The sequence below is a fragment of the Anaerococcus sp. HMSC075B03 genome, assembly GCF_001815585.1.
GTDB classification, from domain to species: domain Bacteria; phylum Bacillota; class Clostridia; order Tissierellales; family Peptoniphilaceae; genus Anaerococcus; species Anaerococcus vaginalis.
This window is the reverse complement of sequence record NZ_KV821164.1, coordinates 55,512-113,182: the sequence shown is the minus strand read 5'-3', so window position 1 is coordinate 113,182 and position 57,671 is coordinate 55,512. Positions and strand designations below refer to the sequence as shown.

The following is a 57,671-nucleotide window of genomic DNA, read 5'->3' as shown; positions in this document are numbered from 1 at the left end:
AGCCATTGATTTAGAAAGGTCATCCTTATTTGTGTGAATTTTTTCAAGACCTGGCAAGATTGAATATAACCATCCACCAGCTTGCATTCTTTCGTAGTTAAATGATGCTTGAAGAAATAATGATCTCCATACCATCTTATTTAATGTTTTTTGATCTAGTTTTTGACTAGGATTGGTATCTTTATAAGAATTCATATCATTATATTCCATCTTCTTCTCCTCCTTCAAAATTTGCAGATGCACTTACATTTTTTAATCCTACATGAACTTGGTAATCCCAGAAAGCAAGTGCAAATCCTATTAATGAAATTATTAATAGAGCTGAACCAGATAGGGATTCGTTAGCCATTACAATAACTGCAAGGGCAAATCCGATAAAGAAAAATCCCCAAAGATCTCTTGAAACCATAAGTCTTAATAAAACTGCAAAACCTACAAATTTCATCATACCACCAGCAACTCCAAGACCGTGCATTAGAGTTTCTGGAATCATAGCTGCAAGTTTAGCACCGAATGAAGATCCTGCTATAAAGAATAAAACTACTATAATACCAAAAATACTTCCCAAAAGAATCATTGCGAAATAATTGATTTTTTCGATTCCTTTAGGGTCTGCATCTTTTGCATATTGATCAGCTTTTGCCATAACTGGACTCATCAAAGTAAATATAATTGTAACACCGTATTGACCTAAAAGTGCAAAAGGAATTGCTGCAGCTACTGCTGCATTAGGTTCAAGACCTGATGTTACGGCAAAAATAACAGAAACTATTCCGCCTATAACTGCATTTGGAGGTTGAGCTCCACCTACAGGCATATTTCCTATTGTCATTAATTGATAAGTTGCCCCAACTATAAGTCCTGTGTGCATATCTCCCAAGATAGCTCCTATAACAGGACCTGTAATTATAGGTTGATATAATGATTCTAGGAAAGAGAATTGGTCAATAGCTACTACAAAAGTAACTAGAAAAATTAAAATTATTTGTAATATATTAAAGTTCATACAATCCTCCTAGATATTTTATGAAAATAATTTATTAATGTCTTCTGCTGATTCAGTAGGTACCTTTCTAATTTCTAGATTGACACCTTTTTCTTTAAGTTTTTTAAAAGCCTCAACGTCGTTGTCGTCAACAGCAACAACTCCTGCAACTTGTCTTTTACCTTCAGCCATGTGCATATTTCCTATATTAAGATCTTTAATAGGAACACCGCCTTCAACAAGTGTTAGAACGTCTTTTGGGCTTTCACATATTATGAAAATTTTTTGCCTATCAGCAGCCTTGTGTATAGTATCAATTGTCTTTTGAAGAGTCCAAAACCTAGTAGCAACACCATTAGGAGCAGCCATAGTCATAAGATTTTGTCTCATTTTATTATTTGCTACATCATCATTTGCAACAAGAATAAGATTTGCGCCAATAACCTTTGTCCATTGAGTAGCAACTTGTCCGTGTAATAGTCTATTGTCTATTCTAGTTAGAACAATATTAGGCATAATAAAACTTCCTTTCAAATTAATTTAGTATTTCACTAATAGAGTAACGGCTAACTTTAATTTCAACATCCTTGGCAATTTTGATGATAGCATAATCTTCTTTCAAAGAAACAATTTTTCCATAAATACCATCAGTCAACATAACTTCCTTGCCAGGTTTAAGATTTTTGTGTAAGCTTTCAAAATATTTCTTTTTCTTTTTTAGATTTCTGTGGCTTAATATTTGACTAATTAGTACAAAAATAGCTATAAAAATCAATAAAACCAAGGATGTCCTTGCTATTTCACCTAACATAATCCTCCTTTCTTAAATTATCGAAACAATTTTAAAAATTTTTAGAAACATTTTCCCAAATTTTAAAAAAATTATTCTCTAAATTTGAAATATAATTGCCAAAATTTTAAAGTGAGAAAAATTTTATAAAAATAGGATATTTTCTAGAAAACCAGAAAAATAAAAACAAAATATTTATCTGGTAATTACCATTATTTTATATAAAATTAATTGATATGTCAAGAATTAATTAAAAAAATAATTTTAAAAGCTCATTTAAGCATAAAAAAGTCAAAGCAAACTAATAAAAAAACAAATTACAATAATAAAAATTCAATCAAAAATTATTCTTGTAAGAAAAATAAATTTTGCAAAGTAAAGAAAACGATACATTAAAATAAAAGAAATTATAAAAAATTTTAAAGCTTAGAAAATTTTAATTTGAGATTTTTAAAATTAAAAATTATTTTTAAATCCTGAATTTAAATTTATTTCCTTGACCTTGGTCTTTATTTTATATATACTAATATTAGTAATGGTAGTTACCAATGAAAAACTTTTAAAAAGGATGGTATCATATGAGAGAAGTTTTTTTGGGGATTGATGGCGGTGGAACAAAGACGGCTTTTGTTCTTGAAGTTAATAAAAAATTATATGAGCACAAGGAAAAAACTATTCACTTAAAGCAAATTTCTAGAGAAGAATTTTTTAAAAGATTAAAAAATGGAATTGAAATTTTAGTTAAAAAGGCTGGAATAGAAATTTCTGATATTGATTTTACTTTTTTGGCTATGCCGGGCTTTGGTCAATTTAAGGAAGACGAATCTTTTATTCTTGAAAGTCTTGAAAAAATTTTGGGCTCTAAAAATTTCAAAGTTGGAAATGATTGTTTAAATGGTTGGGCAGGCTCTTTGAATGCGAATGCTGGTATTAATTTGGTTCTTGGAACTGGCTCAATTGGTTTTGGTGTTGATAATAATGGAAATAGTATGATGTGTGGAGGCTGGGGACCTTTGCTTGGAGATGAGGCTAGTGGGTATTATATTGGTCTTAAAATTTTAAATATTTTTACAAAAATTTCTGATGGTAGATATGAAAAAAGTCCGATTTATGATCTTTTGAAAAAGGAATTGGAAATCTCTGATGATTTTGAAATAATTACTTTGGCAAATAATATGCAAAGAGATGAGCTTGCAAGTCTTTCAAAAATTTTCTCTAAGGCAATTGATGAAAATGATACTTATGCTTTAAATCTTTTGGATGATGTTGCAAAAGAGGCTAGCCTTGTTATAAATACTCTTATCAAAAAATTGGATTTTAAAGGTGCTGTTAAGGTTTCATATTCTGGTGGCGTTTTTAATTTGGGTCAAAGATTGCTTGATAAGATTGAACAATATGCTGATGATAGGGTGGAAATTGTAGAACCTTTCGCAAATCCTTCTATTGGTTCTTTGATTTTGGCAAAGAAATTTTATGAAAAAGGAGAGATGATTTGATTTTAAGTATAACGGCAAATCCTTCTGTTGATATTTCATATAATATTGAAAATCTCAAAATTGATGATGTTAATAGGGTAGAGCTTGTAAATAAAGATGCAGGTGGCAAGGGCATTCATGTTTCTTATGTTTTGAATGAATTGGGAGAAAAGGTAACAAATTCTGGTTTTTTTGGTGGAAAACTTGGGGAATTTATTGAAAAAAGGCTTGATGAAAGAAAAATATCCCACGATTTTATTAAACTTGAAGATGAAACTAGAAATTGTATTGCAATAATTCATGATAATAATCAAACAGAAATTCTAGAAAAAGGTCCAAAGATTGGCTTGGAAAAGGAAAAAGAATTTTTGGATCATCTTGAAAAAATATCAAAAAATATTGAAATAATTAATATATCTGGTTCTTTGCCAAAAGGTCTTGATGCAAGTTTTTATCAAAAAATTATAAAATTTGCAAAAGAAAATAAAATATTTGTATCGCTTGATACATCTGGAAATACTTTGAAAGAAATTGTTAAAGGAAAAATCAAACCTGATTTGATAAAGCCAAATGAAACAGAAATAAAAGATATTATTGAAAAAGAATTTCCAGAAAATGAAGAGGAAATAAGAAAAATATTTGAAAAAGCTCCCCTTAAAGATATTCCTTATGTAATTATTTCTCAAGGAAAAGATGGAGCTATATTTAAAATAAAAAATAAAATTTATAAGGCTAAAGTTCCTAAGGTTAAAGCTATAAATCCTGTTGGAAGTGGCGATTCGACCTTGGCTGGAGCCTTATCTGCAATTTTTAATAAGGAAGATGATGAAGATTTTATAAAAAAATCAATGACTTGTGGACTTTTGAATGTTCTAAATGAAGAAATTGCCCACATAAATATAAATGATTTTGACAAATACAAAGAAAAAATAGAAATAAAGGAGTTAATATGAAAATTTCAAAAGAAAAATTAGAAAATCTAAAAAAATTAGCAAATGAAGATGGAGTAATAGCAGCTCTTGCCATAGACCAAAGAGGTTCTATGGAAAAAATGATGAAAAAAGCAAACGAATCTTTGAATAATGTTGAAGGAATTTCTGAATTTAAAAGACAAGTTTCAAAAGAGCTTACTCCTTTTTCATCATCAATTTTGTTAGATCCAATTTATGGAAAAACTGCTATTGATGTAAAAGATGAAAATGCGGGATTAATTATAAGCTACGAGCAAACAGGATATGATGAATATGAAGTAGGCAGACTTCCTAAATTAATTGATTTTATGTCAGGACTTAGGGCAAAAGAAATGGGAGCAAACGCATTAAAAGTTCTCTTGTATTATGATGTTGACGAAGATGAGAAAATAAATGATGTAAAAAAAGCTTGGGTTGAAAGAGTTGGCTACGAGGCAGAAGGCTTAGGACTTCCATATTTTTTGGAAATTGTAACTTATGATTATACACTTGATAGCGAAAAAGATGAAAAATATGCAAAAGTTAGACCAAAAAAAGTAATTGAAGCTATGAAAGAATTTGATAATCCTAAGTATAAGGTTGATGTTTTGAAAGTAGAAACACCAGTTAATATGAATTTTGTAGAAGGCTATGGGGAAAATTTTGTTTATAGCAAAGACCAAGCTAAGAAATTTTTCAAAGACCAAGCTGATGCAACAAATATTCCATTTATATTCTTATCAGGTGGTGTAAGCGCAGAACTTTTCAAAGAAACTTTGATTTTTGCAAAAGAAGCAGGATCAAATTTCAATGGAGTTTTGTGCGGTAGAGCTACATGGAAAGATTGCGTTGATATATATGCAAAAGATACAGAAAAATCAAAACAATGGCTTAAAGAACAAGGAAAAGAAAATATTCAAAGCTTAAATGAAGTTTTAAAAGAAACTGCTGTTTCAATATTTGAAAAAATTGAAAAATAAAAAAATTAAAAAAATAAATTAAGATAATTATTAATAAATCAATTAAATTGGTCTTGAATAAAGTACCAGAGAAGATATAATAATATTTAAATGATGGTTACTACCAATGAAGGAGGGCGTAATGCTTTTAGATGAAAGTAAGTTGGAAGAAAAAGATTTTAAATACACTTACACAGAAATTTTAAATCAAGCAGATACATGGCTTGAAGTTTATAATTTATACGAAAAAAGAAAAAATGATATAGAAAATTTTTTAAAAAAAGTTGGCAAAGATTGTAAGGTTATTTTTACAGGGGCAGGAACAAGTGAATACGTTGGAAACATTGCCCTTGATTATTTAAAAACTCATGGAGAATTTGAATTCGAATCAGTTGCAACAACAGATTTGGTTTCAGCTCCTTACCTACATTTTGAAAAAAATCAAAAAACACTTTTGGTTTCTTTTGCAAGAAGTGGGAATTCCCCAGAATCTCTTGCAGCTGTAAAACTTGGTAAGCAAATTGTGGATGATTTTTATAATTTGCCTATAACTTGTGCAAAAGAAGGAAAACTTGCTCAAGCTTTGAAAGATGATGAAAATTCTTATGTATTTTTGGAACCAGAAATAACAAATGATAAAGGATTTGCTATGACAAATTCATTTTCATCAATGTTACTTGCCACTTTATTGATATTTGATACAAAAACAAAAAATAAAAAAGAAATCGTAGAAAAAATTTCAAAACTTGGAAAAGAAATTTATAATAACTTGGAAGAAATTGAAAATTTAGTAAATTTTGATTTTAATAGGGTTGTATATCTTGGATCAGGTCCCTTGGGAAAATTGACAAAAGAAGCAAGATTAAAAATTCTAGAATTAACAGCTGGAGAAGTTGCAACAATTTGGGAATCATCAATGGGATTTAGGCACGGTCCAAAATCATTTGTTGATGAAAATACTCTTGTAATTTCTTTTGTTTCATCAAATCCTTACACAAGATTATATGATTTAGATATTTTAGATGAAATAGCAAATGATAAAATAGCAAAAAAAATAATAGGAATTTCAAATTCAAAATTAGATAGGGATTATGAATTGATATTTGAAGAAGATGGATTAGATGATGTATATCTTTGCCCTGCCTATATAATTATTGGACAAATAATTGCCTTAGTAACCAGCCTTAGAGTAGGAAATACTCCAGATAATCCATCAAGAACACACACAGTAAACAGGGTTGTAAAGGGCGTTACAATCCACGATTATAAAAATTAAGGAGAATAAAAAATTATGTCAGCTCTTTACTCAAAACTCATAGATGAGTTGATCACAAAAATTTCCTTTATGGAAAAAGGAGACAAGCTCCCATCAGAAAGGCAACTTTGTAAAGACTACAATGTATCAAGAACAACTGTAAGAAATGCAGTTGGCTCTTTGGTAAATTCTGGCATGCTTTATCAAATTCAAGGAAAAGGAACTTTTGTTAGAGAACAAAATAGGCAAAATCTTTCAAATTATTATTCTTTTACTGAACAAACAAAAAGAAATGGCAAAAAGCCAAAATCAATTGTTATAAATTTTGAAATAAAAGAAGCAAATAGCGAGCTAAAAAAATTGTTAAAATTGGAAAAAGATGACAAGATAATTCAATTTGATAGGCTTAGGCTTGCTGATGACATAGCAATGATGTATGAAACAACAATTATTCCTTACAAGAGATTTTCAAAAATAAATAAACAATTATTATCAAAAAAAGCCCTTTATGATATATTTGATGAATTATTTAATACAAAAATCTACCAAGTTAAGGAAAGTTTTTCAGTGTCAAGCGTAGAAAATGAAAAGGCAAAAGCTTTAAATATTAAAAGCCAGAGTCCTTGTTTAAAAATTCAAAGAGAAAGTTTTGATATAGAAAATATAATGATAGAATATACAATTTCTTATGCGAGAGCAGATAAATTCTATTATGAAACATCTTATAATCCCCAATCATTAATTAAGTAGGTCAAAATGACCTGCTTTTTTATTTTGTAAAATATAAATCAATAAAATAGAAAAACAAATAAATATTATTAAAAAAATATCAAAACTTGTTTAATTTTTTAAAAGCAGTATATTAAGACTGTATAAATTTTAAAATATGGAGGAAAAAAATGAAATTTAATAAAAATTTAAAATATGGAGCATCTGCTCTTGCCCTTGCTCTTTTACTTTCAGCTTGTTCTGGAGAAAATGCAAAAAATGCAAAGGAAGATGCAAAAGATGCTGTAAGCAATACAAAAGCAGCAGTTTCAGAAGAAGTAAATTCAGTTAAAGACAAGGCTGAAGACAAAAAAGATGAGATGACAACAGGAATTGAAGATAAAGAATTTAAAATATCACTTGATGATGCTGTTAAAAAATTTAAAGAAGAATTTAAGGCAGAGGAAATAGAAGTTTCATCTCTTGAATTTGATGAAGATAATGGAAAATATGCTTATGACATCAAAGGATTTAATGGAAATGATGAATATGAAGCAAAAATAGATGCTGATAGCGGAGAAATTTTGTCAAAAGAACAAGACAAAGAAGATGATTCTAGTGATAAAAAAGCTATCGACTTTACAAAAATAAAAGATGCAAAAGAAGCTATTAAAAAAGCTCTTGAAAACAACAAAGGATTTGTAAAATCCTATGAATTAGATGTAAATGATGAAGGAAAAACTATTTACGAAATCGACGTTGTTGGCGGAGACGATGTAGAACTTGACGCTGAAACTTTGGATATAATTCAAAAATAATTGTTGAAAATTAAAAAAAATTTGATTTTAAATGCTTAGCTTGTATAATGAAAGTGTATAGAAGTTAACAAGTTATATGCATTTAAAAAGACAGGAATTGCAGTTCCTGTCTTTTTTTGTGGTTTAATGTTTTGCTTTATTCTTAAATTCAAACCACATTTTAATGCAATCGTAAATTACATTTGCAAATAAATTAAGAATAATAGTTGTTAACAAGTCTTCTATATGCATTTTACTCACCTCCTTTTTAAATTATGGAGATGTTAGCAAAACATCATTTATATTTTATCACAAGAATTATTTAAAAAATAGGAAATTTTAAAATGGATTTTTTGATTTTAACTTGTATAATGAAAGTGTAAAGAAACTAATGTATAAGATGCATAAAAAAAGACAGGAATTGCATTTCCTGTCTTTTTTGCTTTAATCTTTGCATAAATTTCTATAAACTTAGGAATAATATAAAGAAACTTATTCCTAATATTAATTCAATCAATCCTACTTTTTTTGCATAATTTTCATCTTTTAATCCGTTTTTATAATCTTTTTCAAAGTTATTTATAAAATTATATTTTTTCTTAAAATAAATATTGAATCCAAAAAATATAAAGGCAATTGCCAATATCAAACTTATTATTTTAAATAATTTCATAAATTTCTCCTAGTAAGGAGCATTTTCTGGTTGTGCTCCCAATTTTTTTATCTCTATTCGTAAAATTTTTGCAAGTTTTGGCAAAATTATTAACAAAACTATGGTGTGAAATACGAAATTTATTGCCATCGTCGGAACTCTCATTGCAAATTGTGCCATAAATGGATTGCCAGTAAGTTGGCTAGTCCAAAGGGTATTTAAAAATAAACTTGTTATAAGAGAGTTTAAAATCGTAGCAAATACGATATTTTTTCTTGTGATTTCTTTTCTATAAAAAAAGAAAGTATAGATTAGGGCTGTGGCAATTTTTGTTGTAACAAAGGGTAAATAAAATCCTCCAGCCGTTGGGAAAATTAAATTCGAAATTACATCAATAATTATTGATGCAAAAACAGCAAGTGATGGATTAAAAATCGAGCACATAGCTGACGTTACAATAAAACCTAGTCCAACTTTTTGACTTACTGTAGTTATAGAAAAAAATCTTGAAACTACAATGGATAATGCCATAAAAAATGATAGCAAAATCAAAGTTCTGATGTTCTTTAAATTTTTCATTTTTTCCTCCTATTTGGTAGTCTGCCATCATAGGAAATGATGTAGCGGATGCAGGTTAAAATCTTTCGTCTAGAAACAACATCCCATTTTCTAGCACTTAACGCCTTAACCCTACTCTACCTATTTTATTTTTCTATATAATTATATCACTTAAAAATTTAAATAGAAATTATCTTTAATTTTCATTATCACACATAAGTTTATTTGCAAATTTTCCCATAATAAAAGGAGTAAAAAAACTTGTAAGTAAAACACCAAGAGCGATTTGAGCCGTTGCAGTTTGAGAAATAGCTGAAAGACTTTGGTCTCTATTAGCCAAAATTTCTGGAACAGAAGTTGAAAGACCAGCAATAGATGAAATTCCTATACTTGTTATACCATTCTCCTTTAAAATTTTTCTTTCATAGAAAAATAATATAGGCAAAGTTAAAATATAAAATAAAATACTTATAAAAATCCCTTGAAAACTAGCCTTGAAAGCGCTAATTAAATTTATACCAGAACCAAAAGACCAACCCATAAAAGGAGTCAAAATATTAATAGCAGGATAAAAAAATTCAGCCATTTGACGGTCAAAATTTCCAATAATTATACCAAAAATCAAAGGAATTAAAATCGAAATAAGAGGAGTCCAATCAATTACAGAACTTTTTGAAATTGAAAAAATCAAAATAGGAAAAGCGGGCATACACAAAATTTCTGCAAGAGAAAAAGCTGCAATATCATCCTTATCCCCATAATCATAAGAAAGAGCAAGATATAAAGCTGGATTTAAAGAACAAATACAAGTGATAAAAGCAAGAGCAGAAATTCCAAAAATTCCATCAAGTCCAAAAAATTTAACAAATAAAATTCCAAAAATCAGAGAAATAATGAATTTTAATAAAAGGATAGAGCCTTGTTTTCTGATGATGTTTTTCAAATTTTTCAAATCAAGAGAAGTTGCCGACAAAAAACAAATCAAACCGAGAATATAATTTATCCCCTTTTTTGTAAAAAAAGTCCCAGAAACTGTACCAACATTAAAAAATTTGGAAAAAAAGTATAAAAAATTGCAGAAATCAACATAGGAATAAGCAAAAGCCCTCCTGGGATTTTTTTCATAAATTTTAACATAAAAACTCCTTTTATCATTATAAAAAAAGAATTTTCCTAAAATTTTAAGAAAATTCTAATTTTTTTAATTATTTTCAATATCAAGTTTTAATTGAATATTGTATTCGTCTTTGATTTTTTCAATTAGTCTTTGAGCAAGATCCTCAATATTTTCATCAGGAAAAATTTCCTCTTTTTTAACTTCCCTGTAAGGAAGGACAATATATTTAATCTTGTTATTTTTCAAAATTACAGCAGAACCTTTTTTGTCAGCAAGCCTTGCAATTTTTGAAAAATTTTTGTTAGCAGTGGATATAGAAACTAAATTGTCGCCATTAATTTTCATACAAGCCTCCTATCCTATTTATAGCCATTTTACAAAAATTTAAAACAAAAATAAGAAAAGGCAATATGTAAAATTGAAAATTTCATGTTACTTTAAAACATAAATCCAATAAAAATTAAATCATATCAATTAATTAAAATGAAACAAATAATTTAGAACAACTCCTCATCTTCATCATTTGAAAAATCAATATCTTCAAGACTTGACATAGTAGTTGCCCAGTTTTTTTCAACAGCCTTTAAAGCCTTATCCAAATCTCTTTTTTTCAAAAATTTGATAATTTCTGCGTGTTCATCAAAACTTGACATCTTGTGGCTATCATCCTCAAAAAAATAAATATCCACCCTAGAAACTTTTCTTTTTAAACCATCAAGCAAAGATTCAATTTCTTTGTTTTGTGCAAGATCAATAATTTCTTTGTGAAAAGCTTGGTCTAATTCTAAAATTTTTATATGATTTTTTTTGTCTTGAACTTTTTTAATATTTTCATTAATATATTCAAGATTTTCTATAATTTCATCATTAACATTTGAAAATCCAAGCTCCAAAGCAAGCTTTTCTAAACTAGAAATTATAGGATAAATATTTAAAGTTTCATCAACATCGATAGGAGCAACCATTGTCCATCTGTTTGCCTTTGACAAAATAAGCCCCTCATCTTCAAGCCTTAAAATAGCCTCTCTAACAGGAGTTCTAGAAATCCCCAAGGCCTCAGACAATTCATTTATGCGAATTTTTGATTTAGGTTTTAATTCGCCAGAAATGATTTTTTTTGAAATAAGGTCATAGGCTTCATCTTTTATAAATTTTCTTTTAATTGGAGAAGGTGTAAAATCCATAATAATTCCTTTCTTATTTCTTATAAGTATTATATCACATATTAGAAAATTTTAACAATTTTCTCTAGATTTTTAAATAAAAATTCATAGGCAAGTAAAAATCATTTTGCTTTTATTGAAAAAATCTGAAAAAATTTTTAAAAGAATTTAAAAATAAAATTTTTTAAAAATAAATTTGCAAAAAAATATTTTGCTAGTAACATAGATTTATAAGAAAAAATAGATAGATGACGGGAAGAGTAAGGATTTTACTTTTTTTACAGAGAAAAAGTGTTTGCTGAGAGCTTTTGATCAAGTTTATCCCCAAGACCACCCCTGATATTTTCGCTAATACGAAAGGCATGACCTGCCTTAAAACATTAATGAGTATAAATTAAGGTGGAACCACGACACATCGTCCTTTGGGATGGTGTGTCTTTTTTATTTTAAAATTTTTAAATTCTATCTTAATAAATTTATTTAATGGTTGTGCTTTATTTGAAATTTGTTACTAAATCTTTCTGAAATTTAAGAAAGTGTGGATAAAAATTTTTAAGGAGTGAGAAAATGATAAAAATTAAATTACCTGATGAAAGTGTAAAAGAATATGAAAAAGGTGTAAGTGTTGGAGATGTTACAAAAGATATTTCTGAAGGATTATTCAGGTCAGCTTTGGGCGCTGTAGTTAATGGAAAAGTTATGGGCTATGCTGAACCTATTAATGAAGACTCTGATTTTAAGGTTATAAAATTTGAAGACAAAGAAGGAAAAGAAATTTTTTGGCATACAACAAGTCATTTGATGGCTGCTGCTATTAAAGAGATTTGGCCTGATGCAAAATTTGCGATTGGACCTGCAATTGAAAGCGGATTTTATTATGATATAGATCTTGAACACAGATTTGTTCCAGAAGATCTTCCAAAAATTGAAGAAAAAATGAAAGAAATTGCCAAAAAAGATTTGAAAATGGTAAGAAAAGAAATTTCAAGAAATGAGGCTTTGGAATATTTCAAAAAAGAAAACCAAGAATACAAGGTTGAATTAATTGAAGATCTTCCAGAAGATGAAATTATTACTCTTTATGAAATGGGCGATAATGTATTTGTTGACCTTTGTAAAGGACCTCATCTTCTTTCAACAAAATCAATCAAGGCAATCAAATTAAATTCTATAGCTGGTGCTTATTGGAGAGGCGATTCTGATAGAAAAATGCTTCAAAGAATTTATGGTATAAGTTTTGAAAAGAAAAAACAATTAGATGAATATATTGAGCTTCAAGAAGAAGCTAAAAGACGTGACCACAGAAAAATTGGTAAAGAAATGAATCTATTCTCTTTCCACGATGAAGCTCCAGGATTCCCATTCTTTAAAGAAAATGGAATGATTTTAAGACATGAGCTTTTAAATTGGTGGACAGATGTTTTAGCTGAAAATGGTTACGGCGAAATCCAAACTCCACTTATTATGAATGAAGAATTGTGGCACAGATCAGGCCACTGGGATCATTACAAAGAAAATATGTATTTTACAAAAATTGACGGGGAAAATTATGCAGTAAAACCAATGAACTGCCCTGGATCAGTTTTAGTTTATGGAGAAGAACCACATTCATACAGAGATCTTCCAATTAGACTTGCAGAATACGGCCAAGTTCACAGACACGAATTATCAGGAGCCCTTCACGGACTTTTCAGAGTAAGAACATTTACTCAAGATGATGCTCACGTTTATTGTTTGCCAAGTCAAGTAAAAGATGAAGTATTTAAAATGATTGACCTTGCTGATCTTTTATATTCAACATTTGGTTTTAAATATAAAATAGAATTATCAACAAGACCAGATGATTTTATGGGGAAAATTGAAGAATGGGATTTTGCAGAAAAAGCCCTAGAAGATGCTTTGATTGAAAGAGGAATTGATTATACAATAAATCCAAAAGACGGAGCATTTTATGGACCAAAAATTGACTTCCACTTGGAAGATGCAGCAAAAAGAACATGGCAATGTGGAACAATCCAACTAGATTTCCAATTACCACAAAACTTTGACCTAACATATATAGACGAAAACGGCGAAAAGAAAAGACCAGTAATGCTTCACAGAGCCCTTCTTGGATCAATAGAAAGATTTATTGGTTCAGTAACAGAACAATTTGCAGGAAGATTCCCACTTTGGATTAATCCAAAACAAGTTGAAATAATTCCAGTATCAGATAAATTTGCAGATTTCGCAGACGATTTGGCTAAAAAAATCAAAAAAGCAGGCTACAGAGTAGAAGTTGACCACAGAAGTGAGGGAGTAGGATATAAGATAAGACAAGCTCAACTTATGAGAACAAACTACATGCTAGTAGTAGGCGAAAATGAAGAAAATTCTGGAAAATTAACAGTAAGAAATAGAGACGGAGAAGAAACAAAAGACGTATCTTTCGAAGAATTTATTGAAAAATTAGATGAAGAAAGAGATAACAAATCTTTAGAGTCAATATTTTAAATAGATATTTTAGAAGATTAGGGTTATAATTTAATCATTGGATTTAAGTCTAATGACGATTATTTCCCTTATTTTCTTTGTATATTAAATAGAATATTTTAAAACTTTATGATTTAGGAGGTTTTTTATTAATAATGGAAAAATTTAATGCTTTAATCTTGGGAACAGATTCTAATTCTTACTCCGTAGCAAGAAGTTTCTATGAGGCTTTTTCAAAAAAAGCTATTGTAGCTGGTAGTGCAGTATTAGTACCTTTTGTCGATTCAAAGATTGCTGATATTAATACAAAAAAGAATTTTTCAACAGATGATGATGTTTTTGTAAAACTTTTAAATAAGATAGGTAAGAAACACAAGGATGAAAAATTAGTTTTTTTTGTACCAACTGAAGAATATATGTCAATGCTTTTAAAAAACATAGACAGATTAGAATTTGATTTTGAAATTCCTTATCCTAACAAAGAAATGGGAGAAAAACTTATAGAAAAATCAAATTTTTATAAGTTATTAGATAAAAACAATATCCTTTATCCAAAAACTCAACTAATAAATAAGGATAATTTGGCTCAGTTGGATCTTGATGGCGACCTTTTTGTAAAAGCCGATGATTATTCACAATTTTTGGGTTTAGATCTTAAAGAAAAGAAAAAAGGATATAAATTAGAATCGAAACAAGAGGCAATAGATGTTTTAAAAGAAATATTTGAAAAAGGCTACGATCATAATATGATAGTCCAAGAATATATAAATGGAGTAGATGGAAGCGAATATTCCCTCAATGGATATAGGGCTAATGATGGAAAAGTTTCAATGACCTTAGCTAGAAATCTATTATCAGATCATAGAGATATGTGGGTTGGCAATCATCTTGTTCAAATCGACTATGAAGATGAAGAATTTTATGAAATTGCAAAAAAAATAGTTGAAAAAATAGATTATTATGGTTTATTTAACCTTGACTTCAAAAAAGATTCTAAGACAGGAAAGATTTATTGTTTGGAAATGAATGTCAGACAAGGTAGAACTTTCTACTATACAAATCTTTCAGGTGTAAATTTAATAGAGCTTGCTATAAAAGATAAGGTATTTGGCGAATCTTATGAAAAAAGACCAGACAAAAAATTTATGCTAAAAGCCTTGTCAGATAGCTTTATAAGAGAAAATATTAATAAAGACTTGCTTGACGATTTTAAAGAAAGATTAAGTTTTTCCCAAAATCCATTAATAAATGATCAAGATGATTCGAGAAAAAGAAGAAAAACAGTAGAAAAAAGTATAATAAGAAGAGAAAAGCAAATTGAAAATGAAGAATAAATAGCGGCTTTTGCCGTTATTTTTTCTGTTTTTTTGTTTAAAGAAAGGAGTTTTGATGGCAGAAGTAAAATCAGAAAAACTTGGGAAAATGCCTGAGGGAAAATTGTTGTTTGAAATGAGTCTTCCAATTATAATATCCATGCTTGTTCAAGCGATTTATAATATTGTCGATTCAATTTTTGTAGCTAGATTATCAGAAAAAGCTCTTACGGCTGTAACAATTTCTTTCCCGATTCAAAATATAATTATAGCCTTTAGTGTTGGCTTATCCATTGGTGTTTCGGCGCTTTTGTCTAGGTATTTGGGAATGAAAAATGAAAAAAAGGCCAGTAGCGTTGCGGTTCACGGTATAATTCTTGCAGGCTTGCTATCTTTGATTTTTGTTATGGTAGCAATATTTTTTGTTGAACCTTTTATAAAAATGCAGACAGATGATCCGACAATTATCTCATACGGAATTGATTATCTTAAAATAGTTTGCTCATTATCCCTGGGGGTATTTTTCCAAATATTTTTTGAAAAACTTCTCCAATCAACAGGACTTACAGTTTATACTATGGTAACCCAAGTTATTGGGGCGGTTATAAATATAATTTTAGATCCCATTTTTATCTTTGGACTTTTTGGATTTCCAAGACTTGAGGTAAAAGGTGCTGCCATTGCAACAGTTACTGGGCAAATTTTGGGAGCTTTGATAGGACTTTTATTAAATTTAGTAAAAAATAAGGAAGTAAAATTAACTTTCAAAGGATTTTCAATGTCCCATTTAATTTTTAAAGAAATTTTTTCAATAGGACTTCCGGCAGCTTTGATGAATGCAATCACATCCTTTGCAACATTTTTTATAAATACAATACTTGCAGGCTTTGGCCAATCAGCAATAGCTGTTTATGGGGTACTGTTTAAACTACAAAGTTTTGAATTTATGCCAGTTTTGGGCATATCAAACGCTATAGTTCCAATAATTTCTTACAATTTTGGGGCGGGAAACAAAGAGAGAATAAAAAAATCAATAGAATTATCAATCACGTGGGCAACCCTTATGATAATTTTTGGCATGATAATATTTATGGTATTTCCAGAGACAATTTTAAATTTATTTTCAGCCACAGATAGAATGAAAGAAATAGGAATACCAATGATTAGAATTGTTGCGATTTCATATTTGCCAGTAGGTTTTTCCATAGTATGCGCATCAATTTTTCAATCCCTATCAAGTGCAGGCATAGCACTTTTTGAGCCATTTTTGAGACAATTTATAATTTTATTGCCATTGATGTATCTTATTGGAGAAAAAACTGGAGATATTGATAAAATCTGGTATTCATTTATAATAGCAGAATTTTTGGCAGGCCTATATTGCGCATATTTTTTAAGACGCGATTATAAAGAAAAAATTGAAATTTTATAATAAATTATTTTTTACCAGACTTATGTTCTTAGGTCTGGTTTTTTTATTTTAAAATTTTTAATATTAAGAATATTTACAACTAGGAAAATGTTTTGACAACTTTGAGCAAATAGTGTATTATAAACTTGAAATGGTAATTACCAAAACATATATTGAAAACGATTTATAACAGGGAGAAGATTTATGAAGTCAAAAAACCATGCAAAAAATAAATTGCCTAAAAAAATACTAGCTTGCGCGATAAGTTTATCTGTGCTTACTATTGCGTCAAATGAGGCTTTTGCATCTGAAGAAAAACCTACAAATGAACTTGTTGAAAAAGAAAATTTTGAAAAAAATGATAAAAATGAAACTGAATTAAAAAATGACCAAATAAATAATGATGTTTCTAAAGAAGATGAAAACAAAAAAGCTTTAGAAAATGAAAATAATAAAGAAGTTGAAAAAGAAAAAACAAATTCTTTTGAAAATAATGAAAAGCCTAAATTAGAAGAAAACAAAAATGATTTGCCTAAAAAATCTCCAGCAAAAGAGAATGAACAAAAGGAAGTTATAGAATGGAATAAGGCTTCAAAAGAAGGAGAGGTTGAAGAAACTATAGTGGATAATACTCGCTATAATAATTTAAAATCAACTCAAAAAAATGATAATGGTCAAAATACTGCAAATTTTAAAAAAGAAGGCGTTGAATCAAATCCTTCTGGTAATACAAATGTAAATGTTGATTTTATAGATAATTCTAATGAAAACCAATCTAGATTTGGAGTGTTTTTATATCACAAAGATAATTCAAATAATATTTTCGTAGGCTATGATAGAGCAGGCTGGTTTTGGGAATATAAATTAAATGGAAAAGGCGATTATTATGGCGGAAAAAGAGTAGAAGCTCCTAAAAAAGGAGAGAGAAATTCTCTTTCAATTTCTATCAAAAGTGATGGTCAATTAAATGCAACTAATAATGGTAATGCTGTTTTTGATACAAAAGTTATTCCAAAAGAAATATTTGATGCTTTAATTAATAATAGGTCAGTATTATTAAAATTGGGTTCTTATGGAAATGAAACAACAAATATTTTAGTAAAAACTGACAATCAAGAAAATATTAAAGCTCAAGAAAAACCAATCGAAAAGGCAGATGAGGCTGATAATTCTAAGGCTGTTTATGACACCATAGAATCAAAAGAGATGAAAGCCACAATTGATACCTTATTTCCAAGAGTAAAAGAATATTCATATAAGGGAAAAACATTTAAGGCAAATGTAAATTTCACTGATACTCTAAATATAAATGGAATAAAAGTAAAACCAGATGTAAAATATGAAAAAATTTCAGCAAATGAGGCAAAATATACTCTAACAATAAAAGATGATGCAAATTATATAAATGCAATTCTTGATGTTAGAATGAAAATTCTAGATAATCAATTACATTTTAATATTGTAAATATAGTAAATAATAACAATATTAAAGGCGGTTCAATAATTGATAATCCAAAAAAATTGATAACTACGATTGATTTTAAAGATAATTTTTTAGCATCTGTTTCAAGCAGTGAAGAAAATGCAAAATTTGATGGGGCAAGAATGAGTGTAAATACTCATCAAAAAGGCGATGACCATATTGATGTTACAAATCCTATGGGAAAAATAGAAAACAAGGGTTATATGTATGGCTTTGTTTCTAATAAAAATATTTCAGCAGGAGTTTGGTCAAATTCACAATTTAATTATGGCGGTGGAGCAAATGATTACACTAGACTTACTGTAAACAAAAAAACTTATGGAAAAGAAAATTTTGTGGGAATTGGCTCATCAGCTTTTCTTTATCAATTAGCTCACAAAAATGAAGATGGAACTTATAAAGTTTATGATGAGAGAACTTGGATAAAACCTGAAGCTAAAGTTATATTAGCAGATGATTTAAATAATGATGGTAAAGTAGATTGGCAAGATGGAGCTATTGCATATAGAAATATAATGAACAATCCAAAAGGATCTGAATATGTAAAAGATTTGATCGGACAAAGAATAGCAATGAATTTTGGTTCCCAAGCTCAAAATCCATTCTTGGCAACTCTTGATGGAATTAAAAAAGTTTATCTAAACACAGATGGACTTGGACAAATGGTTTTATTAAAAGGATATGGCTCAGAAGGACATGATTCTGGTCACTTAAATTATGCAGATATAGGAAAAAGAATTGGTGGTGCAGAAGACTTTGTAAAATTATTAGAATTAGCAAAAAAATATGGAGCAAGAATAGGAATCCATGTAAATGCATCAGAAACTTATCCTGAAAGTAAATATTTTACACCAGATAGACTAAGAAAAGATGAAAATGGTAATTTTAAATATGGATGGAATTGGCTAGACCAAGGAATAAATATAGATGCGTCATACGATTTGGCAAATGGTAGATATAATAGATTCAAAGACTTATATGATATAGTTGGAGATAAATTAGATTTTGTTTATGTAGACGTTTGGGGCAATGGTCAATCAGGAGATAACAATGCTTGGCAAACTCATCAACTTGCAAAAGAATTAAATGATCTTGGCTGGAGAGCAGCTTTTGAGTGGGGATTTGCTGGAGAATATGATTCTACATTCCAACACTGGGCAGCAGATTTAACATACGGTGGTTATTCATTAAAAGGAATAAATTCTGATATAGTTAGATTTATTAGAAATCATCAAAAAGATTCATGGGTAGGAAATTATCCTAAATATGGTGGAGCAGCAGTAAATCCATTGCTTGGTGGCTATGACATGATTGATTTTGAAGGCTGGCAAGGAAGAAATGATTGGGATGGATTTATTAAAAATATTTTCAAAACAAATCTTCCAACCAAATTTATCCAACATTACAAGGTGTATGAATGGAAAAATGGAAATCCAGTAAATATGTCTGACAATGGACAAAGTTATAAGTGGACTCCAGAAATGGAAATCAAATTAAGAAATGAAAAAGAAAATGGCAAATATGATGAGCTTATAATAACTAGAAAATCAAATGATGTAAATAATCCTTTGTACAAACAAAGAAAAATGACTTTAAACGGAAAAGTTGTGTTTGATGAAGGAAAATATTTGATTCCATGGACTCAAAACGGCGTTGAAAAACTCTACCATTTTAATCCACAAGCTGGAAAAACTACATGGGAAGTTTTAGATGGTTGGAGCGGAAAAGTTTACGTATATGAACTTACAGATTTAGGAAAAACTAACGAGAAAATAGTAGAAATAGTAGATGGGAAATTAGAACTTGATGCAAAAGCAAATACAGCTTATGTAATCTACAAAGAAAAACAAGAAAAAGAAAATGTGAAATTTTCTGAAGGCATGGGAATTGAAGATGTAGGATTTAATTCAAAATCACTTGAACATTGGGATATAAAAGGAGATAAAAAATCCGCTGATGTATTCTTATCACAAGGTGCAAATCCAATGCTTAGAATAAATGATAATAAAGAAGAAGTAAGCCTTACACAAAAAATCACTGGACTAAAGAAAAATACTAAATACGCAATATATGTAGGAGTAGATAACAGATCAGATGCTAAGGCTTATTTGGAAATAAAATCTAATGGAAAAACTTATTCTAACTATACAGAAAAATCAATAGCAAAAAATTATGTAAAAGCTAACGCCCACAATACATGGCAAAAATCTGCAACTGTTGATAACACATCTTATTTCCAAAATATGTATGTTTATTTTACAACTGGAGATAATCCAGAAGATGTAACAATAACATTAAAAAGAGAAAAAGGCGAAGGAGCAACTTATTTTGATGACTTGAGAGTTTTTGAAAATAAGTCACAAATGTATGAAAATAGTCACGATATTGGCGATGGAGAATTTTTCCAAAACTTTGAGCAAGTTGGACAAGGTATTTTCCCATTTGTAATAGGAAATGTTGAAGGAGTAGAAGATAATAGAACTCATCTTTCTGAAAAACACGATCCATACACACAAAAAGGATGGAATGGAAAAGTTATAAATGATGTAATAGAAGGAAATTGGTCCTTAAAAACAAATGGACTTACAGGAAGAAATGCCCTAGTTTATCAAACAATTCCACAAAATTATAGGTTTGAAGAAGGAAAAACTTACCAAGTTGTATTTGATTACGAAGCAGGTAGCGATGGGACTTATGCATTTGTAATAGGAGAAGGCGAATATACAAATCCATCAAATTTAAAAGTATATCATTTGCCAAAAACTTGGGAAGATGGAAATGATAAAAGTACAAAGAGAGTTAAATTTTTGGTAGAAGGAGCAAAAGGAAGATGGATTGGAATTTTGTCAACAACAAAAGCAGCTGATCTTCAAAAAACTTCAGGCTCAGTATCAGATTTTAGATCTTACAAAGATTTTGTTTTAGATAATCTTTTGATAAAACAAGTAGAAGTTACATCAAAAATATTAAAAGAAAATTTCTTGGAAAGTTTTGCTCCACAAAAAGATTTATCAAAATATAATGAAGAATCAGTTAAAGATTACCAAGATGCTCTTGCAAAGGTAATATTGGCAGATGAAAATATGAAACCAGAAGATATGCAAAAATTGATAGATGATGTATATCAAAAACAATCCGAATTAGAGGCTGTAAAAGATTCAATAGGCCTTGAAGATATAGAAAGTCTTGATGCAGTTGCACAAGCTGGCGAAGAATTGGAAAAAGCCTTTGACAAAAACACATCTACCACATGGCATTCTCCTTGGTATGATAATTCAATTGGAAAAAGTGCAACAGTAGAATTAAAACAAGCAACTTTGATAAAAGATTTTATATACATTCCAAGACAAAGTGGACATAATGGAATAATAAAATCAGGAAAACTTGAAATAATTGACGATAAGGGAAATTCTACAATTATAGAATTTAAAAATTTTGCAAAAGATGCAAAAGCAAAAAAAGTAGAATTTGAAAAGCCAATAAATGCCAAAAAAATCATAATCACACCAACTGAAACTTATGGAGATAATAATAACGTATTTTTATCAGCAGCAGAATTTATTTTCTCACTTCAAGATATAGGACAAGGACACGAAAAAATTGACTATGATAAATTAAAAGAGATTATAGATTCAGTAGATGATGAAAATTTAGATTCATTAAAAGAAAATTTTGAATTTATAAGAGAAAATGATTTGATAAGCAAAGATTCATACGAAAAAATCTTGGAATCTGTAGAAAAATACGAAAAACTGAAAAAAGCACAAGAAGATGCAATAAAAGAGCTAAATGATGCAGGAATAAAAGAAGATTTGTATTTGGAAAAAATAAGAAAGGCAAAATCAATAGAGGAAGTAGAAAAAATAAAAGAAGAATTACTAAAATTAAATGAACAAAAACCAGACGAACAAACTCCTCAAAATCCATCAAATCCTCAAAATCCAGATGATTCATCAAATCCAAAAGATTCATCAAAAAATCCTAAAGAAAAAAATAATTCTAATAAGGATGATGACAATAAAGCTCAAAGAAAATCTAAAAAAACTATTAAAAACGAATACAGCAAACAATCAAATAATGTAAAAACAGGAGTAGCAAGTTCTACAGGAGCAATACTAGCATTATTAGGTTCAGCTGTTGGTCTATTTAAAAGTAAAAAAAGAAAATAATTAAATAAAATAAGGGCGAATGCCCTTATTTTTTGTTTTTATGGATTCCCAAAAATATATAATCTAAAAAACCTAATCTTATTTGATAAAAAATAAGAGATAGGAAAAATACTACAAGTCCTGTTGATATTTGTAGCAGTGGACTTGTCAGGTTTAGGAAGGAATTTAGGATTATTTTTGTAAAGGGGAATAGGTATAGTAGTCCGCTCAAAAAATATTTTTCAAAATTCACTTCGTAAATATTTGTTTTTAGTATTAAATAAATTATCAAAACTGCTGAAATGTGAAAGCCTATAAAAATTTTATATTTGTCTATGGCAAGGATTTCTATAAAAAATATCAATAGGGTTATTATATAAAGGTACTTATTTACTTCTTTTGCTGGAAGAATTCTTGCAAAGGAGAAATAAATAAAAATATAAAATAAGTATTTTTGATATTTTTCGATAGCTTGTAAATATTTTGTGTTATATATAAGTAAAAATAAAATTAGACTTATTATTCCAACTGCCATGGAAAAATAGGAGCCAAATATTTTAGTTGAGCATCTTTCTATAATATATAAAAAGAAAATTCCTAGTAAAATTCTGTAATTTTTATTAATTATAGTCAAAAAATTTTTTCTTACTACATTTATGTTGTAAATATCTACTTTATCTAATAAAATAAGTATAAGGCTTAGTGTCAAAAGGGGAATAAAAAAATAAAATACTTTTTTATCCTTTTGATTTGAAAAGATTACTGAAAAATATGCGCAAATATACAAAAAATATATTTGTGTAAAGGTTATTTTATTTGTAAATAAGGGTAAGTATATTGTAATTAAGGTAAAAATAATTGCTATAAGATCTGCTATTATTATTTTTTGTTTTTTCATAGTATCACCACTATGATTATATAATAATATCGGCTTAAAAGAAAATTATTTAGGGGAAATTATGACAAGGAAAAAAAGAAGTGAGGCTTTTTTGGAAAAAAGCCAGACAAACAGACAACACACAAATAAATACAATAATAAAAAAATCCAAGATAAGAGGAGAAATAGAAAAAAAAGAAAACAAAGGGATAGATTAATCAAGCTCTTACTTGTTTTTATAATTTTAATGATACCATTGTTTTTATATCAAAAATTTATAAATACGCCTCAAAGGACTATAAAAAGAGCTGTTTCTTCAATTAAGAATTTGGATTATGAAAAACAAGAAAAATATTTTGATAAGATTACCAATGTAGAGGACATTTTGAAAAAATCTTATTCATCTGATAAAAAAGAACAAGAAGAATTTTTGAAGGCGAACTTTGCCAATTTAAAAGTAGATGTAAAAGGCAAAAAAAAGACAAAAGATGGATTGGAAGTTGAGGTTGATGTAACAAATATTTCCTATGTCGATGTATACGATAATTTAAAAAATAAAGACACCAACGTACATGCAACTTATATAAAAAATTTATCCAATGATAAGCAAAACAAACTAACGATAAGGGCAAAACTTCTTCTAGAAAAGAAATTTACCTATTACAAAATTTACGAATCAAGAGATTTTGTAAATGGACTTTTGGGTGGAGCATTGAAATATTCTGATAAATAATAATATAAAAAGCTGTAGATTACTACAGCTTTTTTTGTAAAACACATTATAAAATTTTTAAATTTTTTTAATATCCTGGTTTTCCTAATAATTTGAACATTTGAGATTTATATTCTTCAACTCCTGGTTGATTAAATGGATTTACTCCTAGCATATATCCACTTACCCCAACAACTATTTCAAAGAAATAGAATAATTCTCCCAAACTTTCAGCTGAAACATCATCAAGTGTCAATAAAATATTTGGAACATTTCCCTTAACGTGGGCAATTATAGTTCCTTCCATTGCTTTTTCATTTACAAAAGACATTTTTTTGCCAGCAAGATAATTTAAACCATCAAGATTTTCTTCATCTTCCATAATAGTAAGGTCCTTATTGGCATTTTGAACTTTCAAAACAGTTTCAAATAAATTTCTCTTGCCTTCTTGAATCATCTGTCCAACAGAGTGAAGATCAGTTGTATTATTTACAGAAACTGGGAAAATTCCCTTTCCATCTTTTCCTTCACTTTCAGCAAATAATTGCTTCCACCATTCAGAAACATATTTCAATTTTGGCTCATAATTTACCAAAACTTCAAGGTCTTTGCCATCTTCATTTAACATATTTCTAATAGCCGCATATTGAATAGCCTTATTATCTTCAAAAGAATCTACAGTATAATTTTCAATTCCTTTTTTAAATCCAGCGACAAATTTATCAATGTCAATTCCGGCAACACACAAAGGCAAAAGGCCAACCGCAGAAATTACAGAAAATCTTCCCCCAATATCATCAGGAACTACAAAAGTTTCATAGCCTTCCTTATTAGCCAAATCTTTCAAAGCTCCCTTTTGCCTATCAGTTGTAACAAATATCCTTTCTTTAGCCTCTTCTTTTCCATATTTTTCTTCCAAAAGCTCCTTAACAAATCTAAAGGCAATAGCAGGTTCAGTAGTAGTACCTGATTTTGAAATTACATTAATAGAAAATTCTTTTTCCTTTAAATAATCAAGAAGTTCATGCAAATATTCCCCAGAAATTTGATGACCTGCATAAATTAATTCAGTCTTATCATTTTTAGGAAAATATCCTTTCATAGCATAGTCAACAGCCTTAGTACCAAGATAAGATCCGCCTATACCAATAGTTACCAAACAATCAGAATTGTTTTGGATTTTTTTGCTAGCTACTTTAATTCTTTCATATTCTTCCATATCTAGGTTATTTGGCCTATCAATCCAACCCAAAAAGTCATTGCCTTCTCCGTCTTTGTTCATTAAAGAAGAAAAAGCATTAAGACTTTTTTCCTTATAAGAATTGAGATTTGATAAGTCGACATTATTAAAATCAATTTTCATTACAAATCCTCCTTTGGATAAATTATACCCAAAAAGGAATAATATGGGAAATTTATTTTGCTAATATAGTTAATAAATAAAGTAATTAATTAAATAAAATTAAAAAGCAAAAAATTATAAAACTAAAAGCTTACCTTTAATCCTTAACTAGTTAAATATAATTTTATAATTAGCTTAAAAAATATTTTAAAATCTAAATAAGTCAAAACTTTAAAAGTAAGAAAACATTTCTAAATTGATAATGATAATAAAAATCACTATTTAGAATGATTAAAACTTTAGAATCATTCTTGACAAATTTAAATAAAAAGATATACTATAAAGTGTAAAGACGAAACGGTAAAAAATACGTAGAAAGGAAGTACATATATGCCAGAATTAAAAGGAACAAAAACAGCTAGCAATTTAATTACATCATTTGCAGGTGAATCTCAAGCAACAATGAGATACACAATAGCAGCTAAAATTGCTAAAAAAGAAGGATATGTTCAAATCAAAGAAATTTTTGAAGAAACAGCAAGAAACGAACAAGAACACGCTAAAGTATTCTATAAATATTTAAAAGAAGAATTTAAATTAGATGCAATCGAATTAAATCCAGAATATACAGCATTCCCAGTTGTATATCATGATACATTAACAAATCTTGAAGGTGCAATCGGCGGAGAAAATGAAGAAGCTGAAGATATGTATCCATCATTTGCAGAAGTTGCAAGAGAAGAAGGATTTGAAGAAATCGCAAGAAGCTGGGAACAAATCGCAAAAGTTGAAGCAGCTCACAGAGATAGATACCAAAAATTACATGATAATATAGAAAATGGAAAAGTATTTGAAAAAGAAGAAACAGTTAAATGGAAATGTTTAAACTGTGGATATATCTACGAAGGCAAAAAAGCTCCAAAACTTTGTCCAGCTTGTAAACATCCACAAGAATACTTTGAAGTTGCAAACTTTAACTATTAATAAGTAAAAAATAATAACGAAAATATAAAAAAAAACAAAAATTAGAATCTTTCAAAAAAAGTCCTGCATAAAGCAGGATTTTTTTTGTCCGAAATTATCTTATTTTAAATTTTGTTTTGATAAATTCTAAAAAATTTTAAAATGCAGATTAAAATTTCTTAGATTTTATTATTAGTCCTTATTTTTTTGAAATTATTTTCAAAAATTATAAATAAATTTCAATATTTTCGCTAATGTGCTAAAATATTTGTAAGAAAATAAAAGGAGATTTTTATGAAAGCAATTTTAACCATAATTGGAAACGACAAACCTGGGATAGTTTATAAGGTAAGCGAGTTACTTTATAAATATAATATGAATATTTTAGATTTTAACCAAACTATAATGGAGAAAAATTTTGTGGGAATCATTAACGTTGATTTGACTAATGCTAATGAATCTTTTGAAAAAATAAAGGATGATTTGACAAAATTGGGCGAAGAAATTGGTCTTGAACTAAGACTTCAAAATGAAGATCTTTTTGATAAGATGGCAAGGATTTAATATGGATACAAAGCAAATTATTGAAACTATAAAAATGCTCGACCAAGAACACCTTGATATTAGAACCATAACCATGGGCATATCCCTTCTTGATTGTGCAGATAGTGATTATAAAAAATCATGCCAAAAAATTTATGACAAGATGATGAAAGAAACTGAAAATTTCATCAAAACCACAAAACTTGCCCAAGAAATTTATGGAGTTCCTATAATTAATAATAGGATTTCTGTAACTCCAATTTCTCTTGTTGCAGCAAGCTCAAAAATTGATGATTATACGCCTTATGCTGAAGTTTTGGACAAGGTTGCTAAGGAAGTTGGAGTTGATTTTATTGGGGGATTTTCTGCCCTTGTTCACAAATCTATGACAAAATCTGACGAAATTTTGATAAATTCCATTCCTCATGCCTTATCTACAACTGATTATGTTTGTTCATCTGTAAATGTTGGTTCAACAAGATCTGGAATTAATCTTGATGCGGTAAAACTTTTGGGAGAAAAAATCAAAGAATTGGCGAAATTAACCAAGGACCAAGATTCACTTGGCTGTGCAAAATTTGTTGCCTTTGCAAATGCGGTCGAAGACAATCCTTTTATGGCAGGCTCTTTTCTTGGAGTAGGCGAAGGCGATACAGTTATAAACGTAGGAGTTTCAGGTCCTGGCGTTGTAAAATCTGCCCTTGAAAAAGATAGGGGAAAACCAATCAACGAGGTTTACGAAACAATCAAGAAAACTGCTTTCAAAATCACAAGAATGGGAGATTTGATAGGTCGTGATGTTGCAAAAAGACTTGGAAAAGAATTTGGAATTTTGGATTTATCACTTGCCCCAACTCCAGCAATTGGCGATAGCGTTGGAAGAATTTTAGAAGAAATTGGAATTGAAAATGTTGGAGGACACGGAACAACAGCTGCCCTTGCTATGTTAAATGATGCAGTTAAAAAAGGTGGACTTATGGCATCATCATCAGTCGGAGGACTTTCTGGAGCATTTATTCCAGTAAGCGAAGATGAAGGCATGATAAAAGCTGCCCAAGCTGGACATTTGACTTTTGACAAACTAGAAGCTATGACATCAGTTTGTTCTGTTGGTCTTGATATGATTGCAATTGCCGGTGATACACCAGCATCAACAATTTCTGCTATGATTTTGGATGAAGCATCCATAGGAGTTATAAATCAAAAAACAACAGCCGTAAGAGTTATACCGGTTTATGGCAAGAAAAAAGGAGAATTTGCAGAATTTGGTGGACTTTTGGGCTATGCGCCAATTATGGAAATAAATAATTCAAGTGCAGAAAAATTTGTAAATAGGGGAGGAAGAATCCCCGCTCCAGTCCATTCATTTAAAAATTAGAACAAGGAAAAATCTTTTAAAAATCTAAAAGTCCAGTAAAATACTAATATCAAAACTTAGGCAATATATATTTTATCCAATGCCTAAGAGCAAAAATAGCATAAAAAATAAAAAGGAGCAAAAATGAAAGTAATAGTTTCAGAATCATACGAAGAATTATCACAAAAAGCAGCCGATCTTTTTATAAGCATTTTGCAAGAAAAACCTCAATCAAAATTAGGACTTGCAACAGGCTCATCCCCAATCGGATTATATAAAAACCTAATAAAAGCCCAAAAAGAAGGAGAAATTTCCTTTCATTGGGCAAAAACAATAAATTTAGACGAATACGTAGGAATTAGTCCACAAAACGAACAATCCTACCAATATTTTATGAATGAAAATTTATTTAACCACGTAAATATTAAAAAAGAAAATACCCACCTACCAAAAGCAGACACAAACGATGAAAAATACGCAGAAGAATACAATAAATTATTAGACGATTTTGGAACAAGAGATTTGCAAGTTCTAGGCCTTGGACCAAATGGTCACCTAGCTTTCAACGAACCAGGAGAATTTTTAAATAAAAGAACATCAATAGTAAAATTAGCAGATGCGACCATCGAAGCAAACTCAAGATTTTTCGAATCAAAAGATGATGTTCCAAAATACGCAATTTCAATGGGAATGGCAGATGCCTTTAATGCTAAAACCCTAATAGTTGTAGCAAGCGGAAAAAATAAAAAAGATGTAGTAAAAAAATTAATAGAAGGCAAAGAAATCTCCCCATCTTTTCCAGCATCTTTCCTATCACTTCATCCAAACTGCTACCTATTTGTAGACAAAGAGGCAATGGGAGAATAAAAAAATAAGAGGCTGTTGCAAAAATGACTTATTCATTTTTGCAACAGCCCTTTTTTAACCCGAATTTTCATATTCCATAATAAGAAAATCACAAAGCAATTTCATCAATGAAATCCATAGATCTTCTTATCTTTGCCATATCTCTTGCAAATTTCATATACATAATTTTGCTTGCGTTGTTGAAATTATTTTTAAGCGCCCTGTCCCTATTTAGACTTGAAATAGTCATTCCATTTTTAAGAATTATAGTTGAGTTTTTAATATCCCTTACATAATAACAATTCACAAAACCACGCCTAAAATCGTCATTTTCGGTTTGGTTAATCTTAAAAGGAAAAAACACATTAAAAGCATCGATGCAATAAGGCAAATTCCTAGAAACCTTTAAAATTTCCCTGATATTTTTGTGCATAAGTTTAACAGAAATAGACCTTTCACAAGCCATGTGTTTCAAAAAAACTTCGCAAGATCTCCTATCAACAAAAACTTTTTTGTTGGTATAAACTTCACATCCAATCCCAACTTCCTTGATTATAGTTGGAAGAATTGCAACAACCTTGTCCATAAATCCTCCTTTCTTTAAAGAAGAAAGACTTCTCTAGACATTAAGTGTACAATAAATTAATATTTTAGTCAATAATAGACTAAACCAAATCTTCTTTCTCAAAATATTTCCTAAGCTTTTTAATAATAAGGTAGTGATAATTAGTAATAGATTTAGGAGAAAGATTCAAAAGCCTTGCAATTTCCTTGTGAGAAAAATTCTTATCATATTTTAAATACAAAATTTCTCTCTCTTGCTTTTTTAAAGATTTAATAGCATTTTCCAATTCATTTATTTCGATTTTTCTTACAAAATCATCCTCAATCGAAATATCATCATCTATTTTTTCTATAATTTCCACACCTTGCATGTCCTTAGAATTTAAAGAATAAATTTTTTCCCTCTTACACTCATTCAAAAAATAAAAATACAGCCTATATTTCAAATATCCACCAAAAGACCCCTTCTTAGCATCAAAATCTTCTACAATTTCAAATACCATATCCCTTGCCATAATATAAGCCTCATTTTTGTCAAAAATATCAAATCTATTTGCCATAGAAAGCAAAAGAGGTTGGTATTTTTCAATAATCGCATCCAAATTTTCTATACATATTTTCATTAAATTTTCCTAACTGCGATCGCCTGTATTTGTCGACACCATAATTCTAGTAAAAATTTTGGAAAAAGTTTAATCGAATAAAATGCAAAAAAATAAAAAAAATTCGCCTAAAAGAGATTTGGCGATAGAAAAATTAAAGTAAAAGGAATTTAATATAAAAATTATTATAAAAAAGAGCAAAAGAAAAGACGGGAAAACCCGTCTTTTATCTTAAGCTAGTGTAAAATCATCTCTTGAAATATTTTCCATATAGGCTTTGTTCATAGTTGTGATTTTACCTTCTTTTGTTTGGAGAACTTTTGAATTTATCATCTCTCCCATTTGTGCTTTTACGATTTCGTCATTCAAATTTGCTTTTGGATGGTCTATACTTACCATTTTTGTTTTGCCCAAGGCATCTTTGAAAGATAGTTTTAGTTTTTTTGTTTGCATATTATCTCCTTTCTTTTAATTAAATAACTTCTTCAGTGATTTTTTCAAAACTATATGAATCTGTTTCGCTTAGCTTTATATAAGCATTGGCAAAATTTTTAAGCTCGTCATTAGTTAGAGCATCATCTAGATTTGAAAATGTTCTAGAAACTTTCTTTACTTCTTGTCCTTCGTTTACATTGAATTTAATTCTTAGCTTCATATTATCGCTCCTTTCATATATAGATAATCAAAATCTAGAAAATGTCCATAAAAATTTTATAGATTTTCAAATTTCTAGAAAAAAGCCTTTATTAATAAGTATTTTTGGTGTAAGATTAAATCTAGTAAGAAAGATTTATAAAAAATTTATGGTGATAAAATGGAAAATAAAAAGAAAAAATCAAAAAAAACGAATATAGTGTGGAAATTAATATTTTTGATAGGAATATTAATTTTATTGTATCCTATTATATCCAGATTTTATTATAGGATTGAATCAAACAATCAAGTTGAAGTTTTTAATCAAGGAAAATCAAAACTTGATAAAGAAGAAATCCAAAGAAGAATGGGACTTGCCAAAGCCTACAATGACTCCTTGTCAGGAGGTCCTACAAATGATCCTTTCACTGAAAAAAGATACAAAGAAGGTAGGAAAGAATATGCGAGGATGCTTGAAGTTGAGGAAATGATCGGTCATATCGAAATTCCAAAAATAAACCAAGACTTGCCAATCTATGCAGGAACAAGCGAAGATGTATTGCAAAAAGGCGTTGGTCATTTGGAAGGAACATCCCTTCCAATCGGTGGAAATAATACCCACACAGTCCTTACAGCACACAGAGGTCTTCCAGAAAAAACTTTGTTTACAAATTTAAACGAGCTTGAAGTAGGAGATAAATTTTATATTCATAATATAGAAAAAACTATAGCCTACCAAGTTGACCAAATAAAAGTAATAGAACCAAGTAATTTTGAAGAATTGATGATTGCACCAGGTCATGATTATGCAACCCTTTTGACCTGCACACCTTTTATGATAAATTCCCACAGACTTTTAGTAAGAGGACACAGAGTAGAATACGTAGAAAGTGTAGATGAAGAATTGATAAAAGAAAATAAAACAAATTGGATATTTAGAATTTTATTCTTCATAGCCCTAATTATAATAATCATACTTTTATGGAGAATTAGAAAACTAAGGAAAGAAAACAAAAAAACATCAAGTAAAATTGACCAAATCAAAGAAAAATTAGACAAGATAGGTGAAGATAATGAAAAGAAAGATTAATATAAAGAAAAATCTTCCCTTTTTACTAATATTTCTAGTAGGCTTTTTGATTTTTTCTTATCCTTTTATAAGCCAAAAATTTTATGAAATAAAAGCCAATGATGAGATTGTTATATTTAATAAAGAAAAAGAACAAATCGACAAAAAAGAATTAGAAAGAAGGATGGAGCTTGCAAGAATTTATAACCAAACTCTTGATCCATCAAAACTTGTAGACCCATACGACAAAAAAGTAAAAGACGCCAAAGCAGAATACGCAAAAATGCTAGAAGTTCACGAAATGTTGGGACATATAGAAATCCCAAAAATCGCAGTCGATCTTCCAGTCTATGCAGGAACAAGCGATGACGTTTTGGAAAAAGGAGCAGGCCATTTGGAAGGAACATCCCTTCCAATAGGAGGCGAATCAACCCACACAGTTATAACAGCCCACAGAGGACTACCAAACGCACTTTTATTTAGAAATTTAAATCAAATGACAGAAGGCGATATATTTTATATCCATAATATAAAAGAAACCTTGGCATACAAAGTCGACAAAATCCAAGTTGTAGAACCATCAAACTTCGAACCGATTTTAGTTTCAGAAAAAAAAGATTATGCGACCCTTTTGACCTGTACACCTTATATGATAAATTCCCATAGGCTTTTGGTAAGAGGATATAGGATTCCATATACCCAAGCTATAGACGACGGAAAAGCTAATACACCAAGACTAAAACCAAATTTCTTCCAATTATTCTTAGTACTCTTGCCAATATTATTATTTACAATAATGGTATATCTAAGAGAAAAAAGATATTCAAAGAAAATCAAAATGGAGGTAATAGACATTGAAAGAAAACTCAGCGAAAAAGAAAATTAAAATCTTTGGCTATATATTAATACTTTTTGGACTGATAACACTTGCCTTTCCATTTTCAAAAAGAATCTACTCAAATATAGAAAACAAATATAAAATAGAAAAAATAATAAAAGCCCAAAAAGAAGACGAAAAATTTGACCAAATAGAAGAAAAAGCCAAAGAATATAACGAAATAGTAAAAAAATCCGATATATCTATGGTTGATCCGTTTACAAGCAAAAATCTAGGCTCAGTAAATATTTTAAATAACCAAGATGATATATTTGCCTACATTGAGATCCCAAAATTAAACAAAAAAATTCCAATTTATCTTGATGCAAGCTATGAGCATATAGCTTGGGGACTTGGACAAGTTTCAGGAACATCAATTCCCATAGGAGGCAAATCTACAAGAAGTGTCCTTGCAGGTCACAGAGGCTGGTGGGGAGATACTATGCTTTTGTACGCAGATGACTTAGTACAAGGCGATAAAATTTATATAAAAAGAGCAGAAAAAACCCTTACTTACGAAGTTTCATCAAAAGAAGTAATAGGACCTTACGATTGGGAAAAATTAAAAGTTGTAGAAGGAGAAGACATTATTACCCTTCTAACTTGCCATCCATTTAGATGGCCAAGGCCAAAAAGACTTCTAGTAAACGCAAAAAGACTAGAAGAAAAAGAAGAACTAGCGCAAGATGAAATCCAAACTACCCAAATAAGTAAAAATGTAAAAATTACAAATTATTTGTATGTCGGATTTTTGATAATAGATTTTCTTTTGATTTTATACGTAATATCAAAAATAATAAAAACTATAAGAAAATAAAAAATAAATATAATCAAAAACTTGGAAGAAATTTCCAAGTTTTTTTTGTGCTTAAAATTAATTTTTACATTTGGAAAATTTTTTTCCGTAAATAAATTCACTATCATTCATTTTCTATTGAAAAAATATTTAAAAAATATTTTATGGTTTCTTATAAAAAAACAGCCACATATTAACATGTATATGAAACATTTATAAGAATAAATAAACAAAAAAATCGAAAAATATTTGTGATAAATTGAGCTTTCAAATATTTTTAAATATATATTAAGTTTTTAAAAATATGTAAAAAATGTATTGACTAAAAATTTTTTTTTATATATAATTAAATAAACTTAGAATTGTCTAAATTCTAAATAAATATTTTAGGACGATTTAAAATTTAAATTAATTATTTGAAATAAGATGATTTCAAAGAAATTTTTCCATGTTTAAATCAAAATCCTAAATACATACTAATTTATTTAAGAAAAAATGTAGGCTGACACTTTAGCAATGCACAAGGGAAAAATGTGGCAATAATTTTACTGCTTAAAAATCATGTGCTATTTTTGGCTAAAAAACTGGACTTGTGGATAACAAGTCATAATTATTTAGGTAATTTTCAAAAAAAAAAAAAACATAAAATTGCCCTTGAGGAGTTCTTATGAAAAAGTTATTAAGAAAATTGACATCATTTGCAATCGCACTTTTTATGGTATTGCAAGTTATGCTACCAGCTTTTGCTACGAGGTCGAAGGCTGAAGAGCTTGAACCAAATACTATAAAAAACATTGAAAATCTTGAAACGAACGACGATGCTTACTTATCTATCACAAATTCTCAAAAAATTTATGATAAGAAAAAGATAGATAAGGATGAAAGCAAATTTTCTATTGCAGTAGGTCTTCCTTCTACAAGTTCAAGTTTTAGACTTGTAAAAAGAAATGACCTCAAGCTTTATGAGGATAAAATTTTCCAAACAAATGAAGATGCCAGCAAGGAATATTGGCGTATAAAAGATATGCTAAACTTGCAAGGTCTTGATCTTGATCTTGAAATCATCAAAGAAGACCAAGGATATAAAATCCTTACAAAAAATGAGATGGAAAATCTTGAACAAGGCAAAAAAGATAATTTTTATGGAGAAAATTATTCATACATAGACTTTAAAATATTAGACGATTTCGATTTTAATGAAAATGGAAATCAAAAATTACTTAACCAAGATAAATTAGTATTCAATTTAGAATTTATTAAAAATATATCCCCTGACCCTAATTACAATTTGTTTGAAAAGGATGAACAAGGAAATTGGAATATAAAAAATGAGGGAGATATATTTGCCCTTATTAATGAAGATAAGAAAAATCTTTATGACACCAATTCTTTGACAAATGATTTAAATAGCTTAAATGCCTATAAAGAAGAAAGAAAACAAGCTGAAGAAGAAAAGGCACAAAAAGAGGCTGAAAAAAAGGCTGAAGAAGAAAGAAAAGCCGAAGAAGAAAAAAAGCAAGCCGAAGAAAAAGCCAAAGAAGAAGAAAAGAAAAAGGCAGCCGAAGAAAAAGCTAAAGAAGAAAAGAAAAAGGCAGAAGAAGAAAAGAAAGCCCAAGAAGAAAAACAAAAAGAAGAAAATGCAAATTTTGAAAAAGCCAACAAAGAATTAAAAGAGGCTTTGGAAGATGAAAATAATTCAATCGAAGATATACAAAAACTTCTTACAGAACTTGGCGAAAAATATAATTTGTCATTAGGAAATCAAGAAAAATTAATGACAGAAAATGATTCTGCAATAAAAGCTCTCGTAGAAAAAGACAGGAATGAAAATTTTAGGGCAAATATGCTTAGACAGTTGCCAAAAAAAGTTCCATCAAATTCATGGGTTGGAAAACTTTTCCACATAAATCTTGAAATGAATGTCCAAGCATCTCCAGCAAACCCTATTCCACAAGGTTGGTATTTTGATGTTCAACTAGGACCATATCTAAAAGAAGACATCGGTCAAGTTTGGAATGATTTGTATGATGGTAACAGACTAATAGCAAGCCCAGTATATAATAAAGACAAACACACAATAAGGTATGTTTTCCAAACAAAAGTTACAAAACCTACTAAATTAACAGTAGATCAATATTTGGGATTTGATACTGATAATATAGGAACACAAAAAGAAATTGACATTGACATCAAGGTTGCACCAAAAAACAACCCAATCCAATCAATGCCAACTAAAAAAGTAAATATAAATGACGAAAATCCTGTAGAAAGCTCTTATAATGTTGTAAGCCAAGGACAAAGTGAAGCAAAACATTATCCATTCCAACTAAATTGGACATCAGACCAAAAATATAATGGTGGTACAAATCCAACTGTAGAATGGAACATAGAAGTGGATACAGCTTCCCTAAAAGCAAATGATCTTGACTTTAACAATTTAAATGTTTCTATATTTGCAGGAGCAGAACAAGGATTAAAAAAATTCGAGTTTAAGGCATCAACAAATAAGGCTGATCTTAACGATTCAAGTAATTATATTTCATCATCAAGATTGGGAGAAATTCTACAAAAAAACACTTCAATAGCTAAAAATCAACTTGGAGATAAATTATATATTAGAGTAAAGGCAGAAGTAAACAAAACACGTTTGCACGATTATTATTCTATAGGTCTAAGAATAAATCCAGATGGCAATTACATCAGAAAAATGCTTGACGAATTTATAGAAGAATATAACAAGCTTCCAGCAATCATCAAATGGATGAAAGGAGCTGAGCAAGCAAAAGAGTTTTCAAAACTTCCATTTAACTTAGTAGAAACAATGATTCCTGCCAAAAGTACCGAAAGGGACAACTTTACAAGCGAGAATCTCTATTACGATTCATCAAGAACAATCTATGCAAAAAGAGATTCTGATAAAAATGTCGATTGGTACGCTCTAGACTTATTAAGACTTGGCGAAAAACCAGATGAGGCCTTTAACTATCCTGATTTTTTAATAAATAATACACCAAGCAAACCAATTAATCCAAGAGTATTCTACTATGTCCCACAAGAAGATGGACTTTATAGAAGAACTCCTAATATAGGTGAAGTTTATACGGAATATGGAGATTTTTATCCAGGAACTTTAATCTCTTATGAATATCCAAATCAAATAGGTACAAGAGATGATACTTATCGTTTCAATGCAAATATCAAAGAGAAAAAAGTAAACAATCTAGTAGGAGAAACAACTACCGGTGGACCTATAAAATTATTTACAAAAAAAGTTTCCAATAAAGACCTAAGAGATAAATACCTAGCTTATCTAGAAAATCCATATCCAATAATGCGTATCAACAAAAACTTTGATATGGTACAATGTTTCAACAAAGGTACTCCAGATCCATCATTTAAGGGTAGTGAAGGAATATTCCTAGACATCCACGAAGATCCATCAGGTGATTATTTAATATCAAGACTAAATGAAATAGTAGGAAATCCTAACGGAAATTATAGACTTGTTAACCACTTAAATGGTACACCAATAGATGGTATCAAATTAAATCCAAACGGCATGAGCCAAGGTCAAGCCATGGAAGATTTGATGAAAAGAATCTACTTCTATGGTGATCAAGTTAAAAAAGAATACACTCAAGGTAAATTCAACGACTTACTTGGAAGCGAAACTGATGGCGAAGTAATGCACAGGCTCATCGAAAACTCCATGTATCAAAGAGTACTCCATTACTTCACTGATGGTGTAAGCATACAAGAGGACTTTTTCGGTGCTCCAACAAATTACAACGAGGATTCATGGAAAGAAAACCACACCCTAACAGGTAGCAAAAATCCTGACGGTTCTTGGACAGGTGATTATTTCGATGGAGAATTAAAAAATGGAGAATTAAAAAATCATTATACAACCGAAGGTCTTAGAAAATTAAAAGATAAAGAAACAACTATCAAAACTTATCCAGTCGTAAGAAACACTCAATACGCGATGGCAGATGTATTATTAAAGAAAGTCATTGCATCTTACAAAACAGGTTCTGATTGGAACAAAAATAAAGCAAATACAGTTCAATTAGTTTTCTACTCCCACACCAAAGAAGGACAATACCAAGAGCTAATCACAGGTCGTATTACAGAACCACTTGAAATTGACAAATATACAAATGATGGAAAGACAAAACTTGAAGGAGCAAAATTTACTTTTATCAACAAATACACAAATGAAAGAGTAGAATGGACTTCCAAAAAAGATAATAACGAAAAATTATATTTAAAACCAGGTTATTATATAGTTCAAGAAGAAGCTCCATCAGGATATGAGCCAATCAAAGAATTTGAAATTCAAGTAAAAAGAAGCCTAGTCAATGAAGATAAAGGTCCATACAAATTCAAAAATTTACCAGAAATTCATGTAAACGACGGCTACAAAACAGAAGTAATAATAAAAGACAAAGATATTCCAAAATCTGCTGAAGGCAAAAACTTAGTAGAAGTTGACAAAGACAACAAAGTCAAAGTTAAATTAACAAATATCCAAGATAACCTAGGCGATTTAGAATTTGTAAAGAAAAATGAATTTGCAAAACTAAACGGAGCAGAATTTACATTAAGAAAAGTAACAGCAAACTCCGTTGATGATGTAAAATCTCAAATAAAAGCTCAAAAAGAAAATCCGACCCAAAAAATTAAATACGATGATGCTTACAGGCAAACATCAAGAGGATATTATGGAGAATTCAAATTTGAACAAATTCCAAAAGGATACTATATCCTAGAAGAAACAAAAGTACCAGCAGGCTACCAAAAAGCCCCACTTTATATTCTTGAAGCAAAAGAAGAAACAGTTGCTGGAAAAAATAAAGTAGTTTTACATTTTGTAGGAGAGAATGCTCCTAAGGAAAAAGATGGTGACTTAACAATTGTAAGAAACTATCCAAAAGAAACTGAGATAGAATTTAGGAAAATTAGAGAAATACAAAATGGCGAAGAAAAGCAAGGTCTTACAGATGCTAGATTTAGATTAGAATCACTCTGGACTAAAGACGGATCTACCTACCTAAAAGATTTGAAATCAGATTCTATCAAAAAAGAAGGCGGCAAAGACAATGAAAAAGGCTACTTCCTCTTTGATAAACTAAAAGTAGGTGACTACAAGCTAACAGAAATCCAAGCTCCTTATGGTTACCAAGTACTAGATTCATATTGGAGGATAGAAGTTCGTGAAGATAAAAATGGCGAGCTTGTAAAAACCGTCTATGAAGTCAAGAAAGACGGCAGTGGAGAAAAAATAATAAATCCAAATGACGAGCCAGTCTACGAACTAACAAACAAGCCTAGAAAAATTGACATTCAATTTACAAAATACCTAGGCGAGCTAGAAAAAGACGAAGATGGAAAAATCAGACTAGATAAAGATGGCAAACCTATCGTCAACAAAATACCATACAAAGGAGATATCCCAGGCAAAGGTGGTAAGCCAGTAAGCTTCGACCTTTATAGCTCAGACTACTATGGAGCAATAATTGGTGAAAAAGTAGATGGCAAAATAAAACCAATCCAAACTGGTATAACCCGAGCTAAAGATGGATTCTTCCACCTAAAGGGATTAGAATTTGGTAAGTACTATGTCTTAAGAGAAACAAATCCTCCAGAAGGATACGATGTTGCAAACGATATTCTACTTAAGGTAGAAGCAGAAGCTATAGCAAACGTCGGCGAGATGAAAGTTATAGTAAGAGACCCTAACACCAACGCAGAAACTGGCGCTCACTCTATATTTAAAGGCGTAATCGACTTTAGAGAAGGCGAGCAACTTGGTAAATTTTCAATTAGGAAAACTGGTAATGCTATTTCCTATGTTGATAAAGAAGGCAAGCTTGTAATAATTGATAAAAACAATCCTAAGATTGTAGGTCTAAGACGTGCTTACTTTAGACTCTATACTGCAAATAAGGAATTCAAAATCGAGACGAACCCAGGCGGTTACGCAAAAGAATATATCCAAAAAGTAACCCCAGGTAATCCAATAATCTTATACCTAACTGAAGAAAAAGCTAAAACAATGAGCCAAGAAGACCGAGATAAATTAGGGGTAGTTGGTTATAAAAACTTCAGAGGAAAAGATGGAGAATTAGTTAGTTATGCAGTAGATAAAGATGGTAAGAGATTTAGAATTGGTGAAGACCCATCAACCTTACCAGAAAACCAAGGTATAGTAACTTTCGACAACTTAAAACCTGGCTACTACGTTCTACAAGAATTTAGAGGACCAGCAGGTTATGAAAGAACAACCGATGAGTGGTATGTATATGTAGATAATAGTGGAAGAACATACAGGTCAGACAAAAAATTCGACCCAGCAACTTTAGATCAAGGAATCCAGTCAATAAGTTCAATCACAAACCCATCAATGAGCCCAAGACTACAAATGGCAGGACTTGATATATCAGAACCGTTACAATTTAATAAACTAATGTCACAACCTTTCTCAGATGGACTAGAAATAGGCGATGAGATTAACCCACAAGCTCAACAAGCTACCCCTACTGAATCATATATTATCTCAAAAACAAAGACAAATGTAAAAGTTAGGGGACTAGATATAACCACTACAGCACGACATGAAGGTAACGAGGTATTCTATGTAAGAATAGATATGACAAATAATACACCTAATGATCAGAATGTTACCAATGTTGAAATTCCATTTAATAAATTTTATTTTAGTATTGTAGAAGGTTCAGATAGGTCATGGAAAACACCAGATAATGGTGCAGAAAAACAAGGAGAATGGCATACAGGATATAGTAGAGAAGGTATAAATCTAAAATCTGGCGAACCATTCATATTGAAAGGTCAAACAGCAAGTATAGAATTCAAAGTAAAAAGTGTACAAAATTTAGGTATTGATAGAGACTACAAATTGTTTAATAATGTTAAGCTTGGTAACCATAATTTCGACTCTCCAATAGTAAGAAAGACTGAAGCATATAAGATAATCTATAATGATGACCATGGAGAGATTCGTACCGAACCTTATCAAAATCAAAAGAGCGGAAAACGAGTTGAAATAAAATCAATAACACCAAATGAGGGTTATGAAGTCGTGGGAAATCCTACAGTTAAGACTGCAGGTGGCGCTGATGTAAAAGTCGTGAATGGCGAATGGTTTACTATGCCACAAGATGATGTAACAATATCCGCTAACTTTGTAGCAAAAACCTATAACATCACTTATAACAACCCAACAGGCGGAACTGTAAGTGGACCACAAACTTCTAAAACTGATGAAAAAGTTACTTTAGAAGTAAATCCACAAGCTGGTTATAAGCTAAAAACTTTTACAGTCACTTATGATAATGGTAAAACAGTTGATGTAAGCAATTATCAATTCACAATGCCACCTGGGAATGTAACGGTTAATGCAGAGTTTGAGCCTACTAGTCAAGAATATACAGTTAGATTTGATCCTAACGGTGGAAATGGCTCAATGGATTCTGTAAAAGTTGCACCAGGACAAGCTTACACATTACCAGACAATAAATTTACACCTCCAGATGGAAAGATCTTTAAGGCATGGGATGTAAATGGAGAAGAAAAACAGCCAGGCAATGTTATAAAAATAAATGACAATGTAACAATAAAACCAGTATGGGATGATGTAACTCCAGATTCTTATAATGTAATACTAGTACAGCCACAAAAAGGCGGAACAGTTAATGCGACTCCAACATTTGCTAAGGAAGGCGGCACTATCAAATTATCAGCAACTCCTGATAAAGGATATAAATTTGGCAATTATGTCGTAACAGCAAATGGTAAACCAGTAACAGTTACTGGCAATACGTTCAAAATGCCAGCATCAGATGTAACAGTAACTGCTACATTCGTAGAAAATTCTACAACACCAAGTGAGGGCGAAAAAAATCTAGAGGTCAACTTTACTTACTCTGGGTCAGTAAATGGAAATGCAGCATCTCCAGGTGCTGATTCTCCGGGTAAACTAGAACTCTTTGAAGAAGGCAACCTAACAGCTTTAGAAACTATAAAGGCTATAAACGAAGGCAAGGTACAATTTAATACCAAGCTTGACCCTAGCAAGAACTATAGACTTGTGTATACTAGAGAAGATAAGTTTGCCAAAGATTGGGCACTACCAAATGTATCTAATTACACAATTGATAGCGAATCAATAACAAAAGCTAAAGATACCGTGAGCTTAACAATTGCTAATGGTAACACCATGGACATCTTTAACAAAGACGAAACTGGATTTAGGATTCCTCTAAGAATTACCAAGGTCAATGAAAACGGCGGAGTTCTTACAGGTGCACAATTTAGAGCTAGAAAGATACTAAAGAGTGATCAAGTTATTGATCAAAAGCCTCCTGTATATGGTAATGAGGAATTTGATGGTGTATCAGAAGCGACTGGTCTTCCAGGAGATAACTACTTCAGAGAATTATCACCAGGTCTCTATGAGCTATCAGAAATCCAAGCACCAAGTGGATCTTATAGACTTCCTAAAGATGAAAATGGTAAAGACAAGAAATGGTATTTCAAAGTAGAAGTCGCAAAAGATAAAGATGGAAACTACAAAAAACCATCTGACGACGACTACATGAAAATAGAATTCCAATTTACTGAAACTTTGCCAGATACTGAAGGAGATGCAAGATGGGCAATACCAGAAAAAGATAGAAAAGAACTTCTAGGTAAACCAATAAAAGGTATAAAATTAGGTGATGGTAAATATGATAAATTCACACAAATCATCAAGGACGACCACAGGTCAGACCCAGCAAGACCAGATGCTCCATATAAGGGTATAGACGATGTACAAGTAACAAACTTCCTCAAAACAACAGAGATAAGTTTCCACAAAAAAGACCTTGAGACATATCAAAATATCGAAAATGCTGAATTTACACTAAGAAGAGCAAAACTCGACAAAGATGGTAATCTAACATTTGATAATGAAGGTAATCCTCAATACGAAGACCTTAATGAAAAAGTAAAAGGCGATGATGGCAAAGAATATGATAAGTTTATAAAGCCAGAAGGCTATGATGAAACTATCAACGCTGTCTTGAAGACATCTAAAAAAGATGCTGAAGTTCTTTTCTCTAATCTAGAACAAGGTACCTATATCATCAAAGAAACAAAACCAGCTGATGGTTATAGGCTAGATGATAGCTTCCTAGCCATCACATTAAGTGCAGACAAGGATGGTGCATGGAAGCAAGAAATTGTAGCCTATGAAAAGAAAAATGGAAAATATGTAAAAGTAGAAAATCCAGAATCTATTTTCGGAAAAGATCACGATGGAGACTTGGATAATGTATTTAACAACAAAGACTACATCGACTTCAAATTCCAAAAAATCGAAGGTGTAAAAGATAAGGAAGGAAAAGATATTGCGGTAGATTCATCAGACTTTAGGGTAACCCAAGTTGATGAAGATGGAAAGCCAATCCCTGGCGGATATGATCAACCTCTATATGCTTACGCAGGTTCAAAATTCACTTTCAAAAATCTTGGCGTTGGTAGGTACAAACTACAAGAAACAAGAGCTTTGGAGAAATTTATAAAACCTGATCCATGGTATTTTAGAGTAGTTCAAGATCCAAAAACTTACAAACTAAAAATAGTATTTGAAGACCACGATGCGTCAATTAGATTTACGCCAGAAAATGAAACAGATGGTAAAAATACTCCACAACTTGATGATAAAGGCAATCCAAAAGACATCAAGGTTGCAAACTACAAAAAAACTAGATTCGTATTTAAAAAACAAGACCAAGATGGAAATGTACTTCCAGACGTATATTTCAACTTCAAAAAGTTGAGACAAACATTTGATAGCAAAGCTTATGACTATACAAATGATGCAGTATCAAGTGCAACTTATACCTACAACAAAAGCGCACGTTCTCAAAATTCTGGTTCAGTTACATTCGACACACTTGGCGAAGGAATCTATGAACTAAGAGAAACCGACAAGCCAGAAGGCTACGACAGTAAGGCTATTCAAGATAGGTGGATAATAAAAGTTGTAAAAACTGAAAATGGTCTACAAGCAATCTACGATAAAGATTTAGAAAAAAGATACTACGAAAAATACGCAAATCATGATAAAAATCCAAATGAAGAAAAAGATAATTATTACACAACCTATATCAAAAATGGATTTGATAAAAAGAGCAATTTGGAACAAAAACAAGTTGGTGAATTTTCTTATATCCTAACAAACACCAAAACCACAGTTGATTTGAAGTGGAAGAAGGTAGATGTAAACAAAGGATTAATTAAAGATAAACAAACCAAATTCGTAATGCTCAAAAACTCTGATGATCCTACAAAATTAGATGAAGCTAAAGATGGAAATTCATCATCAGCACCTTATGAGCTTATAGAAACCGATGGTACATTTGAAGTTAAAAACCTATCCAAAGGTATCTACACATTAATAGAAACCCAAGCGCCAGATGGCTTCAAAGAAATGGATAGGCAAATAGTTATCCAAATCTACGAAGACGAAAAAGATAACTACAAGCTAAAGAAGAAATTCTATGAAATGAAAAAGGATGCCGATAGCGGCGAAAATGTATTGGTAGATAAAACTCAAGAGTTTTCATACATCTTTACTAGAAATAGAAATACAGAAGTAGATACAGATGGACCTGGATATTTCTACATCAAAAACGATGAAAAACAACAATACTTCTACTTAACCAAAGGATTCCTAACAGATTCAAATGGTAAAAAAGTATTCAACAACATCACAAAAGGTAAGTTACACTTAAAACTAACCAACACAGATGACGATAAGGATGTATTTAGGACAACTATCGACCTTGCAAAAGATTCAAATGCTGGAATCTATAAGTTTGATGTAAACGGAATCAAAACTGGTAAGACCTATCTTCTAGAAGAAGAAAAAGCACCAGAAGGATATAAGCTATCATCAAATAAATACAAACTTTTATTTGTAAATGATACACAAAATCCTGGAAAAGTTATAGCTATATTAAAAGCTGTATTAGATAAAAATAACAAAGAGCTTAAAAATGCAAGAGGACAACTTGTTACAGAAGATGGAAAAGTAATCGGAGATGGAATAACAATCAATATTGCCGATCCAAATTCTATACTCAAAGTAATCAACGAAAAAAATAAAGTTGAATTTACAAAAGTTGGTAAAGACGAAGTAAAAGGAGAAGGTGGCAAACTTGAAACCAAGGAAGATCCACTACAAAATGTAGAATTTATCCTACAAAAACAAGATCCAAAAGATTACTACAAAGAAAACAACGGCTACTATCCAGTAACAAAAAATATAGAATTTATCAAAAAAGATGACGAAGGTTTGTACATCGAAAAATCCGATGGAACAAAAGAGCGTAAAAAAGGTTTAGAAGATGTAACACTCAAAAACAGTGCTTACAAAGGAAAATCTGACGACAAAGGTAAATTTACATTCGAAGGCCTAACAGATGGTTTCTATCAAATTATGGAACCAAATGCCCCAGATGGCTACATGCAAGTAAACGGCCCAGTCAAGAAATTTAGAGTTCTAGAAGGTAAAATCTACATCTACGACAAAGTCGACGACGAATTCGTAGAAAAAGAAGTAACCGATGCTAACATTGGCACACTTGGTAAAATCATCAACGAAAAACCAGGCAAGGGCGAATTTAAAATCAAAAAAGTTGACGAAAATAACAGGCCACTTGCAAATGTAAAATACACCCTTCACAAAACCGACGAAAATGAAACACAAGTTGGAGAAGAAAGAATAACAGATGAAAATGGAGAAATTTCTTTCAAAGACTTGCCTTATGGCTACTATTGGTTAAAAGAAAGAAAAACAATAAACGGCTACATCCTAGATACCAAGAAAAAATTAATCACTCTTGGAGGAGGAGATTGGGGCGAAACTCCAGCAAGAAAAGATGATGTTTCAAAATATATAAGCTTCGATGGAGAACAAAAAGAATTAATTTCAACAGCTGATATACCTAATAAGACAACTGTATATCCAAACAAAGCTGAAGGAATGATTGCAAACTTTAAGTTTAAAATCGATCCTAATAAAGAAATTAGACCTGGAGATTATTTCACAATTGATTTTTCAGACAATATAGACTTAGATGGAATATTTAAAGATAATGATAACAAAGGAAAGAATCCAGATTCACAATTTGATATAATCGGACCTGCAGGAAAACTTGCTGAGGCAAAAATAAATCCTGATAGAACATCAATTACCTATACCTTTACAAAATACGTAGGCGACTACAGACCAGACTTTATGTCAATGTTTATGCAAATCTTCCCAGACAGAAGAGTTGTAGACCATACACAAGACATAACAGTCGATGTAAACATAGGAAATAACACCGATAAAACAAATAAAGATTATCATTATTCAGATTCTATAAATATAAACTATAGAGGCTGGAACGATAAGAATGGATACGATGGATACCAAAATCCAACATCAGATATATCATCATATATGCTAAGGCTTGACCCTGATAACAAGACTTTCACAGCTATAGTTTATTACAATCCTTGGAATAAATATTTGAAAAATAAAAATGTGTTATTTAATTCTGAGCAAGATATAGATCTAAATTCTCTATCTGTAAAAACTTATAGAAAATCTGGTTGGGGATCTCATAGAGATGGATACCAACAAGGAGACCTTCCAGATTCTTACGATGTAGACTTTAACGATAGTAACCTAACCTATATTGGTGATGAATATTATTATGACAGAATAGGAAATACTGGAAATACGAGAAATATTTATATTCCTAACAGTTATTTGAACCAAAATGGATACAATAGAAACACTTATGTAATTGAAATCAAAGGAAAGCTTGTAGGAGATAATGTTCAATCCTTAAAATCATCCGTACATTATACAAACCACTATTTATATTATGAAGGTAGGGATGGATATTACTATTACCAAGACTCCTACACAGGTCACTTCGAAACCTGGTCAGAATTCTTTAATCCTGGAGCGATTGGAGATGCTAACAAAGAATTAAAACTTCTAAACTTCAAAAACAAAATAGAATTTGTAAAAATTGACGGCGGAGTTTTATCAAATGTAGTAGACCAATCAAGCGAAAATCCAGAATCGCTCAAAGATTTAGGCATAGGAAAAGTTTTAAAAGGAGCAACATTTAAACTTCAAAAACAAAACGGCTCATCATGGGATGAAGTAGAAAATTCAACAAGAATATCAGACGATAACGGAGTATTTTCTTGGGAAGGATTATCCGAAGGTGAGTACAGAGTTATAGAAACCGTCACACCTGATGATGAACACTATGACTTGCCAACAAAAGAAGTTTCTTCTTTCAAAGTAGATGAAAAAGGAAATATTGTAGAAATAAAAAACAATAAACAAATCATAGAAAACTACAAGAAAGCAGAAATAAGAGTAAGAAAAACTGACGAAAATGGACAAAGTATCAAAGGAGCAGAGTTCCTACTAGAAAAAGATAATGATGATAAGTATACAGGAAATATAGGAAATGTAGAAGCTGATGGAACAATCTTATTTAATAATCTTCCAGCAGGAAAATATACTCTAACAGAGAGAAAAGCTCCAAAAGGCTACACCAAATCTGACGCAGTTTGGAAACTTGAAGTAACAAGAGATGGTAAAGTCAAATGGCTAAACTCATTCGATGATACAAATGACAAGATGAAAACTGTAGAAAATATAAGCTACAAACAAAATGGCGAAAAGCCAGAAAATCTTGACACAGAAATCATCGGAATAGACAAAGAAAACAAAACATTTAGACAAAAAATAACCATCAAAGCAAAACCAAGCGATATAAAGAAAACAAAACTAATCCTAGAATCCACAGACCCATCACTAAAACTAAGTCAAGCAAATACAAAAGTAAGATTAGTAGCAGGAGATGGAGCAAATCAGATAGGAAATAAAGACAATACTTCTTATAAAGTTGAAATCAACGGTGGAGATAGTCCAAACTTGACCTTAAGAATCACACCTCCATACAAGGAAGAAGATAAAAATAAACCAGTAGGATCAGAACAAGGACAAACCCCACAAGAAGAAAAAGAAAAATACTATCAATTTATAGTGGATATGCCATACAAAGATGAAGGAAGAATAGGAGCAAAAGCAACCTACCAAATCGGCACAATCAATAAAACAAGTGGCAAAGTAGAATTTGGCGAAAATGATACAAAACAAATCCTAGATAAATATCTAGAAAATGCAACGCAAATAACAGCGGGCGATAACAAAGTCAATATGACACAGTACGACGGTAAATATCTAGACCGTGACGTCAATCTAATAACATTAGACATCGCCAATATCAAAAACCCAGACATCTACTTCAAAAAAGTAGACGCCGATAAACCTGACAAGGCACTTGCTGGAGCAGAATTTGAAATTCGTAGAAAAAATGACAGTGGCATTTTCGTTGCACTAAGAAAAGACGGAACAGAATTTTTGCAAATAGACAAAGAAGAAGATAAATGGAAAGTTAAATCCAATGCCCAAGGTCAATTTGAATTTAAACAAATTCCAAATGGCGAATACCAAATTGTCGAAACAAAAGCGCCAGAAGGTTACGCACTTGTTGAAAAAATAGTCTTCAAATTTGAAGTGAAAAATGGTAAGATATATTATATAGATGGTCAACAAAATAATAATACTAAAATAGATTTGAAGAAAGATGAAGAAATAGAAAATAATACAGCAGAAAACAGAATTTTAGTAACAAACAAAAAGGCCCAATATCCTTCTACAGGAGGCCCGGGAGTTTGGATAGGATACACAATCCTAGGACTAATAATAATGTTTGTCGCAGTATTGACCTATTCAAAAAGAAAAGATAAACTTATAGTATAAGATGTCTAAAAATTTTCGGTAATAAACCTAATAATAACTTGCAAGAAAAATAAAATTTTCTTGCAAGCTTGGGTTATTATAAATGTAGGAATGTTTCTAGTATAAATCTTGAAATACAGATTATACATAATTGATAAGGCGAAAGCCAAAACATATCAAGGCAAATTGACAAAAAAATAAAAAGGAGAAAATTATGAAACACAAAATTTTGTCATTTTTAACAGCATTCGCAATGGTGTTCGGAATTCTTGCAGCACCTTTTACAAATGCTAAGGCTGATGAAGCCGGTACTGTTGTTGCAGGTACATCAAAAGAGCAACAAGAGACTACTGTAACTTTACACAAGCTTAAATTAAGCAACCTTGATAATCTTCCACAAAAAGATAAAAGTGGTGAGTTTATTGAAGGTCTAAGAGGAGAACCAAAAGAAAAATATGTTGGTGGTGAAATCGGAAACATAAAGGATTTCTTCTCAGATGACAATGCTGAAGAATTAGCAGGCGTTAAATTTACTTATTGGGTATTTGATAACGAAGCTAGTTACAAAAAAATGATAGCTGACTCTGGTAAATTTAATACTGTAGAAGCTGTTGACAAAGAATTAGGAACAGAAGGCGTATACAAAAAAGAAATTACATCAGCTAAGGGTGGTGTAACATTAGGGGACGCTCAAGATAAAAATACTATCACTATCCCAGCAGGTAAAAACAAATTCATTTGGGCTGTAGAAACTTCAAAAGTTATTCCTGGAGAAGGTGAAGATGGAAAAGATCAAACAATTACAAATGCAAAAGCAGTTCCATTTGGTCTAGCTCTTCCATTATTCAAAAAAGATGGATCAGTAAACAATGATATCCACGTATATCCAAAGAACACAACAGCTGAAGAACCAAAAGTAGATAAAGACTTTAAAGGTAAAGCTGACGCAAACAATGATAGAAAAGAAATTTTCAATGATATAGTTGAAGGTGCATATGTAGGTCAAGAAGTTGATTATGAAATTGAGACACTAATTCCAGCTGGATCAGATTATCAAACAGCTAAATGGACAGACCAAATGACAGAAGGTCTTACATTTAACGAAAATAGTTTAAAAGTATATATTGGTTCAAAAGAAGCAGAAAAAACAGCTAAAGATGGAGACTATCTAACAAAAGGTACTGATTATACTTTAGTAAAAGATGGAAATGGATTTAAACTTGAATTTACTACAGCAGGACTTGCGAAAATTAACAAAAAAGATGCTGAAACTAGAGTTCACATCACATATACTGCAACAGTAAATGACAAAGCAAAAGTTCAAAGACAAGAACGTAACGACGTAATTTTCCACTATGGAAACAAACAAGATCATTCTAATACACCAAAACCACAAAAACCTTCTGAAGGAAAACTTAAAGTTACAAAGAACTTCCCTAATGTAGAAGGTGGATGGGCTGAAGGTGAAGAAGTAAAAGTAACAATTTACGATGCTCACACTGGAAAAGTTGTAACATTTAAAGATGGTCAAAAAGCAACAGTAACTCTAACTAAGAAAAAACAATTCCACGAATGGACTGGTCTAGATAACGATAAACAATATAAAGTAAAAGAAACATTTAAACCAGGAAACGAAGCAGAATACGGACTTGGTGGAAATGGTGAAGTTACTATCAAGAACTATAAGAATGATATCCCAGGACCAAAAGACCCAGAAGAACCAGGTCTTGTAACCTACGGACACAGATTCCAAAAGGTAGACCAAGAAGGTAAAGGTCTTGCAAACGCAGAATTCATCATTTCTAGAACTGTAGAAGGTCAAACTCAATACCTAGTTAAAAAAGGTAACACAAAATTAGAAGCTGAGCAAGCTGATTATGTTGCAGCAGAAAAAGCTTATAAAGACGCTGTAAAAGCAGCTACAACTGAACAACCAAATACTGAAAATATTGCAAAACTAAAAGCAGCTAGAGATAAAGCATATGCAATAGCTCAAAGCGAATGGGAATTCAATACTAGCAAAGATAATGCAACTGTATTTAAATCAAGTACAGACGGTTACTTTAGAGTATCAGGTTTAGATGAAGGTGAATACCAATTAGAAGAAATTAAAGCTCCAGAAGGATATGCTAAATTAACTGCTCCAGTTCCTTTCACAGTTGTAAAAGATTCATTTGGAACAACAACACTTGAAGCTGGAAAACTTAAAGATGATAAAGGATTCTCACAAGTAGAAAATAAGAAAGTAACAATCCCACAAACAGGTGGAATTGGTTCAATCATATTTGTAGTAGCTGGTCTTATGATTATGGGACTTGCAGCTTACAAAATGAAAGCTAACAAAGAACAAGCATAATATTAACTAAATAGAGGAGTTACTATGAAAAAGTTCAATAAAAATTTAATATCTTCCATATTTCTTATGGTAATATTACAGCTAGTTGCTCCTCTTTTGGCTTATGCTGAAAGCGGAAATAGCCTAAGAATTAATACAAATTATACTGATGAAAATTCCAAACAAATCGTAGTTGACTATGTTGATTATTGGAAAGTACCTGATGAAAAAATCGAAAATATCGAAAAACCAGAAAAACAACTTGAGCTTATAAATTCTTATAAGGACAAGTATGATGAGGAAATTTCAAAAGATTTGGGAGAGATGAAAACTTCTAACAAATCTGAAGAAAATAATGGGATGGCTTTTGCTTTAATTGAAGGCTTGGAAAAGGGGGTATATCTTTTAAGATATAGATCAAATGATCCATCAAGACCATACATTCCTTTCCTAGCAATCATTGACGAAAACACAGAAAATCCTCTCACAATTTATCCAAAAAAAGCTCCTGATACCCTAACTCTTACAAAAAGGGACAAGGATGACACAACAAAAGTCCTTCCTGGAGTTGGTTTTAATGTGATAAATAAAAAGGGAGAGATTCTTAAATTTAACAAAGTTAAAGACGAAAATGGCAATGAACAATTGACCTACTCCCCAAATGGGAAGATAACAGAAATTTTCACAGACCAAAAAGGACAAATTAAATTATTTGGCTTAGAAGAAGAGGTAAAGTTCAAAGAAACAAAACCTCTAAAAGGTTATGAAAAAAACGTCGGAAAAGAAAGTGAATTTAAAAGATCAGGAAGTATTGAGCTTTTAAACGAAAAAGACAAACCAGAAAATTATTTCTCATTCCAAAAAATCGACGGAACTAACAACGATCCACTTAAAGGTGCTATCTTTAAAGTTCAAGAAAAAACCAAAGATGGCTACAAAGACTTGGAAGAAAACGGAAAAGTCTACACTCTAACAAGTGGCGAAAACGGAGAATTTAAAACAAAAAATCTCCCTTACGGCGACTACAGACTAATAGAAACAAAAGCCCCACAAGGCTACGTTCCAGAATTAGACGCAGTATATTTTACAATTGGAGAAACTTCATCAAACAAAACAATAAAAGTTAAAAACTACAAACCAACAACCCCAGGCCCAAAAGGAGGAAACAACAGATTAAGCAAAAGAGTAGACGCCATGGCAAAAACCGGCGACGCAACAATCTACCTAATCCTACTACTAGGCCTACTAATGATAGGAGTTGGTGTAAAATTTGTAAGGGCTAAAGAATAAAATAAGAAAACAAACAAAGTGCTTAAAGATTAATTTCTTTAGGCACTTTTTTTAAAAAAATTTATTATAGAAACACAAACCCTATAATAATTAAATTTATTAAATTATTTAAAATGACTAATAAATTTAATTTGATAATAAAGAATTTTCATTGAGGTGAACAATATGAAACTTAATAAAGAGAAAAAAATTGATTATATTTTTAGGTTTCTTAGTATTATTTCTATTATTGTAAGTGTAATTAGTGTAAAATATGCTAATGATGCTAATAAAATAGCTAAAGAGGCTAATGATACAAACAAAGATATAGCAATTGCACAGATTGAGTCACAGAAATCAGAAGCTAAATTAGATAGTTTACAAAATAACGTTATAAGTTTAGAGAGTATAAGATCTAAAATAGATGTTATCGAAGAAAAGAAAGATTTAAGTAGTAAGGATTATAGTCGTGAAGACTATGAAAAAGATATTGAAAATTTAGATTTGATTTACAATAGTATAAGAACAAACATTAATAAAAAAAATAAATTTGCTAGTAAATTGGAAGAGAAATTTAATTCTGAAATAAAATTATTAAGATCGGAAATCAATAGTATTGATTTCAATATTCATAGCAAATATAATGGTGGGCTAAGAAAAAAAGTACAATCCTTTGTAAATGCTGGATCTATGCCTGATTTAGAAGAACTTTTTAGCAAGTATGAAGAGGAAGAAAACAAATTGATTCTTAATAAATTACAAAAATAAAAATTATTAGTTATTATTCAAATATTTAACTTTATATTTATCACAATTGACTAAAACTTAATAGGATGTATAATGTAATTACAAATTACCTTAAAGGTAATTTATAAGGAGAGAAGTTTGAATGTAGAATATTCCAGTAAAAAAGTAGAAAAATTATGTACTAATTTTAAACATGCTAGAAAAAAGATTGGAAACAATGAGGCTATTAATCTACATAAGATGATTAATTTTATTTTAAATATTGATAGCATAAGAGATTTAAGAAATATGAGTAAGTACAGATTACATAAGCTTAGTGGAAAAAAGGGGATATATTCTCTGTCGCCGGGTGGTGCTAAAATGAGCATTAGGGTTGAAGTTTTATTTAAGGATATATCTTCTAATATAGTATATGATATTAGTAATATTGATATTATAAAAATTGTAAGTATTGAAGAGGTGAACAATCATTATGAGTAATAATTTAATAAGTTATGAGGAGTTGATAGCATTTCACCCTGGCTCTTATATTGAGGATATTATTGATGAATTAAATATTACTCAGGATGAATTTGCTAAGAGAATGGGAGTGTCATCTAAAACTATTTCTAAAATTGTAAATGGTAAGGCTAATATTACAGAAGTTTTAGCTGAAAAGTTGAGTAGGTTTACTGGTATTAGTTTTAAGACATGGATGAATTTACAAGCATCCTATAATAAAAAAGTTATTGAAATTAAAAACAAGATGGCATTAGATGAAGAGAAGAAAATAGCTAAAGAGATTGATTTTAACTACTTTAAAAAAGAATTGAAAATTATTGAAGATAAAACTTATAGAATTAATGAAAAAATAGAATTCCTTAGAAGATTTTTAAATATTTCTAGTTTATCTTATTTGAAAGATTTTAATTCTAATGTGAGTTATAGAAATAATAAGTTCTCTTCTGATATTAATGAAAAATCTATAATTAAATCTAATGTAATGCTTGAAATTGCTATAAATGAGGCTAGAAAAAAAGCTGATAAAAGTTTAGATATAAATAAATTAAAATCAAAATTAAATGATTTGAAGAGTTTAATTAATAGTAATGATAAGGTATATGAAAAATTGGAAGAAAATTTGCTTGAATGTGGGATTATCTTAGTGACTTTACCATATTTTAAGGGCTCAAATTTAAATGGAGCAGTATATAAGTTTAATAATGGAAGTGTTTTATTACTTATAACTGATAAACAAAAAAGATCAGATATTTTCTGGTTTACTTTAATGCATGAAATAGGACATATTATTAATAAGGATTTTAATTCCAACCTAGATAAAAATAAATATGATTGCAATGAGAATAAGGCTGATAAATTTGCTCAAGATTTTCTTATAAATCCTATTTCTTACAAGAAGTTTGTAGAAAATCATGAGTTTGATCAAGAGTCTTTAGAAAATTTTGCAAAAGATAACTTTATTACATCTGATATAGTTGTGGGTAGGCTTAAAAATGATGGTTATATTAGACAAGAATTATACAATAATTATAACAAATTTATGAAAATACCAAAGAAAAACATTGATATCTTAGAGGATATAGCTTACTATATAAATTAAATTGATAATAGCTATCTTAATTAAAATAATTAAGATAGCTATTTTTTACATAATATTATAATAGATTTTTTAAATTTACATATCTACAACCCAAACAAAAACCTACAAATCCCAAGTATCAATAAATGCACTGGATAGAACAAATAATTGAACCATTTATTTTGTTTTCCTTTTTCTCCGTTGTAAAAATTAATGGTTGCAAAGCCTAAAATTGCATAAACTTCTTTTATTATCACAAGGTATGCCAACAGACTTCCAACTAATCTTTTGTCGTAGAAAAGGTAGAGTATAAAAATTATTATTATGGAATAATAATCGTAGTCAAATGATAGGAGAGTTGCTGATATTGCGCTTATTGCAACAATTAGTATTGAAAGAAAAAGCCAAAGGTATTTGTTTTTGATTTTTTCTTTTAATTTATCAACAATCATCAAGGTCAAAAGTCCAAGGGCTAGCGCCCACATTATGTTTTGTGATCTGTTGTTTATAAAAACTTTTGATTGGAACATATCGTAAGGTATTTCTGAAATTACGGCGAAAATCAAAAGATTTCTTAGATATTTGAATCTTGATTTTGTTTTGTAAAAGCCTTCTACAATCATAAAGGCAAAAATCGGAAAGGCAATCCTGCCTAGTATATCAAAAATCATTGATATTGTAACTAGTGGTTGTTGGTAATTTAGTTTTGGTGTAATGATTGCCTTGTTAAAATGGTCAATAAACATTGAAATAAAGGCAATATATTTCATCTGGGCACCATTTAATTGAAATTTTTTCTGTATTTGTTTAAATTTTTCCATTTTCTATTCCTCTCTATTTTTAAATTGTATATTTTTATAATTAAGTTTTTTATATTATACTATATTTTTTCTTGAAAATAAATATAGTATTTTTTATTGCTTATGTTGAAGATTCAAATATATTAACTTGTGATTTGTAATGGAAAATATAAATATTAATTATCAAAGTCTTAAATTAAAATTTCAAAAAAGGGATTAATTTGCACTTAAAGCTAATAAAAAAGATTTTAAAAGAAAGAATAAATTGTAATATAAATTTAATTCAAGAGCTATCTCTATTCATTATATTCGATTGAGATGGGTAATAGTTAGTTTTGTTTTTTAGAATATTAAGTAATTATGAAATCCCCATTAGATTTAATAAAAAAATGGAAAAAAATAAGCTGCTACAAAATAACAATATTTTGTAACAGCTTTTATTTTTATATTAGATAAATAATCCTGCACATACTACAGATACTACTGTAATAAGTTTTACTAGGATATTAAGTGATGGGCCGGATGTATCTTTGAATGGATCTCCTACTGTATCACCTACTACTGCAGCGTGGTGGGCTGGTGAGTTTTTGCCGCCTTCTGCTCCAGTTTCTATAAATTTCTTTGCATTATCCCAAGCTCCACCTGCGTTTGACATAAAGATTGCCATTAATACGCCTGTTACTAGGGCTCCTGCTAATAGTCCTCCTAGGGTTTCTGGTCCAAATGCTTTTCCTATAAATAATGGTACTACGATTGCTAGTGCTCCTGGTATTACCATTTCTTTTAGGGATGCTCTTGTTGAAATATCTACGCATGATGCGTAATCTGGATTTTCTGTTCCTTCTAGGATACCTGGTTTTTCTCTAAATTGTTTTCTTACTTCGTTAATCATTTCTGTTGCAGCTTTTCCTACTGAATTCATTGTCAAAGCTGAGAATAAAAATGGTAACATTCCTCCTACGAACATTCCTGCTACTACTTTTGAATCAAGTAATGAAAGGTTGTCAAGGTTTAATGTGTCTGTGTAAGTTACAAATAGTGAAAGTGCAGTTAATGCTGCAGAACCTATTGCAAATCCTTTACCGATTGCTGCTGTTGTGTTTCCTACTGAATCAAGGCTGTCTGTGATTTCACGAACTGATTCATCTAGTCCACTCATTTCTGCGATTCCACCTGCATTATCTGAGATTGGACCATAAGCGTCAACTGTTACTGTTGTTGCTGTGATTGATAACATTCCTACTGCTGCAAGGGCAATTCCGTACATTTGCATTGTGTGGAATGAAACTAAAATTCCTATTGCTATAAGAACAATTGGTCCTACTGTTGAAAGCATACCACTTGATAATCCTGCGATTATATTTGTAGCTGCTCCTGTTTGACTTTCTTCTGCTATTCTTTTTACTTGGCTATATTTTTCAGATGTAAATACTTCTGATAAAAATCCGATTGCAATTCCTACAAGTATTCCCACAATTATACAAATTGCTGCTTTCATATTTCCAAAAAATATTGGTGAAAGGATAAATGATGCTACAAGAACAATTGCTCCTGATAGATAAATTGTCATCATTAGGGCAGATTGTGGGGATTTTTGTTTCTTTCTTAGGAATAAGAATGCTGCAAGAACTGATGCAAGTATTCCTATTGATGAAAGTACAAGTGGAAATCTAATCCCGGCATCTCCAAAGATTGAAAAACCTAAAACCATTGATGAAAGGATTGCTCCCGCATAAGATTCAAAAAGGTCAGCTCCCATTCCTGCAACGTCTCCTACATTATCTCCTACGTTATCGGCGATAACTGCTGGGTTTCTTGGGTCATCTTCTGGAATTCCTTTTTCAACTTTTCCTACAAGGTCAGCTCCAACGTCTGCAGCTTTTGTGTAGATTCCTCCACCAACTCTTGCGAAAAGTGCAACTGAACTTGCTCCAAAAGAATATCCCATAAGGATTGTTGGGTCTCTAAAGATCAAATAAACAATTCCAACTCCCAAAAGTCCAAATCCTGTTACTGCAAATCCCATAACAGATCCACCAGCAAAGGCAACTTTAAGGGCAGATGGAAGTCCACTTTCCATAGCTTCGTTTGTACATCTAGCATTTGAGGCTGTAGAAATTCTCATACCTACATAACCTGCTGCCATTGATAATAAGGAACCAAGGATATAACAAATCATGGTATTAATGTTAATAAAAATTGCTATAAGAATTGAAACAATAATTACAAAGATAACAACGTATTTATACTCACGAGATATAAATGCCATAGCTCCTTCTTTAATATTTCCTGATATAGTTCTCATTCTATCGTTTCCTTCGCTAACTGGAAGTATATTTGTTTTAATTTGAAGTCCCATAAAACAAATAGCGATAACTGCCACTATAACAGGTAGTAAATCAGATAACATAAATTCCTCCTATTATTAAATTTTACTCTTACTATTATATAACATAATATTGATATAAACAATCATTTTTGAAAGAATCTTGGAAAAAAAGAAGAAAATTTTTGAGATTTATGAAAAAATTTGAAAATTTATGGGAAAATTAGAACTTCAGCAATAAAATAAAGAAAATCCAAACCCATCTAGATCAGATAAACAACCACCCGTTTCGGTTGTTTATCCCGATT

Annotated in this window: 40 protein-coding genes, 1 pseudogene and 1 riboswitch (1 of these 42 only partly in view); of the genes and pseudogenes, 24 read left to right on the top strand and 17 right to left on the bottom strand. The window is 30.3% G+C overall.

Annotated elements, in window-relative coordinates; genetic code table 11:
- The 4 genes in view from HMPREF3045_RS01285 to yajC are tightly spaced (at most 19 nt apart) and all read right to left on the bottom strand, a layout consistent with a single transcriptional unit that may run on beyond the window.
- Positions 1–210: the 5' end (the start) of a PTS system mannose/fructose/sorbose family transporter subunit IID gene (locus HMPREF3045_RS01285; protein WP_019118794.1), read on the bottom strand. The gene continues 786 nt to the left of window position 1, outside the view; the window shows 210 of its 996 coding nt (coding positions 1–210); it begins with the start codon at positions 208–210; its stop codon lies off the left edge, out of view.
- Positions 200–1,006 carry a PTS mannose/fructose/sorbose/N-acetylgalactosamine transporter subunit IIC gene (locus tag HMPREF3045_RS01280; protein WP_019118793.1) on the bottom strand — a complete coding sequence of 269 codons (807 nt, stop codon included), beginning with the start codon at positions 1,004–1,006 and terminating at the stop codon, positions 200–202. The genes HMPREF3045_RS01285 and HMPREF3045_RS01280 overlap by 11 nt, the downstream gene beginning before the upstream one ends.
- A gap of 18 nt (positions 1,007–1,024) precedes the next feature.
- The gene (agaV, locus tag HMPREF3045_RS01275; protein ID WP_004839538.1) at positions 1,025–1,501 is read right to left on the bottom strand and encodes a PTS N-acetylgalactosamine transporter subunit IIB; all 477 of its coding nucleotides are present in this window, start codon (positions 1,499–1,501) and stop codon (positions 1,025–1,027) included.
- Positions 1,502–1,520: 19 nt separating this feature from the next.
- A complete protein-coding gene (yajC, locus tag HMPREF3045_RS01270) occupies positions 1,521–1,796 on the bottom strand; it encodes a preprotein translocase subunit YajC (protein ID WP_004839537.1) in 276 nt (91 codons plus the stop codon).
- A gap of 557 nt (positions 1,797–2,353) precedes the next feature.
- Between yajC and HMPREF3045_RS01265 the strand changes: the two genes are divergently transcribed.
- The 6 genes from HMPREF3045_RS01265 (at position 2,354) to HMPREF3045_RS01240 (ending at position 7,940) form a co-directional block, all read left to right on the top strand.
- Complete coding sequence (locus tag HMPREF3045_RS01265; protein ID WP_070736816.1) at positions 2,354–3,271, top strand: N-acetylglucosamine kinase; 918 nt, start codon at positions 2,354–2,356, stop codon at positions 3,269–3,271.
- Positions 3,268–4,203 carry a hexose kinase gene (locus HMPREF3045_RS01260; protein ID WP_070736815.1) on the top strand — a complete coding sequence of 312 codons (936 nt, stop codon included), beginning with the start codon at positions 3,268–3,270 and terminating at the stop codon, positions 4,201–4,203. Before HMPREF3045_RS01265 ends, HMPREF3045_RS01260 begins: the two co-directional genes overlap by 4 nt.
- Positions 4,200–5,180, top strand: a complete 981-nt coding sequence (locus HMPREF3045_RS01255) for a tagatose 1,6-diphosphate aldolase (protein WP_070736814.1) — start codon at positions 4,200–4,202, stop codon at positions 5,178–5,180. Before HMPREF3045_RS01260 ends, HMPREF3045_RS01255 begins: the two co-directional genes overlap by 4 nt.
- A gap of 121 nt (positions 5,181–5,301) precedes the next feature.
- A complete protein-coding gene (locus tag HMPREF3045_RS01250) occupies positions 5,302–6,435 on the top strand; it encodes an SIS domain-containing protein (RefSeq protein ID WP_070736813.1) in 1,134 nt (377 codons plus the stop codon).
- A gap of 15 nt (positions 6,436–6,450) precedes the next feature.
- Positions 6,451–7,164 (top strand): GntR family transcriptional regulator, encoded by a 714-nt coding sequence (locus HMPREF3045_RS01245; protein WP_070736812.1) that lies wholly within the window; start codon positions 6,451–6,453, stop codon positions 7,162–7,164.
- Between the two features lie 149 nt (positions 7,165–7,313).
- Positions 7,314–7,940 (top strand): PepSY domain-containing protein, encoded by a 627-nt coding sequence (locus HMPREF3045_RS01240; RefSeq protein ID WP_070736811.1) that lies wholly within the window; start codon positions 7,314–7,316, stop codon positions 7,938–7,940.
- Positions 7,941–8,382: 442 nt separating this feature from the next.
- Here the strand turns inward: HMPREF3045_RS01240 and HMPREF3045_RS01235 are convergent, their stop codons facing one another.
- The 5 genes and pseudogenes from HMPREF3045_RS01235 to HMPREF3045_RS01215 form a co-directional block, all read right to left on the bottom strand.
- Complete coding sequence (locus tag HMPREF3045_RS01235) at positions 8,383–8,592, bottom strand: DUF3784 domain-containing protein (RefSeq protein WP_070736810.1); 210 nt, start codon at positions 8,590–8,592, stop codon at positions 8,383–8,385.
- 9 nt (positions 8,593–8,601) lie between these two features.
- Positions 8,602–9,150: a folate family ECF transporter S component gene (locus HMPREF3045_RS01230; protein WP_039920617.1), complete on the bottom strand. Its 549-nt coding sequence runs from the start codon at positions 9,148–9,150 to the stop codon at positions 8,602–8,604.
- A gap of 40 nt (positions 9,151–9,190) precedes the next feature.
- Positions 9,191–9,271: riboswitch (THF riboswitch) on the bottom strand.
- A gap of 54 nt (positions 9,272–9,325) precedes the next feature.
- Positions 9,326–10,218 (bottom strand): annotated as a pseudogene (locus HMPREF3045_RS01225) (2-keto-3-deoxygluconate permease).
- A 112-nt stretch (positions 10,219–10,330) separates the two neighbouring features.
- Positions 10,331–10,591, bottom strand: coding sequence for a prevent-host-death protein (locus tag HMPREF3045_RS01220; protein ID WP_070736809.1), 261 nt, complete (start codon positions 10,589–10,591; stop codon positions 10,331–10,333).
- A gap of 152 nt (positions 10,592–10,743) precedes the next feature.
- On the bottom strand, positions 10,744–11,430 hold the full coding sequence (locus tag HMPREF3045_RS01215; RefSeq protein ID WP_070736808.1) for a GntR family transcriptional regulator: 687 nt from the start codon (positions 11,428–11,430) through the stop codon (positions 10,744–10,746).
- Between the two features lie 546 nt (positions 11,431–11,976).
- Between HMPREF3045_RS01215 and thrS the strand changes: the two genes are divergently transcribed.
- From thrS to HMPREF3045_RS01195, 4 genes are all read left to right on the top strand, one after another.
- Positions 11,977–13,902, top strand: coding sequence for a threonine--tRNA ligase (thrS, locus tag HMPREF3045_RS01210; protein WP_070736807.1), 1,926 nt, complete (start codon positions 11,977–11,979; stop codon positions 13,900–13,902).
- Between the two features lie 134 nt (positions 13,903–14,036).
- Positions 14,037–15,215 carry a carboxylate--amine ligase gene (locus HMPREF3045_RS01205; RefSeq protein ID WP_070736806.1) on the top strand — a complete coding sequence of 393 codons (1,179 nt, stop codon included), beginning with the start codon at positions 14,037–14,039 and terminating at the stop codon, positions 15,213–15,215.
- A gap of 55 nt (positions 15,216–15,270) precedes the next feature.
- Complete coding sequence (locus tag HMPREF3045_RS01200; RefSeq protein ID WP_070736805.1) at positions 15,271–16,626, top strand: MATE family efflux transporter; 1,356 nt, start codon at positions 15,271–15,273, stop codon at positions 16,624–16,626.
- 183 nt (positions 16,627–16,809) lie between these two features.
- Positions 16,810–22,257: an endo-alpha-N-acetylgalactosaminidase family protein gene (locus HMPREF3045_RS01195; RefSeq protein ID WP_070736804.1), complete on the top strand. Its 5,448-nt coding sequence runs from the start codon at positions 16,810–16,812 to the stop codon at positions 22,255–22,257.
- Between the two features lie 25 nt (positions 22,258–22,282).
- Here HMPREF3045_RS01195 and HMPREF3045_RS01190 read toward each other — a convergent pair whose 3' ends face one another.
- Entirely contained in the window at positions 22,283–23,134 is an 852-nt protein-coding gene (locus tag HMPREF3045_RS01190; protein WP_070736803.1) for a hypothetical protein, read from the bottom strand.
- A gap of 61 nt (positions 23,135–23,195) precedes the next feature.
- Between HMPREF3045_RS01190 and HMPREF3045_RS01185 the strand changes: the two genes are divergently transcribed.
- The gene (locus HMPREF3045_RS01185; RefSeq protein WP_070736802.1) at positions 23,196–23,846 is read left to right on the top strand and encodes a hypothetical protein; all 651 of its coding nucleotides are present in this window, start codon (positions 23,196–23,198) and stop codon (positions 23,844–23,846) included.
- A 67-nt stretch (positions 23,847–23,913) separates the two neighbouring features.
- Here the strand turns inward: HMPREF3045_RS01185 and HMPREF3045_RS01180 are convergent, their stop codons facing one another.
- A complete protein-coding gene (locus tag HMPREF3045_RS01180; protein ID WP_070736801.1) occupies positions 23,914–25,188 on the bottom strand; it encodes a glucose-6-phosphate isomerase in 1,275 nt (424 codons plus the stop codon).
- Positions 25,189–25,557: 369 nt separating this feature from the next.
- On the opposite strand from HMPREF3045_RS01180, the gene rbr reads away from it, so the two are divergent.
- The 4 genes from rbr to nagB all read left to right on the top strand — a co-directional run bounded on the left by rbr (position 25,558) and on the right by nagB (position 28,897).
- Positions 25,558–26,151 carry a rubrerythrin gene (gene rbr, locus HMPREF3045_RS01175; RefSeq protein ID WP_070736800.1) on the top strand — a complete coding sequence of 198 codons (594 nt, stop codon included), beginning with the start codon at positions 25,558–25,560 and terminating at the stop codon, positions 26,149–26,151.
- Between the two features lie 273 nt (positions 26,152–26,424).
- A complete protein-coding gene (locus HMPREF3045_RS01170) occupies positions 26,425–26,694 on the top strand; it encodes an ACT domain-containing protein (RefSeq protein WP_070736799.1) in 270 nt (89 codons plus the stop codon).
- Between the two features lies 1 nt (position 26,695).
- Positions 26,696–28,051: a PFL family protein gene (locus HMPREF3045_RS01165; RefSeq protein WP_070641953.1), complete on the top strand. Its 1,356-nt coding sequence runs from the start codon at positions 26,696–26,698 to the stop codon at positions 28,049–28,051.
- Positions 28,052–28,174: 123 nt separating this feature from the next.
- Entirely contained in the window at positions 28,175–28,897 is a 723-nt protein-coding gene (gene nagB, locus HMPREF3045_RS01160; RefSeq protein WP_004839514.1) for a glucosamine-6-phosphate deaminase, read from the top strand.
- An 88-nt stretch (positions 28,898–28,985) separates the two neighbouring features.
- Here nagB and HMPREF3045_RS01155 read toward each other — a convergent pair whose 3' ends face one another.
- The 4 genes from HMPREF3045_RS01155 to HMPREF3045_RS01140 all read right to left on the bottom strand — a co-directional run bounded on the left by HMPREF3045_RS01155 (position 28,986) and on the right by HMPREF3045_RS01140 (position 30,697).
- Positions 28,986–29,462, bottom strand: coding sequence for a hypothetical protein (locus tag HMPREF3045_RS01155; protein WP_070736798.1), 477 nt, complete (start codon positions 29,460–29,462; stop codon positions 28,986–28,988).
- Positions 29,463–29,541: 79 nt separating this feature from the next.
- Positions 29,542–30,063 (bottom strand): sigma-70 family RNA polymerase sigma factor, encoded by a 522-nt coding sequence (locus tag HMPREF3045_RS01150; protein WP_070736797.1) that lies wholly within the window; start codon positions 30,061–30,063, stop codon positions 29,542–29,544.
- A gap of 210 nt (positions 30,064–30,273) precedes the next feature.
- The gene (locus HMPREF3045_RS01145; RefSeq protein WP_004839511.1) at positions 30,274–30,495 is read right to left on the bottom strand and encodes a DUF2922 domain-containing protein; all 222 of its coding nucleotides are present in this window, start codon (positions 30,493–30,495) and stop codon (positions 30,274–30,276) included.
- 19 nt (positions 30,496–30,514) lie between these two features.
- Positions 30,515–30,697: a DUF1659 domain-containing protein gene (locus HMPREF3045_RS01140; RefSeq protein ID WP_070736796.1), complete on the bottom strand. Its 183-nt coding sequence runs from the start codon at positions 30,695–30,697 to the stop codon at positions 30,515–30,517.
- A gap of 159 nt (positions 30,698–30,856) precedes the next feature.
- Between HMPREF3045_RS01140 and HMPREF3045_RS01135 the strand changes: the two genes are divergently transcribed.
- The 9 genes from HMPREF3045_RS01135 (at position 30,857) to HMPREF3045_RS01090 (ending at position 54,258) form a co-directional block, all read left to right on the top strand.
- The gene (locus HMPREF3045_RS01135) at positions 30,857–31,765 is read left to right on the top strand and encodes a class C sortase (protein ID WP_070736795.1); all 909 of its coding nucleotides are present in this window, start codon (positions 30,857–30,859) and stop codon (positions 31,763–31,765) included.
- Positions 31,749–32,630, top strand: a complete 882-nt coding sequence (locus tag HMPREF3045_RS01130; protein WP_070736794.1) for a class C sortase — start codon at positions 31,749–31,751, stop codon at positions 32,628–32,630. Before HMPREF3045_RS01135 ends, HMPREF3045_RS01130 begins: the two co-directional genes overlap by 17 nt.
- The gene (locus tag HMPREF3045_RS01125) at positions 32,599–33,438 is read left to right on the top strand and encodes a class C sortase (protein ID WP_070736793.1); all 840 of its coding nucleotides are present in this window, start codon (positions 32,599–32,601) and stop codon (positions 33,436–33,438) included. Before HMPREF3045_RS01130 ends, HMPREF3045_RS01125 begins: the two co-directional genes overlap by 32 nt.
- A 646-nt stretch (positions 33,439–34,084) precedes the next feature.
- Positions 34,085–48,328 carry a SpaA isopeptide-forming pilin-related protein gene (locus tag HMPREF3045_RS09415; RefSeq protein ID WP_257244368.1) on the top strand — a complete coding sequence of 4,748 codons (14,244 nt, stop codon included), beginning with the start codon at positions 34,085–34,087 and terminating at the stop codon, positions 48,326–48,328.
- Positions 48,329–48,521: 193 nt separating this feature from the next.
- On the top strand, positions 48,522–50,663 hold the full coding sequence (locus HMPREF3045_RS01110; RefSeq protein ID WP_070736792.1) for an isopeptide-forming domain-containing fimbrial protein: 2,142 nt from the start codon (positions 48,522–48,524) through the stop codon (positions 50,661–50,663).
- Between the two features lie 24 nt (positions 50,664–50,687).
- Entirely contained in the window at positions 50,688–51,932 is a 1,245-nt protein-coding gene (locus tag HMPREF3045_RS01105) for an MSCRAMM family protein (RefSeq protein WP_070736791.1), read from the top strand.
- A gap of 165 nt (positions 51,933–52,097) precedes the next feature.
- Positions 52,098–52,679 (top strand): hypothetical protein, encoded by a 582-nt coding sequence (locus HMPREF3045_RS01100; RefSeq protein ID WP_070736790.1) that lies wholly within the window; start codon positions 52,098–52,100, stop codon positions 52,677–52,679.
- A gap of 117 nt (positions 52,680–52,796) precedes the next feature.
- Positions 52,797–53,138, top strand: coding sequence for a hypothetical protein (locus HMPREF3045_RS01095; protein ID WP_070736789.1), 342 nt, complete (start codon positions 52,797–52,799; stop codon positions 53,136–53,138).
- Complete coding sequence (locus HMPREF3045_RS01090; RefSeq protein ID WP_070736788.1) at positions 53,131–54,258, top strand: HigA family addiction module antitoxin; 1,128 nt, start codon at positions 53,131–53,133, stop codon at positions 54,256–54,258. The genes HMPREF3045_RS01095 and HMPREF3045_RS01090 overlap by 8 nt, the downstream gene beginning before the upstream one ends.
- Before the next feature lie 83 nt (positions 54,259–54,341).
- Here HMPREF3045_RS01090 and HMPREF3045_RS01085 read toward each other — a convergent pair whose 3' ends face one another.
- Positions 54,342–55,058 (bottom strand): TraX family protein, encoded by a 717-nt coding sequence (locus HMPREF3045_RS01085; protein ID WP_070736787.1) that lies wholly within the window; start codon positions 55,056–55,058, stop codon positions 54,342–54,344.
- A gap of 427 nt (positions 55,059–55,485) precedes the next feature.
- Complete coding sequence (locus HMPREF3045_RS01080; protein ID WP_004839500.1) at positions 55,486–57,447, bottom strand: sodium-translocating pyrophosphatase; 1,962 nt, start codon at positions 57,445–57,447, stop codon at positions 55,486–55,488.
- Between the last annotated feature and the right edge of the window lie 224 nt (positions 57,448–57,671).

What these genes read in the sequence shown, in the direction of transcription:
- HMPREF3045_RS01200 (WP_070736805.1), top strand. Translation starts at nt 15,271, where the DNA reads ATGGCAGAAGTAAAATCAGAAAAACTTGGGAAAATGCCTGAGGGAAAA.
- HMPREF3045_RS01250 (WP_070736813.1), top strand. Translation starts at nt 5,302, where the DNA reads ATGCTTTTAGATGAAAGTAAGTTGGAAGAAAAAGATTTTAAATACACT.
- HMPREF3045_RS01170 (WP_070736799.1), top strand. Translation starts at nt 26,425, where the DNA reads ATGAAAGCAATTTTAACCATAATTGGAAACGACAAACCTGGGATAGTT.
- nagB (WP_004839514.1), top strand. Translation starts at nt 28,175, where the DNA reads ATGAAAGTAATAGTTTCAGAATCATACGAAGAATTATCACAAAAAGCA.
- HMPREF3045_RS01220 (WP_070736809.1), bottom strand. Translation starts at nt 10,591, where the DNA reads ATGAAAATTAATGGCGACAATTTAGTTTCTATATCCACTGCTAACAAA.
- thrS (WP_070736807.1), top strand. Translation starts at nt 11,977, where the DNA reads ATGATAAAAATTAAATTACCTGATGAAAGTGTAAAAGAATATGAAAAA.
- HMPREF3045_RS01195 (WP_070736804.1), top strand. Translation starts at nt 16,810, where the DNA reads ATGAAGTCAAAAAACCATGCAAAAAATAAATTGCCTAAAAAAATACTA.
- HMPREF3045_RS01165 (WP_070641953.1), top strand. Translation starts at nt 26,696, where the DNA reads ATGGATACAAAGCAAATTATTGAAACTATAAAAATGCTCGACCAAGAA.
- HMPREF3045_RS01230 (WP_039920617.1), bottom strand. Translation starts at nt 9,150, where the DNA reads ATGAAAAATTTAAAGAACATCAGAACTTTGATTTTGCTATCATTTTTT.
- agaV (WP_004839538.1), bottom strand. Translation starts at nt 1,501, where the DNA reads ATGCCTAATATTGTTCTAACTAGAATAGACAATAGACTATTACACGGA.
- HMPREF3045_RS01245 (WP_070736812.1), top strand. Translation starts at nt 6,451, where the DNA reads ATGTCAGCTCTTTACTCAAAACTCATAGATGAGTTGATCACAAAAATT.
- HMPREF3045_RS09415 (WP_257244368.1), top strand. Translation starts at nt 34,085, where the DNA reads ATGAAAAAGTTATTAAGAAAATTGACATCATTTGCAATCGCACTTTTT.
- HMPREF3045_RS01180 (WP_070736801.1), bottom strand. Translation starts at nt 25,188, where the DNA reads ATGAAAATTGATTTTAATAATGTCGACTTATCAAATCTCAATTCTTAT.
- HMPREF3045_RS01110 (WP_070736792.1), top strand. Translation starts at nt 48,522, where the DNA reads ATGAAACACAAAATTTTGTCATTTTTAACAGCATTCGCAATGGTGTTC.
- HMPREF3045_RS01255 (WP_070736814.1), top strand. Translation starts at nt 4,200, where the DNA reads ATGAAAATTTCAAAAGAAAAATTAGAAAATCTAAAAAAATTAGCAAAT.
- HMPREF3045_RS01140 (WP_070736796.1), bottom strand. Translation starts at nt 30,697, where the DNA reads ATGAAGCTAAGAATTAAATTCAATGTAAACGAAGGACAAGAAGTAAAG.
- HMPREF3045_RS01085 (WP_070736787.1), bottom strand. Translation starts at nt 55,058, where the DNA reads ATGGAAAAATTTAAACAAATACAGAAAAAATTTCAATTAAATGGTGCC.
- HMPREF3045_RS01145 (WP_004839511.1), bottom strand. Translation starts at nt 30,495, where the DNA reads ATGCAAACAAAAAAACTAAAACTATCTTTCAAAGATGCCTTGGGCAAA.
- HMPREF3045_RS01090 (WP_070736788.1), top strand. Translation starts at nt 53,131, where the DNA reads ATGAGTAATAATTTAATAAGTTATGAGGAGTTGATAGCATTTCACCCT.
- HMPREF3045_RS01190 (WP_070736803.1), bottom strand. Translation starts at nt 23,134, where the DNA reads ATGAAAAAACAAAAAATAATAATAGCAGATCTTATAGCAATTATTTTT.
- HMPREF3045_RS01280 (WP_019118793.1), bottom strand. Translation starts at nt 1,006, where the DNA reads ATGAACTTTAATATATTACAAATAATTTTAATTTTTCTAGTTACTTTT.
- HMPREF3045_RS01155 (WP_070736798.1), bottom strand. Translation starts at nt 29,462, where the DNA reads ATGGACAAGGTTGTTGCAATTCTTCCAACTATAATCAAGGAAGTTGGG.
- HMPREF3045_RS01265 (WP_070736816.1), top strand. Translation starts at nt 2,354, where the DNA reads ATGAGAGAAGTTTTTTTGGGGATTGATGGCGGTGGAACAAAGACGGCT.
- HMPREF3045_RS01205 (WP_070736806.1), top strand. Translation starts at nt 14,037, where the DNA reads ATGGAAAAATTTAATGCTTTAATCTTGGGAACAGATTCTAATTCTTAC.
- HMPREF3045_RS01130 (WP_070736794.1), top strand. Translation starts at nt 31,749, where the DNA reads ATGAAAAGAAAGATTAATATAAAGAAAAATCTTCCCTTTTTACTAATA.
- HMPREF3045_RS01135 (WP_070736795.1), top strand. Translation starts at nt 30,857, where the DNA reads ATGGAAAATAAAAAGAAAAAATCAAAAAAAACGAATATAGTGTGGAAA.
- HMPREF3045_RS01215 (WP_070736808.1), bottom strand. Translation starts at nt 11,430, where the DNA reads ATGGATTTTACACCTTCTCCAATTAAAAGAAAATTTATAAAAGATGAA.
- HMPREF3045_RS01105 (WP_070736791.1), top strand. Translation starts at nt 50,688, where the DNA reads ATGAAAAAGTTCAATAAAAATTTAATATCTTCCATATTTCTTATGGTA.
- HMPREF3045_RS01080 (WP_004839500.1), bottom strand. Translation starts at nt 57,447, where the DNA reads ATGTTATCTGATTTACTACCTGTTATAGTGGCAGTTATCGCTATTTGT.
- HMPREF3045_RS01240 (WP_070736811.1), top strand. Translation starts at nt 7,314, where the DNA reads ATGAAATTTAATAAAAATTTAAAATATGGAGCATCTGCTCTTGCCCTT.
- HMPREF3045_RS01100 (WP_070736790.1), top strand. Translation starts at nt 52,098, where the DNA reads ATGAAACTTAATAAAGAGAAAAAAATTGATTATATTTTTAGGTTTCTT.
- HMPREF3045_RS01150 (WP_070736797.1), bottom strand. Translation starts at nt 30,063, where the DNA reads ATGAAAATATGTATAGAAAATTTGGATGCGATTATTGAAAAATACCAA.
- HMPREF3045_RS01185 (WP_070736802.1), top strand. Translation starts at nt 23,196, where the DNA reads ATGACAAGGAAAAAAAGAAGTGAGGCTTTTTTGGAAAAAAGCCAGACA.
- rbr (WP_070736800.1), top strand. Translation starts at nt 25,558, where the DNA reads ATGCCAGAATTAAAAGGAACAAAAACAGCTAGCAATTTAATTACATCA.
- yajC (WP_004839537.1), bottom strand. Translation starts at nt 1,796, where the DNA reads ATGTTAGGTGAAATAGCAAGGACATCCTTGGTTTTATTGATTTTTATA.
- HMPREF3045_RS01235 (WP_070736810.1), bottom strand. Translation starts at nt 8,592, where the DNA reads ATGAAATTATTTAAAATAATAAGTTTGATATTGGCAATTGCCTTTATA.